Origin of the sequence: Hyphomicrobium sp. (genome assembly GCF_036262015.1) — a bacterium.
In the GTDB taxonomy this organism is placed as follows: Bacteria; Pseudomonadota; Alphaproteobacteria; order Rhizobiales; family Hyphomicrobiaceae; genus Hyphomicrobium_C.
In genome coordinates this window covers 1-54676 of sequence record NZ_DATAJR010000005.1, presented here as the reverse complement: position 1 = coordinate 54676, position 54676 = coordinate 1, and the positions used below count along the sequence as shown (strand labels likewise).

The 54676-nt window shown below is 60.9% G+C and carries 58 protein-coding genes and 2 pseudogenes (1 of these 60 cut by a window edge); 40 read left to right on the top strand and 20 right to left on the bottom strand.

Annotated elements, in window-relative coordinates; all coding sequences use genetic code 11:
- Both VHO05_RS04785 and VHO05_RS04780 read left to right on the top strand, forming a co-directional pair.
- Positions 1-467, top strand: the final stretch of a protein-coding gene (locus tag VHO05_RS04785; RefSeq protein ID WP_329645482.1) for a SulP family inorganic anion transporter. 1750 nt of this gene lie to the left of the window's left edge; 467 of the gene's 2217 nt are visible here — the last part of the coding sequence; the start codon falls outside the window, past its left edge; its stop codon occupies positions 465-467.
- Between the two features lie 227 nt (positions 468-694).
- Positions 695-1045 (top strand): HU family DNA-binding protein, encoded by a 351-nt coding sequence (locus VHO05_RS04780; RefSeq protein WP_329645481.1) that lies wholly within the window; start codon positions 695-697, stop codon positions 1043-1045.
- 121 nt (positions 1046-1166) lie between these two features.
- Here VHO05_RS04780 and fsa read toward each other — a convergent pair whose 3' ends face one another.
- A complete protein-coding gene (gene fsa / locus VHO05_RS04775) occupies positions 1167-1820 on the bottom strand; it encodes a fructose-6-phosphate aldolase (RefSeq protein WP_329645480.1) in 654 nt (217 codons plus the stop codon).
- A gap of 137 nt (positions 1821-1957) precedes the next feature.
- On the opposite strand from fsa, the gene VHO05_RS04770 reads away from it, so the two are divergent.
- A complete protein-coding gene (locus VHO05_RS04770; protein ID WP_329645479.1) occupies positions 1958-4186 on the top strand; it encodes a primosomal protein N' in 2229 nt (742 codons plus the stop codon).
- Between the two features lie 13 nt (positions 4187-4199).
- Here VHO05_RS04770 and VHO05_RS04765 read toward each other — a convergent pair whose 3' ends face one another.
- Positions 4200-4478 (bottom strand): hypothetical protein, encoded by a 279-nt coding sequence (locus VHO05_RS04765; RefSeq protein ID WP_329645478.1) that lies wholly within the window; start codon positions 4476-4478, stop codon positions 4200-4202.
- 200 nt (positions 4479-4678) lie between these two features.
- Positions 4679-5302, bottom strand: coding sequence for a BA14K family protein (locus VHO05_RS04760; protein ID WP_329645477.1), 624 nt, complete (start codon positions 5300-5302; stop codon positions 4679-4681).
- 374 nt (positions 5303-5676) lie between these two features.
- Between VHO05_RS04760 and VHO05_RS04755 the strand changes: the two genes are divergently transcribed.
- From VHO05_RS04755 to VHO05_RS04725, 7 genes are all read left to right on the top strand, one after another.
- Positions 5677-6237, top strand: a complete 561-nt coding sequence (locus VHO05_RS04755) for a F0F1 ATP synthase subunit delta (RefSeq protein ID WP_329645476.1) — start codon at positions 5677-5679, stop codon at positions 6235-6237.
- A gap of 120 nt (positions 6238-6357) precedes the next feature.
- Positions 6358-7887, top strand: a complete 1530-nt coding sequence (gene atpA / locus VHO05_RS04750) for a F0F1 ATP synthase subunit alpha (protein ID WP_329645475.1) — start codon at positions 6358-6360, stop codon at positions 7885-7887.
- A gap of 97 nt (positions 7888-7984) precedes the next feature.
- A complete protein-coding gene (locus VHO05_RS04745) occupies positions 7985-8872 on the top strand; it encodes a F0F1 ATP synthase subunit gamma (protein ID WP_329645474.1) in 888 nt (295 codons plus the stop codon).
- 21 nt (positions 8873-8893) lie between these two features.
- Positions 8894-9295, top strand: coding sequence for an organic hydroperoxide resistance protein (locus VHO05_RS04740; RefSeq protein WP_329645473.1), 402 nt, complete (start codon positions 8894-8896; stop codon positions 9293-9295).
- A gap of 22 nt (positions 9296-9317) precedes the next feature.
- The gene (gene atpD / locus VHO05_RS04735) at positions 9318-10751 is read left to right on the top strand and encodes a F0F1 ATP synthase subunit beta (RefSeq protein ID WP_329645472.1); all 1434 of its coding nucleotides are present in this window, start codon (positions 9318-9320) and stop codon (positions 10749-10751) included.
- A 61-nt stretch (positions 10752-10812) separates the two neighbouring features.
- Positions 10813-11055 (top strand): hypothetical protein, encoded by a 243-nt coding sequence (locus tag VHO05_RS04730; protein ID WP_329645471.1) that lies wholly within the window; start codon positions 10813-10815, stop codon positions 11053-11055.
- A gap of 68 nt (positions 11056-11123) precedes the next feature.
- Entirely contained in the window at positions 11124-11513 is a 390-nt protein-coding gene (locus VHO05_RS04725; protein ID WP_329645470.1) for a F0F1 ATP synthase subunit epsilon, read from the top strand.
- A gap of 73 nt (positions 11514-11586) precedes the next feature.
- Here VHO05_RS04725 and VHO05_RS04720 read toward each other — a convergent pair whose 3' ends face one another.
- The 5 genes from VHO05_RS04720 to VHO05_RS04700 all read right to left on the bottom strand — a co-directional run bounded on the left by VHO05_RS04720 (position 11587) and on the right by VHO05_RS04700 (position 16401).
- Positions 11587-12129: an ester cyclase gene (locus VHO05_RS04720; protein WP_329645469.1), complete on the bottom strand. Its 543-nt coding sequence runs from the start codon at positions 12127-12129 to the stop codon at positions 11587-11589.
- A 65-nt stretch (positions 12130-12194) separates the two neighbouring features.
- A complete protein-coding gene (locus VHO05_RS04715) occupies positions 12195-12716 on the bottom strand; it encodes an RNA pyrophosphohydrolase (protein WP_329645468.1) in 522 nt (173 codons plus the stop codon).
- 133 nt (positions 12717-12849) lie between these two features.
- Positions 12850-13377, bottom strand: coding sequence for an RNA pyrophosphohydrolase (locus tag VHO05_RS04710; protein WP_329645467.1), 528 nt, complete (start codon positions 13375-13377; stop codon positions 12850-12852).
- A gap of 97 nt (positions 13378-13474) precedes the next feature.
- Positions 13475-14929 carry a S41 family peptidase gene (locus VHO05_RS04705; protein ID WP_329645466.1) on the bottom strand — a complete coding sequence of 485 codons (1455 nt, stop codon included), beginning with the start codon at positions 14927-14929 and terminating at the stop codon, positions 13475-13477.
- Positions 14929-16401: a murein hydrolase activator EnvC family protein gene (locus tag VHO05_RS04700; RefSeq protein ID WP_329645465.1), complete on the bottom strand. Its 1473-nt coding sequence runs from the start codon at positions 16399-16401 to the stop codon at positions 14929-14931. The genes VHO05_RS04705 and VHO05_RS04700 overlap by 1 nt, the downstream gene beginning before the upstream one ends.
- A gap of 510 nt (positions 16402-16911) precedes the next feature.
- On the opposite strand from VHO05_RS04700, the gene VHO05_RS04695 reads away from it, so the two are divergent.
- The 8 genes from VHO05_RS04695 to VHO05_RS04660 all read left to right on the top strand — a co-directional run bounded on the left by VHO05_RS04695 (position 16912) and on the right by VHO05_RS04660 (position 22676).
- Complete coding sequence (locus VHO05_RS04695; protein WP_329645464.1) at positions 16912-17103, top strand: twin transmembrane helix small protein; 192 nt, start codon at positions 16912-16914, stop codon at positions 17101-17103.
- A 70-nt stretch (positions 17104-17173) separates the two neighbouring features.
- Complete coding sequence (locus VHO05_RS04690) at positions 17174-17752, top strand: cob(I)yrinic acid a,c-diamide adenosyltransferase (RefSeq protein WP_329645463.1); 579 nt, start codon at positions 17174-17176, stop codon at positions 17750-17752.
- Positions 17753-17784: 32 nt separating this feature from the next.
- Positions 17785-18486 (top strand): rhomboid family intramembrane serine protease, encoded by a 702-nt coding sequence (locus VHO05_RS04685; protein ID WP_329645462.1) that lies wholly within the window; start codon positions 17785-17787, stop codon positions 18484-18486.
- A 265-nt stretch (positions 18487-18751) separates the two neighbouring features.
- Complete coding sequence (locus tag VHO05_RS04680; RefSeq protein ID WP_329645461.1) at positions 18752-19501, top strand: electron transfer flavoprotein subunit beta/FixA family protein; 750 nt, start codon at positions 18752-18754, stop codon at positions 19499-19501.
- The gene (locus VHO05_RS04675) at positions 19501-20445 is read left to right on the top strand and encodes an electron transfer flavoprotein subunit alpha/FixB family protein (protein WP_329645460.1); all 945 of its coding nucleotides are present in this window, start codon (positions 19501-19503) and stop codon (positions 20443-20445) included. Before VHO05_RS04680 ends, VHO05_RS04675 begins: the two co-directional genes overlap by 1 nt.
- Before the next feature lie 35 nt (positions 20446-20480).
- Complete coding sequence (locus tag VHO05_RS04670) at positions 20481-21410, top strand: 3-hydroxybutyryl-CoA dehydrogenase (RefSeq protein WP_329645459.1); 930 nt, start codon at positions 20481-20483, stop codon at positions 21408-21410.
- Positions 21411-21417: 7 nt separating this feature from the next.
- Positions 21418-22176: an SDR family oxidoreductase gene (locus VHO05_RS04665; protein WP_329645458.1), complete on the top strand. Its 759-nt coding sequence runs from the start codon at positions 21418-21420 to the stop codon at positions 22174-22176.
- Positions 22177-22289: 113 nt separating this feature from the next.
- A complete protein-coding gene (locus tag VHO05_RS04660) occupies positions 22290-22676 on the top strand; it encodes a hypothetical protein (RefSeq protein WP_329645457.1) in 387 nt (128 codons plus the stop codon).
- Between the two features lie 76 nt (positions 22677-22752).
- On the opposite strand, the gene VHO05_RS04655 is transcribed toward VHO05_RS04660, so the two are convergent.
- From VHO05_RS04655 to VHO05_RS04640, 4 genes are all read right to left on the bottom strand, one after another.
- On the bottom strand, positions 22753-23022 hold the full coding sequence (locus VHO05_RS04655) for a PepSY domain-containing protein (protein WP_329645456.1): 270 nt from the start codon (positions 23020-23022) through the stop codon (positions 22753-22755).
- A 63-nt stretch (positions 23023-23085) separates the two neighbouring features.
- Positions 23086-24456, bottom strand: a complete 1371-nt coding sequence (locus tag VHO05_RS04650; RefSeq protein ID WP_329645455.1) for a HAMP domain-containing sensor histidine kinase — start codon at positions 24454-24456, stop codon at positions 23086-23088.
- The gene (locus VHO05_RS04645; RefSeq protein ID WP_329645454.1) at positions 24453-25118 is read right to left on the bottom strand and encodes a response regulator transcription factor; all 666 of its coding nucleotides are present in this window, start codon (positions 25116-25118) and stop codon (positions 24453-24455) included. Before VHO05_RS04645 ends, VHO05_RS04650 begins: the two co-directional genes overlap by 4 nt.
- Positions 25118-25447: a PepSY domain-containing protein gene (locus VHO05_RS04640; protein WP_329645453.1), complete on the bottom strand. Its 330-nt coding sequence runs from the start codon at positions 25445-25447 to the stop codon at positions 25118-25120. Before VHO05_RS04640 ends, VHO05_RS04645 begins: the two co-directional genes overlap by 1 nt.
- Positions 25448-25585: 138 nt before the next feature.
- Between VHO05_RS04640 and VHO05_RS04635 the strand changes: the two genes are divergently transcribed.
- Positions 25586-25870, top strand: coding sequence for a PepSY domain-containing protein (locus tag VHO05_RS04635; RefSeq protein WP_329645452.1), 285 nt, complete (start codon positions 25586-25588; stop codon positions 25868-25870).
- A 98-nt stretch (positions 25871-25968) separates the two neighbouring features.
- On the opposite strand, the gene VHO05_RS04630 is transcribed toward VHO05_RS04635, so the two are convergent.
- Positions 25969-26274 (bottom strand): plasmid stabilization protein, encoded by a 306-nt coding sequence (locus tag VHO05_RS04630; protein WP_329645451.1) that lies wholly within the window; start codon positions 26272-26274, stop codon positions 25969-25971.
- Positions 26275-26474: 200 nt separating this feature from the next.
- Between VHO05_RS04630 and serA the strand changes: the two genes are divergently transcribed.
- Positions 26475-28076, top strand: coding sequence for a phosphoglycerate dehydrogenase (gene serA / locus VHO05_RS04625; protein ID WP_329645450.1), 1602 nt, complete (start codon positions 26475-26477; stop codon positions 28074-28076).
- A 51-nt stretch (positions 28077-28127) separates the two neighbouring features.
- The gene (locus VHO05_RS04620) at positions 28128-29291 is read left to right on the top strand and encodes a phosphoserine transaminase (protein ID WP_329645449.1); all 1164 of its coding nucleotides are present in this window, start codon (positions 28128-28130) and stop codon (positions 29289-29291) included.
- A 15-nt stretch (positions 29292-29306) separates the two neighbouring features.
- Here VHO05_RS04620 and VHO05_RS04615 read toward each other — a convergent pair whose 3' ends face one another.
- Entirely contained in the window at positions 29307-29786 is a 480-nt protein-coding gene (locus tag VHO05_RS04615; RefSeq protein ID WP_329645448.1) for a DUF1772 domain-containing protein, read from the bottom strand.
- A gap of 525 nt (positions 29787-30311) precedes the next feature.
- Between VHO05_RS04615 and VHO05_RS04610 the strand changes: the two genes are divergently transcribed.
- The 9 genes from VHO05_RS04610 to VHO05_RS04570 all read left to right on the top strand — a co-directional run bounded on the left by VHO05_RS04610 (position 30312) and on the right by VHO05_RS04570 (position 38106).
- On the top strand, positions 30312-32717 hold the full coding sequence (locus VHO05_RS04610; RefSeq protein ID WP_329645447.1) for a TonB-dependent receptor: 2406 nt from the start codon (positions 30312-30314) through the stop codon (positions 32715-32717).
- Positions 32718-32829: 112 nt separating this feature from the next.
- Positions 32830-33510, top strand: coding sequence for a Fe2+-dependent dioxygenase (locus tag VHO05_RS04605; protein WP_329645446.1), 681 nt, complete (start codon positions 32830-32832; stop codon positions 33508-33510).
- A 4-nt stretch (positions 33511-33514) separates the two neighbouring features.
- Complete coding sequence (locus tag VHO05_RS04600; RefSeq protein ID WP_329645445.1) at positions 33515-34618, top strand: alpha-hydroxy acid oxidase; 1104 nt, start codon at positions 33515-33517, stop codon at positions 34616-34618.
- A gap of 91 nt (positions 34619-34709) precedes the next feature.
- Positions 34710-35057 (top strand): metalloregulator ArsR/SmtB family transcription factor, encoded by a 348-nt coding sequence (locus VHO05_RS04595; protein WP_329645444.1) that lies wholly within the window; start codon positions 34710-34712, stop codon positions 35055-35057.
- 2 nt (positions 35058-35059) lie between these two features.
- Positions 35060-35584, top strand: coding sequence for an arsenate reductase ArsC (locus VHO05_RS04590; protein ID WP_329645443.1), 525 nt, complete (start codon positions 35060-35062; stop codon positions 35582-35584).
- A complete protein-coding gene (locus tag VHO05_RS04585) occupies positions 35584-36294 on the top strand; it encodes an aquaporin (protein WP_414653688.1) in 711 nt (236 codons plus the stop codon). The genes VHO05_RS04590 and VHO05_RS04585 overlap by 1 nt, the downstream gene beginning before the upstream one ends.
- Positions 36291-36719: an arsenate reductase (glutaredoxin) gene (gene arsC, locus VHO05_RS04580; RefSeq protein WP_329645442.1), complete on the top strand. Its 429-nt coding sequence runs from the start codon at positions 36291-36293 to the stop codon at positions 36717-36719. Before VHO05_RS04585 ends, arsC begins: the two co-directional genes overlap by 4 nt.
- Complete coding sequence (gene arsH, locus VHO05_RS04575) at positions 36716-37462, top strand: arsenical resistance protein ArsH (protein ID WP_329645441.1); 747 nt, start codon at positions 36716-36718, stop codon at positions 37460-37462. Before arsC ends, arsH begins: the two co-directional genes overlap by 4 nt.
- Before the next feature lie 119 nt (positions 37463-37581).
- On the top strand, positions 37582-38106 hold the full coding sequence (locus tag VHO05_RS04570; RefSeq protein ID WP_329645440.1) for a hypothetical protein: 525 nt from the start codon (positions 37582-37584) through the stop codon (positions 38104-38106).
- 121 nt (positions 38107-38227) lie between these two features.
- Here VHO05_RS04570 and VHO05_RS04565 read toward each other — a convergent pair whose 3' ends face one another.
- Complete coding sequence (locus VHO05_RS04565) at positions 38228-38686, bottom strand: MEKHLA domain-containing protein (RefSeq protein ID WP_329645439.1); 459 nt, start codon at positions 38684-38686, stop codon at positions 38228-38230.
- Positions 38687-38881: 195 nt separating this feature from the next.
- Between VHO05_RS04565 and VHO05_RS04560 the strand changes: the two genes are divergently transcribed.
- Positions 38882-39436, top strand: coding sequence for a DUF4142 domain-containing protein (locus tag VHO05_RS04560; RefSeq protein ID WP_329645438.1), 555 nt, complete (start codon positions 38882-38884; stop codon positions 39434-39436).
- A 493-nt stretch (positions 39437-39929) separates the two neighbouring features.
- On the opposite strand, the gene VHO05_RS04555 is transcribed toward VHO05_RS04560, so the two are convergent.
- The gene (locus VHO05_RS04555; protein ID WP_329645437.1) at positions 39930-40541 is read right to left on the bottom strand and encodes a DUF938 domain-containing protein; all 612 of its coding nucleotides are present in this window, start codon (positions 40539-40541) and stop codon (positions 39930-39932) included.
- Between the two features lie 166 nt (positions 40542-40707).
- Here VHO05_RS04555 and VHO05_RS04550 point away from each other — a divergent pair, with 166 nt between their 5' ends.
- The 5 genes and pseudogenes from VHO05_RS04550 to VHO05_RS04530 all read left to right on the top strand — a co-directional run bounded on the left by VHO05_RS04550 (position 40708) and on the right by VHO05_RS04530 (position 45440).
- Positions 40708-40983, top strand: a complete 276-nt coding sequence (locus VHO05_RS04550) for a hypothetical protein (protein WP_329645436.1) — start codon at positions 40708-40710, stop codon at positions 40981-40983.
- A pseudogene (locus tag VHO05_RS04545) lies at positions 40899-41159 on the top strand (DUF3363 domain-containing protein); the annotation flags it as partial. The gene VHO05_RS04550 and the pseudogene VHO05_RS04545, both read left to right, overlap by 85 nt.
- A gap of 636 nt (positions 41160-41795) precedes the next feature.
- Positions 41796-42212: a universal stress protein gene (locus tag VHO05_RS04540; protein WP_329645435.1), complete on the top strand. Its 417-nt coding sequence runs from the start codon at positions 41796-41798 to the stop codon at positions 42210-42212.
- Between the two features lie 54 nt (positions 42213-42266).
- The gene (locus VHO05_RS04535) at positions 42267-42767 is read left to right on the top strand and encodes a c-type cytochrome (RefSeq protein WP_329645434.1); all 501 of its coding nucleotides are present in this window, start codon (positions 42267-42269) and stop codon (positions 42765-42767) included.
- 69 nt (positions 42768-42836) lie between these two features.
- Positions 42837-45440, top strand: a complete 2604-nt coding sequence (locus VHO05_RS04530; protein ID WP_329645433.1) for a cation-transporting P-type ATPase — start codon at positions 42837-42839, stop codon at positions 45438-45440.
- Positions 45441-46021: 581 nt separating this feature from the next.
- Here the strand turns inward: VHO05_RS04530 and VHO05_RS04525 are convergent.
- From VHO05_RS04525 to VHO05_RS04515, 3 genes are all read right to left on the bottom strand, one after another.
- Positions 46022-46819 (bottom strand): hypothetical protein, encoded by a 798-nt coding sequence (locus VHO05_RS04525; protein WP_329645432.1) that lies wholly within the window; start codon positions 46817-46819, stop codon positions 46022-46024.
- Between the two features lie 133 nt (positions 46820-46952).
- Complete coding sequence (locus VHO05_RS04520) at positions 46953-47765, bottom strand: transporter (protein ID WP_414653685.1); 813 nt, start codon at positions 47763-47765, stop codon at positions 46953-46955.
- Positions 47766-47825: 60 nt separating this feature from the next.
- Positions 47826-48776, bottom strand: coding sequence for a SphA family protein (locus tag VHO05_RS04515; protein ID WP_329645431.1), 951 nt, complete (start codon positions 48774-48776; stop codon positions 47826-47828).
- Positions 48777-49562: 786 nt separating this feature from the next.
- Between VHO05_RS04515 and VHO05_RS04510 the strand changes: the two genes are divergently transcribed.
- The 4 genes from VHO05_RS04510 (at position 49563) to VHO05_RS04495 (ending at position 54403) form a co-directional block, all read left to right on the top strand.
- Positions 49563-49835, top strand: coding sequence for a hypothetical protein (locus VHO05_RS04510; RefSeq protein ID WP_329645430.1), 273 nt, complete (start codon positions 49563-49565; stop codon positions 49833-49835).
- A 159-nt stretch (positions 49836-49994) separates the two neighbouring features.
- Complete coding sequence (locus VHO05_RS04505; RefSeq protein WP_329645429.1) at positions 49995-51620, top strand: arylsulfatase; 1626 nt, start codon at positions 49995-49997, stop codon at positions 51618-51620.
- Positions 51621-51700: 80 nt separating this feature from the next.
- Positions 51701-51952, top strand: coding sequence for a hypothetical protein (locus VHO05_RS04500; protein WP_329645428.1), 252 nt, complete (start codon positions 51701-51703; stop codon positions 51950-51952).
- 21 nt (positions 51953-51973) lie between these two features.
- Entirely contained in the window at positions 51974-54403 is a 2430-nt protein-coding gene (locus tag VHO05_RS04495; RefSeq protein ID WP_329645427.1) for an arylsulfatase, read from the top strand.
- A 139-nt stretch (positions 54404-54542) separates the two neighbouring features.
- On the opposite strand, the pseudogene VHO05_RS04490 reads toward VHO05_RS04495, so the two are convergent.
- A pseudogene (locus tag VHO05_RS04490) lies at positions 54543-54676 on the bottom strand (type I methionyl aminopeptidase); the annotation flags it as partial.

Here is a 54676-nt window from a genome sequence, read left to right as displayed (position 1 = left end):
AGCGAAAAGATGCCGGTTTTGTTGGCCCGGAGGCGGATTTCGAACATTGGCTTGCAGCGGAAGTTGGCGGGTTGACGGCGGCGCGGCGGCTCGCGCCTTACTTCGAGCGGCGCGATATCGAGCCCGGCACGGTGATCTATGTGGAGGGATCGCCATCGCAGTCGATCGATCTCATCGTGTCGGGCACCGTCTCGGTGACGGTGCGTCGCGGCGCAGCGGACACCCATCTTTTGCGGAGGATGTCACGGCGCACGGTTGTTGGAGAAATGGGCTTTTTCAGAGTTCTGCCGCGCGGCGCCACGATTTCGGCCGTTGACGCTGCGACACTTTATGCGCTTTCGGCCGACAGCTTTCTGCGGCTCAAAAGCGACGATCCTGACATCGCTGCGGCGTTTCTCGAATTCATTGTGCGGGCGCTGTCGGATCGATTGGATTTCGCGAATCAGGGACTCGCAGCGTTGAGTTGATTGCGCCAGAAAGCGCGCTGGTGCTATGCAACTTGATGGTCGCCCCTGGCGTCTTCGCTTCTCAAGAGCGAGGCGCGCGCGGAAATAACTGCACCGTTGCGCTTGCAAGCGTGACCTAAACTCCAATCCAGGGCAAAAAAGCGCAGTCTTTCTAAATCCATAGCCGCGGGAATTCATTCTTATTGTATGTTTTCGCGGTCATTGATTCTTTTTTTGGGGAAACACTCATGGCTAAAACCGTCACCAAGGCTGCCCCTAAGGCGGCAGCCAAATCCGCATCCAAGGGCGCTGCCAAGGCCCAGAACACCGTCACGCTCCGTCACCTCGGCACCGCCCTCTCCGAGGCTCACGACCTTCCGAAGAAGCAGGCCAACGCCGTGCTCGAGGACATGGTCGCGATGATCGCGAAGCACCTCAAGAAGGGCGACCGCATCCGCATCGGCGGCCTCGGCATCCTTCAGGTTCGCAAGCGTCCGGCTCGCATGGGCCGCAACCCGGCAACGGGCGAAGCCATCAAGATCAAGGCCAGCAAGAAGGTTGCCTTCCGTGCGGCCAAGGATCTGAAAGAGCAGATCTAAGACTTTTACGCGAGCGAGAAGGACGGCGGGCCGGATGTACGGCCGCCTTCCTTACGCTTCGCGAATGTTTCCGGTGCGAACGGCAAACGGCGGCTGAGACATCAGCCGCTTTTTTGTTGGCTTAAATGGTTTGGCCAGTCTTCTTCCAGTCGGCCACGAACTGCGCAAGGCCCGCGTCCGTCAGCGGATGCTTCACGAGGGCCTTGAGAATTGCGGGCGGAACGGTCGCGACGTCAGCGCCGATGAGGGCCGCTTCCTTGACGTGATTCACAGTGCGGATCGATGCCGCGAGGATGTCCGTCTCGAGATCCTGGTAGTTGTCGTAGATGGCGCGGATCTCGCGAATGAGGTCCATGCCGTTCAGGCCGATATCGTCGAGACGGCCGATGAATGGCGAGACGAACGTGGCGCCGGCTTTCGCCGCGAGAAGGGCCTGATTGGCGGAGAAGCAGAGCGTCACGTTGACCATCGTGCCATCAGACGTCAGTGCTTTGCAGGCCTTGAGACCGTCGAGCGTCAGCGGCACTTTGATGGTGACGTTCTTGGCGATCTTCCGAAGCACATGTGCTTCTTTCATCATTCCGTCATATTCAGTTGACGCGACTTCGGCCGAAACGGGGCCTTGAACGATGTCGCAGATCTCCGCGATCGTCTGCTTGAAGTCGCGGCCAGATTTTGCAATCAGCGACGGGTTGGTGGTCACGCCATCGAGCAAACCGGTCGCGGCCAGCTCCTTGATTTCGTTCACGTCGGCAGTGTCGACAAAAAACTTCATTCCTGGTCCTTTGTGCTCCCCGGCGCGGGGCAATCTCGACAGTAGGATGGGACGCGGCGGCCGTCAGCTCGCCATGTCCTTCCGCCTGAGCTATCGCTGAAGTTCGATTGGTAGCTTCTAATCCGGTATCGGCCCACTTGGATAGCCTTCTTGGCCTTAATGAAAATGGTGAAAGCGCGGCGCGAGCTCTCGCGCCGGTGCTGATGCCTGGTGCGCCGCTCAACCAGACGTATGATTACCTCGTGCCTCCGGGGCTCGAGGTCGAGCCCGGGGCCTTCGTCCTGGTGCCGTTCGGTGCGCAAACCCGCATCGGTATCGTGTGGGATGCGCCGCTCGGCGGCTCCGACAAGCCTATAGATCCCAAGAAAATAAAGGCTCTGACGGAGCGGCTCGATGTTCCGTCCCTTCCGGCGGCGTCCCTCCGGTTCGCGGAGTGGATCGCGGGCTACACGCTGGCGCCACTCGGCATGGTCGCGCGCATGATGATGAGCGCGCAAGCTGCGTTTGAACCGGTGAAACCTCGGTTCGGCGTGCGGATCGTGCCCGACGCGATCGATCCGCCGCGCATGACGCCCGCGCGCAAACGCGCTCTCGATCTTGCTCGCGACGGGCTGATCCGCGCGAAATCGGCCCTCGCCGCGGAATCCCAATGCAGCACCGGAGTCGTCGATGGGCTCGTGGCTTCAGGCAATCTGGTTGAGGTCGTCATCCCGGAGCGCCGGTTTCCCGAACCCGATCCGGACCATCGCGTCACCGATTTCACGCCTGAGCAGGCGCGGGCGGTGCATGGGCTCGTCTCGGCTGTGGACGGGCGGAATTTCTCTGTCTCGCTGCTCGACGGTGTCACGGGTTCGGGCAAGACGGAAGTCTATTACGAAGCGGTTGCGCAAACGCTGCGGCAGGGCAAGCAGGCGCTGATCATGCTGCCGGAGATCGCGCTCACCGGACAGTTCATGAGCCGCTTCGTCGCGCGTTTCGGCTGTCAGCCGGCCGAGTGGCATTCGGCACTCTCAGGCGCGGAACGCGGGCGTGTGTGGCGGGCGACGGCAACCGGCGAGGCGCGGGTTGTCGTGGGAGCACGTTCGGGCCTCTTCCTGCCGTATCGCGATCTCGGTCTCGTTGTGGTCGATGAAGAGCACGACGCAGGTTTCAAGCAGGACGATCGCGTGCATTACCAGGCGCGCGACATGAGCGTCGTGCGCGGCAGCCTGGGCAAGTTTCCCGTCATTCTCGCGTCTGCGACGCCGTCGATCGAAAGTCATGTCAATGCGCGGACGGGCCGCTATCGGCACATCATCCTGCCGGGCCGTTTCACAGGCGCCGAGCTGCCCGAAGTCAAGCCGATCGACTTGCGCGCGCATCCGCCTGAGAAAGGGCAGTGGCTCTCGCCGGTGCTCGTCGATTCCGTGGCGGCTACGCTCGGAGAACACCAGCAATCGCTGCTCTTTCTCAACCGGCGCGGCTATGCGCCGTTGACGCTCTGCCGGAGCTGCGGTCATCGCTTCGAATGTCCGCAGTGTACGGCGTGGCTTGTCGAGCATCGATTCCGGCGGCGTCTCAATTGTCATCACTGCGGGTTTTCACTGCCGATGCCCGAGACCTGCCCGAAGTGCGGGGAGCAAGGCTCTCTCGTGGCGTGCGGCCCGGGTGTCGAGCGCGTTGCGGAAGAAGTGAAGGAGCGCTTTCCAGAAGCGCGCGTGGCGCTGCTGTCGTCCGATCTCATCCCCGGGCTCGAAGAGATGCGCAGCATTATCGGGTCGATCGAGAGCGGCGAGGTCGACATCATCATCGGCACGCAGATCGTGGCCAAGGGGCACAACTTTCCGCTGCTGGCGACCGTCGGCATCGTCGATGGCGATCTCGGGCTTTCGATGGGGGCCGATCCGCGCGCGGGCGAGCGGACGTTCCAACTTCTGCATCAGGTGACGGGACGTGCCGGGCGCGCGCTGACCAAAGGGCGCGGCTTCATTCAGACGCACATGCCCGAACATCCGGTGATGGAAGCGATCATCTCAGGTGACCGGGAGGCGTTCCTCGACCGGGAGATCGACATGCGCCGGCGGGGTCTGCTGCCGCCGTTCGGGCGTCTCGCCGCGATTGTCATTTCCGCACGAGACAAGGATTTGGCGGAAACGTTTGCGCGCGAGGTGGCCAAGCGTGCGCCGCGTGTGGATCAGATCGAAGTGCTGGGTCCGGCGGAAGCGCCGATCTCAATCGTGCGCGGGCGCCATCGCTGGCGGCTGCTGGTCAAGGCGCCGCGGGACAAGAACATCCAGGGCTATCTCAGGATGTGGGGTGAGGCGCTGCCCAAGATTGGGGGTGATTTGCGCCTCACCGTCGATATCGATCCCTACAACTTTCTCTAGGCTTCAGTCAGGTCTAGCGATGGGCAGAGGAGAGGATCGTTCCCACTGCGAGGATGCCGAGGCCGATGGCAACGCCCTTTGCGATGTCTTTCCCGTGGCGGTCGCGCTTGTAGCCGTAGCGATGGCGCGGGCCATGGTAATGGCGTGGGCCGTCGTAGTGGCGGTCGTAGCCACGGTCATAGTCCCTGCGCCAGCCATCGCGCGCGTTGGCTGCTGTCGTGAGCGGGCCAAGGTTTGCAGCGAGCAGGCCGGCAATTACCGCAGCCGAGGTGGTGAATTTCTTGAGCGTCATGTCAGGCTCCCCTTCGTCTGATCCGAGCGCCGGAACTGTCCCGGCACGTTGGGGACATTGGTAGTGGGGACCGGCTGAACTCACCTTGAACAAGGCTTGCAGCTGCCGTTCATGTTTGTTTGGAAAGGATAAGCGTCGCGCCGGACAGCCTTTTTGGGCTGCCGGCGCGGTTGCATCGTGCGGTTGGTCTGACGGTTGCGCTATCTCAGATACGGGCAGAGTTTGCGTTTGCCGTCGTTGCTCAGGAACGTTCCCGACGCGCGGTCAAACGACCGATAGCGGGCTGCGCAGCGTGCCACGGCGTCGCCACTGTCCGCATAGACAGCGGCATCGTCATCATAGTCGTCGTAATAGTAGGCGTCCGGATAGTAACCACCGTAGTAGTACGGCGCCCCGTACCAGCGCGGATAGTAGTGGTGGTGATGACCGTGGTGATGGTGACCGCCACCGGGTTTCCAGCCGCCTCCACCGCCGCCGGGCTTCCAGGGACCTGGGCGACCCGGGACATAGTTGACGCCGCCTCTCGGGCCTCCACGGAAGCCCGCTACGCGCGGACCGCCGCCTCCGCCCACAACGCGCGGACCTCCCCCACCTCCTGCGGCAAAGCGTGGTCCGCCGCCCCCGCCGCGCATACCGGCAGATCCCATGCGAAACGAACCGCCGCTAACGCCCCCACCGCCCTTTCTGACATCGATGATCATCGACGGGGCTTCGGTTTTCGACATGGCTCCCGCAGCCTGCATCGCCGCTGGGGCAGCCAAGGCTGCACCTCCCAACGGCAAGCTCACGATGGCAGCAAGAGCCAACAAATGCGTGCTCCTCATTTGTTGTGCTCCGATTTTTGGTATTGATTCTAAATACTGTTCTGCGTGATCCACCACACTTGTGTGTGCGGAAAGATGTGGGGTCTCCTCGGTAGGATTCCTACCGGTTCGGAGTCAGGTTTTGGTTCTCTGAAACCAGCATTGGTGCCAGGTCTGGTGTGGAGTGATGAAAAGCCGCGGAATATGGGCGCTGCTGTCTCGTAAGGCAGGTTGATGCGTCGTGACGCACATGATACAGAACCGCGGGTTTTCAGTCGGGGGACAGCGCTTTAGGCGGTGCGGTCCCATTCGCCTGCACGACCTCTCTTCATGAATGGGCTGTGGCTTCGGCCGCGGGGCTCTTCCAACCCCTTGAGCACGCGAGATTTCTTGACGTGGCGACAGAAGAACCAATCGTAGCCGGTGTGGCTGGCCGATATGCGACGGCCTTGTTCGATCTTGCTGTCGAGCAGAACAAGGTTTCCGAGGTCGAGCAGGATCTCGTCAAATTCCAGCAACTTTACGACATGAGCCCGGATCTTCAGCGGCTCGTCAAAAGCCCTGTGATCGCAGCGGAGGATCAGGTCCGCGCGCTCGGCAGTGTGCTGAGCAAGGCTGCTGTGAGCGACCTCACGAAGAATTTTTTCAATGTCGTCTCGCGCAATCGCCGCCTGTTCTCGGCTCCTGAGATGGCTCGCGCATTCCAGGCGCTGGCCGCCAAATCACGCGGTGAGGTGACGGCTCAGGTTTCGAGCGCACACCCGCTGACGGATGCGCAGGCCGAGGAACTCAAGGCGGTGCTCAAAGCGACCGTCGGCAAGGATGTGAAGCTGGCGACGAAGGTCGATTCGGCCTTGATTGGCGGTTTGATCGTCAAGCTCGGTAGCCGCATGGTCGATTCGTCGATCAAGACGAAGCTTTCGAACCTCAGCCTTTCGCTCAAGGGAGGCAACTGACGCCGGGCCCTTTAGCCCGGCGCTGCGCTTCCTGCCTTCGAATAACGTGAGCGAGCCTGCTGGCTCGTTCGCAACGTCAGAAATACATAGAGAAAACGCCCCAAGAGACGAGGTCAAGTGATGGACATCCGGGCTGCAGAGATCACCTCGATCCTGAAAGATCAGATCAAGAATTTCGGCAAGGAAGCCGAGGTTTCCGAAATTGGCCAGGTGCTGTCGGTCGGCGACGGCATTGCGCGCGTCTACGGCCTCGACAACGTTCAGGCCGGTGAGATGGTCGAGTTCCCCGGCGGCATCCGTGGCATGGCTCTGAACCTTGAAGCCGACAACGTCGGCGTCGTCGTATTCGGTGACGACCGCACCATCAAGGAAGGCGACACCGTCAAGCGGACCGGCGCCATCGTGGAAGTTCCGGTCGGCAAGGGTCTTCTCGGCCGCGTTGTCGACGGTCTCGGCAATCCGATCGACGGCAAGGGCCCGATCAAGTCCGACAAGAAGATGCGTGTCGACGTCAAGGCGCCCGGCATTCTGCCCCGCAAGTCGGTGCACGAGCCGATGGCAACCGGCCTGAAGGCCGTCGACGCCCTGATCCCGATTGGCCGCGGTCAGCGCGAGCTCATCATCGGTGACCGCCAGACCGGCAAGACCGCCATCATTCTCGACACGTTCCTCAACCAGAAGCCGATCAACGCCGGCAACGACGAAGGCGCCAAGCTCTACTGCGTGTACGTCGCCGTTGGCCAGAAGCGCTCGACTGTCGCCCAGTTCGTGAAGGTTCTCGAAGAGCGTGGTGCACTCGAATACTCGATCGTCGTCGCCGCGACCGCTTCCGACCCGGCTCCGATGCAGTACCTCGCCCCGTTCACGGGCTGCACCATGGGCGAGTACTTCCGCGACAACGGCATGCACGCTGTTATCGCCTATGACGACCTCTCGAAGCAGGCCGTCGCCTACCGTCAGATGTCGCTCCTGCTCCGCCGCCCGCCGGGCCGCGAAGCCTACCCGGGCGACGTTTTCTATCTCCACTCTCGTCTTCTCGAGCGCGCTGCAAAGCTCGGCGACGCTGCCGGCAAGGGCTCGCTCACGGCGCTTCCGGTCATCGAGACGCAGGCCAACGACGTGTCGGCCTACATTCCGACGAACGTGATTTCGATCACCGACGGCCAGATCTTCCTCGAGACGGACCTCTTCTACCAGGGCATCCGTCCGGCCGTGAACGTCGGCCTCTCGGTGTCGCGCGTCGGCTCGTCGGCGCAGACGAAGGCGATGAAGCAGGTCGCCGGCAAGATCAAGGGCGAGCTCGCGCAGTACCGCGAAATGGCTGCGTTCGCTCAGTTCGGCTCGGACCTCGACGCAGCGACGCAGAAGCTGCTCGCACGCGGCGCACGTCTCACGGAGCTTCTGAAGCAGCCGCAGTTCTCGCCGCTCAAGATGGAAGAGCAGGTCGCTGTGATCTTCGCGGGTACCCGCGGCTATCTCGATCCGCTGCCGGTCTCGGCCGTCGGCAAGTTCGAGGCTGGCCTTCTCACGGCGCTCCGCGACGAGAAGTCTATTCTCAGTGCCATCGCGGCAGACAAGGCCATGTCGGATGATACCGAGAAGAAGCTCGTCGGCTTCCTCGACACGTTCGCCAAGAACTTCGTCGCCTAAGTCCACTCATTGCTGCTCCGGATCCCGGCGTGTAGCGCTCGAGCGCTTCGGCCGGGATGCGGAGGGAAGCCAGATCTAGCAAGGAAGCTAAGGCGCCATGCCGAGCTTAAAAGATCTCAGGAACCGCATCTCGTCCGTCAAGGCGACGCGGAAAATTACCAAGGCCATGCAGATGGTCGCCGCCGCTAAGCTGCGCCGCGCTCAGGAAGCTGCGCATGCCGCGCGTCCCTACGCTGAGCGTATGGACGCCGTGCTTGCCGCGCTGAACCAGCGTGCGAGCCGCGAAGGTGCTTCGCCGCTGCTGGTCGGAACGGGCCGGGACCAGACGCATCTCCTGATCGTGATGACGGCCGAGCGCGGCCTTTGCGGCGGCTTCAACTCGAACATCTCGAAGCTCGCTCGCGCCGATGCGAACAAGCTTCTCGCTGCCGGCAAAACGGTGAAGATCCTGACAGTGGGCCGCAAGGGCGCGGACAACCTGCGTCGCGATCTCGGCCGTAACATCGTCGAGCGGATCGAGCTCAAGGGCATTCGTCAGCTGGGGTTCACTAACGCCGAGGACGTTGCGAACAAGGTGCTCGCGATGTTCGATGCGGGCGAGTTCGACGTCGCGACGCTCTACTTCTCGGAGTTCAAGAGCGTGATCGCGCAGAAGCCGACCGCGCTGCAGCTCATCCCCGCGAAGCTTCCCGAGACCGGCGCCGCGGCCACACAGGCCAACGACGCTCAGTCGGTCGTCGAGTATGAGCCCGACGAGGACGCGATCCTCGGCTACCTGCTCGGCCGCAATATCGCGACGCAGATCTTCCGCGGCCTGCTTGAGAACGCAGCGTCCGAGCAGGGCGCGCGCATGAGCGCCATGGACAGCGCGACACGCAACGCCGGCGAGATGATCAACAAGCTGACGGTGAAGTACAACCGCCAGCGTCAGGCAAACATCACGAAGGAACTCATCGAAATCATCTCGGGCGCGGAAGCGCTCTAGTTCAGAGTCGAGGAGTAGACGATGGCCTACAAGACGACAGCAACGACGAAAGGTGGCCGCGACGGCCGCTCGATCCTCGAAGGCGGCAAGCTTGCGCTCGCAATGGCGCTGCCGAAGGATCTCGGCGGCTCGGGCGAGGGACACAATCCGGAGCAGCTTTTCGCACTCGGTTATTCGTCGTGCTTCGGCCAGGCCATCCTCGTGCTCGCCAAGAAGCATGGCCTTGACGGCCAGGCTGCCAAGGTGACGTGCGATGTGACGCTCAACACGACCGACGGCTTCTCGCTCGCCGTCGATCTCAAGGTTTCGCTTCCCGGCGCAGATCCGGCCGCACTCAAGGCCCTCGTCGACGAAGCGCACACGATCTGTCCGTATTCGAAGGCGACGCGCGGCAACATCCCCGTGACGCTGACTGTCGCCTAGGCAAATTTGACTGGAGAGGAAAATGGCAAGCAAGGTTGGTAAGGTTCGCCAGGTTATGGGCGCAGTCGTCGACGTGCAGTTCGACGATCATCTGCCTGAGATTTTGAACTCGCTCGAGACCAAGAACCACGGCAACCGCCTCGTTCTCGAGGTCGCGCAGCACCTCGGCGAGAACACGGTTCGCACCATCGCCATGGACTCCACCGAAGGCCTCGTTCGCGGCCAGGAAGTTTCCGATACGGGCGCGCCGATCTCGGTGCCGGTCGGCGAGGAGACGCTGGGCCGCATCATCAACGTCATCGGCGAGCCGGTGGACGAAGCCGGCCCCGTAAACACCAACGCGGTTCGCGCCATTCACCAGCCCGCGCCGACCTTCGCCGATCAGGCGACAGAAGCGCAGATCCTCGTGACGGGCATCAAGGTCGTCGACCTCTTGGCTCCCTATGCCAAGGGCGGCAAGATCGGCCTGTTCGGCGGCGCCGGCGTCGGCAAGACCGTTCTCATCATGGAGCTCATCAACAACATCGCGAAGGCACACGGCGGCTACTCCGTGTTCGCGGGCGTCGGCGAGCGTACGCGTGAGGGCAACGACCTTTATCACGAGATGATCGAGTCTAAGGTCAACATCGACCCGAAGAAGAACAACGGTTCGACGAAGGGCTCCAAGTGCGCCCTCGTGTACGGCCAGATGAACGAGCCGCCGGGTGCTCGTATGCGCGTCGCGCTCTCGGGCCTCACCGTCGCCGAGGACTTCCGCGACAAGGGCCAGGACGTTCTCTTCTTCGTCGACAACATTTTCCGCTTCACGCAGGCAGGCTCGGAAGTGTCGGCACTGCTCGGCCGTATTCCTTCGGCGGTCGGTTATCAGCCGACGCTTGCGACCGACATGGGTGCTCTCCAGGAGCGCATCACCACGACCCAGAAGGGCTCGATCACCTCGGTTCAGGCCATTTACGTTCCGGCCGACGACTTGACCGACCCGGCGCCTGCAGCGTCGTTCGCGCATCTCGACGCGACCACGGTGTTGTCGCGCGCGATTGCCGAAAAGGGCATCTACCCGGCCGTCGACCCGCTCGACTCCACGTCGCGTATGCTCGATCCGCGCATCGTCGGCGAGGAGCACTATCAGGTCGCACGCCGCGTGCAGTCGATCCTTCAGCGCTACAAGGCGCTCCAGGACATCATCGCCATTCTCGGCATGGACGAGCTCTCGGAAGAGGACAAGCTCACGGTTGCTCGCGCCCGCAAGATCGAGCGCTTCATGTCGCAGCCGTTCACGGTCGCAGAAGTGTTCACGGGCTCGCCTGGCAAGCTCGTGTCGCTCGCCGACACGATCAAGGGCTTCAAGGGTCTTTGCGACGGCGACTACGATCATCTGCCGGAACCGGCATTCTACATGGTGGGTTCGATGGACGAAGCCATCGCCAAGGCCGAGAAGCTGGCCGAGGCTGCCTAAAAAACGAGAGACTAGAAACCGTTTGTGAGGCCCCCCGAGCGGTGGCGGGCCGGGAGATCAAATGGCTGATAAATTCGGCTCATGCTGTGACGAGCTAAAGGACGCAATGAGTGGCGAGGAGTTCGAGCCGCTTATCACAGTCGGCGACGATGGCGTTCTCTACATGTCTGTCGGGCTCGTCGAGCTTGAGGACGAAGAACCCGGCATGGTCGACCACCCGGTCTTCTTCTGCCCGTTCTGCGGCAAGGGCCTGCAGACCCCGGATGAGGTCAAGGCCAAGACCGGCGACGAAGACGACGCGTGATGCGCACCGCAGGCCAACCGGCGATCTCGCCGGCATTGGTCAGGTGAGGAATTGAGGACAGGAAGTCGATGGCTCAGACGTTCACTTTCGAGCTGGTCAGCCCGGAAAAGGTTCTTCTCGCTGGAGAAGCCGAGCAGGTGCTTTTGCCGGGCGCCGAGGGCGACATGACCATTCTTCCTGGTCATTCGCCGCTGATCTCGACATTGCGCCCGGGTGTAATCGACGTTGTGCTCAACGGTGCGAAGTCGCGCATCTATGTGCGCCAGGCTTTCGCGCAGGTTGAGCCGGACCGGCTGACGGTGCTCGCTGAGAAGGCGGTCGACGTTGCGGAGTTGAGCAGCGCAGCGATCGCTGTCGAGCTTTCGACTGCAGAGACGGAACTGGCTCAAGCCAAGACCGACGAGCAACGTCTTACCGCCAATCAGGCGATCGCGACGCTGTCGGCCCTCAAGGGCTAAGCGGCGGTCCATCGAGAGAAACAAAAAAGCGCCCGTTTCGCGGGCGCTTTTTTATTGGATGGATGGCAAGGGCTTACTTCTGCTCGGCCATGTCGAGCTTGCGGCCCATGCGACGCAGAAGCTGGCCGACGTTGGCGAGCAGGTTGTGCTCGATTGCAAAGTAAATGCGCTCGCCCTTGAACTTCTTCTTCACCGGGTCCCAGGGGAACAGCAACACGACGTCGAACTCGATCGGCTGTCCGGTCGAGGGCAGACCCATCAGGTCGCCATGATGGACGCCGTTGAAGTGGGCTTCCTCGACGACGCCCTGGGGGCCCACGAAGACGTTGACCACCGAGAAGCAGTTCTCCGGGAACGCTTTGAGAAATCCGTCGTAGAATTTGGCCGCGCCTTCGTGGCCGTGCCAGATCTTGCCGTTGTTCAGGATCGTGTAGACGCAATCCTCGGTCAGGGTGGCGAGAAGCCCGGGGATATCGCCACGGTGTTCCGCTGCGATGTGGTCCAGCCAAAGTTCCTTAATGCGATTGTACTCTTCCGCATCAAACGCCTGTCCAGACTGGTAGTCGGCGCCATCATTGAAGGGCGGCAGCGTTCTCGTCAAAGTGCGTGTCGACATAGAAAGGACTCTGCTACTGGCGGGGAGGCGCCGCAAGAAAGGGTGGCGGGCGGAGTGCTTTCATTTCAGTTTTGCGCGAGATAAGCAAATCTCTCGACGATGGTTTGGTAAACGTGCCGCTTGAAAGGCACGATGAGCTCGGGAAGCTCTGCCATGTCGCGCCAGCTCCACCGGTCGAATTCGGCTTTGCCGCTGCGGGGGCGGATATCGATTTCGCTGTCATCTCCCCAGAACCGCATTGCAAACCATTTTTGGCGCTGGCCGCGGTACTTGCCCTTGAGGGCGACACCCAGCAAGGGCTCGGGTAGGTCATAGCTCAGCCATTCGGGAATCTCGGCGACGATGTCGGCGCTCGTGATGCCCGTTTCCTCCCTCAGCTCCCGGTAGGCTGCTTCGACCGGGTCTTCGCCCTTGAGCAGGCCGCCTTGCGGCATCTGCCAGATGTATGCGGATTTATCGCCGGTCCACTTGGGCAGGCGGCGGCCGGTCCAGACGCGGCCATCCTTGTTCAGGAGCATAATGCCGACGCACTGCCGGTAGGGCAGATCGAGGGGCGTGGCACCGGATGTCAAAGTTGCGTGGTTCATGAGGCGACCGATCAGGTACGTGGCCGAGACGCGATCCTCGCGCAGAAGCGGACCGAATCAAATCAATATCTTACGCCTGAAAATAACGGCTTTTTGACGCCTCGTCTGTCCCGCGAGGAATATCGTTGGATGCCTAGGGACGCGTGCTTTTGTTTGCCAAAAGCGGCTGGAAGATCCGCAAGACCTCGACGTACACATCCCGCTTGAAGGGGACGATAGCCGCCGCGAGATCTTCCGGCTGGCACCAGCGCCAGGCGATGAACTCCGCGTTCGGGGTTCCCGGGACGCCCAGATCAATCTCCGAATCTTCGCCGAGGAACCGCACGGCGAACCATTTTTGGCGCTGTCCGCGATAGCGGCCGCCCCAGGCCTTGCCGATCAGATGAGGCGGCAGGTCGTAGTACAGCCAGTCAGGCGTTTCGCTAATTATTTCAACGGACCTAATCGCGGTTTCCTCGCGCAGCTCGCGGAGGGCCGCCTTGCTCGGGTCTTCGTTCTCGTCGATGCCGCCTTGCGGCATCTGCCACCAGGTCCCACGACCTTCGGCATCACCCGGGGTGTCGGCGCGCTGACCGACCCAGATCCGTCCCACCTGGTTCAGGACCATGATCCCGACGCAGGGGCGGTAGCCTAGTGTGGCAGGGTCGACAGAATGGCTCATGGGACGGGCTTCTCGGTTTGCAGGCTGTTCACAAAAAGTGATGGGCGCCTGTTCAGCGCCCATCGCAACGATCAGGTCAAAGGTCCTGGTCCGGTCCTCAGTTCGGGACGGGGTTCTTTTCCGCCGTGGTCGAATTGGACGGCGGTTGGACCGCTGGCTTGGCGATGTTCTCGCCGGTCGCCGTGCCGCGGAGGAAGCTCAGCGCATACTGGAGCTGAGTGTCCTTCTCCGGCTCCTTCGGCACGTAGGCCGACGAGCCAGACTCTTCCTTTGGTTCTTCCTTCGGCTCTTCCTTGTTGGCGTCTGCCGGCTGTTCGCCCTCTTTGGCCGGTTCGGCAGCTTTGCTGGTGTCGCCGGCGGCCTTCTCGTTCTCACCCCTCAAGTGGCCACGCAGACTGGCCTCGCCGCGGGGCTTCTCAGGCGACTTGCTCTTCAGCTCATCGGGCAGCTCCTGCTCGATGACGATATCCGGATCGATGCCCTTGGCCTGGATCGAGCGGTTGGACGGCGTGTAGTAACGGGCCGTGGTCAACCGGATCGCGCCGTTTGCGCCGAGCGGGATGATGGTCTGCACCGAGCCCTTGCCGAACGAGCGCGTGCCGATGATGGTCGCGCGCTTGTGGTCCTTGAGGGCACCGGCGACGATTTCCGAGGCCGAGGCCGAGCCGCCGTTGATCAGGATCACGATCGGTTTGCCGTCAGCAGTGTCGCCCGGGCGAGCCTGAGCGCGTTGTGTTTCCTCGTTGTTGCGCCCCTTGGTCAGAACGATGGCGCCCTTGTCGAGGAAGTCGTCGGAGACGGCGATGGCCTGATCGAGCAGACCGCCGGGGTTGTTGCGCAGGTCGATGATGATGCCTTTGAGCTTGGGCCCGATCTCCTTCTTCATGCTATCCATCGCCTTCACCAGGTTGGCGTGGGTCTGCTCGTTGAAGGTCGTCACTTTGACGTAGGCGATGTCGTCTTCGACGCGTGCCTTCACCGCGTTGATGCGGATGAAATCGCGGACGATCTTGACGTCGAAGGCCTCGTCCTTGCCCTTGCGGACGACGGTCAGTGTGATCGGAGTATTTACCGGGCCGCGCATCTTCTCGACGGCCTGCTCGAGGGTCAGGCCCGAGATCTGCTCGTTGTCCAGATGCGTGATGAGGTCGTTGGCCTGGATACCAGCTTTCGAGGCCGGCGTATCGTCGATGGGCGAAACCACCTTGACGACGCCGTTCTCCATCGTGACCTCGATGCCGAGACCGCCGAACTCGCCGCGGGTCTGCACCTGCATGTCGCGGTAGTTCTTCGGGCTCATATAGGACGAGTGGGGATCGAGAGCCGCCAGCATGCCGTTGATCGCGGACTCGATCAGCATGGTGTCGTCGGGCTTCTCGACGTAATCGGAGCGAACCCGTTCGAACACGTCGCCGAACAGATCAAGCTGCCGGTAGAGCTCCGAATTGGGCGAATTCGCCGAATAGGTCTGCGTCACGTTCAGCACGGTCGTGGCGCCAGCGAGCCCCGTCATCGTCAGAAATGTCCAGAACACGAAGTCGGTCTTGCGCATTATTCCTGTACCTTCTCATGAGAAGCGACCCACCACGGATCGGAGTTTATGGGTTGCCCGTCCTTACGGAATTCAATGTAGAGAACTGGCGCGCCAGATGGTGGCGACTGGCCAGTCCCCGCCCTATCGGATGCCAATTGTGCTGTTCGCGGCGCGCCACTCATTGTTCCGATCGGTTCGGCAGCCAGGACGAACTGGCCCGGTCCCACGTCCATCTGCGACAGTCCGGCAATAAGAACATGATATCCGCCGCCGGCGTTGATGATCAAGAGTTGCCCGTAGCTGCGGAATTCTCCAGCGTAGACAACCCACCCGTCACACGGCGACGTCACCCGTGCTCCGTAGCGGGTTTCGAGCACGAGACCCTTTGACGTGCCACCATATTGTGTTTTTTCGCCGAAACCCAAGGCCCGGCGGCCGCGCGCCGGCATCAGGAGTTTTCCTTTTGCAAGCTGAAACGGCACGGCTGGCGCAATTCTATCCGGTTTTCCAGAGCCTAGGGCCGTGGTGGCGGGCGCAAGCTCGACGATGGAGGGTGGAGTTTCCCGAGGCGTGGCGGAGGGCGTCAGCATGGCCACTTCCTCCGTCCGTTGCGGGGTGACGGCGACCGGAGAGGCTTTGACGGCAACCGGCTCGGCGCCCGCAATCGGTGCGGCCGTCGCGGCCGGCGGAAGGACCGCTACGACCTCCTCCTTGGGTTGCTCGACCGGTGCTGCCGCAGGCGTGGTGTTCACCTGTTGACTCAGCTTGGCGATGAGCTCGCTCAAATCCGTTACGTTTTTCGAGATCTCCGCGGTGGCATCGCGAACCTGCTTCAGCTCCACCTGGCGGTCGGCGAGCGATTGCTTCTTGGTTTCGAGCAGGCTCGCAAGTCGCGTCTGGGTGGTGTTCAGCCGCTCGCGCTCGGCCCGGAGGTTGTCTCCTTCGCGGCGGATGCTGGTCATGATGCCAACCAGCTCGGTGAGTTTGCCGGAGAGTTCCTGCGCCTCCTTCCTCAGGCCGGGAAAGGCAACTCCGAGCAACATGGCGCTGCGCACCATCTGAAGGGCGTCTTCGCGGCGCGTAATGATGACCGGGGGCGGGTTGCGGCCCATGCGTTGAAGGGCGGCCAGAATTCCCGAGATTTTTGCGTGCTCTTTCGCGAGGGATCCGCGGAGATCCCGTTCCTGCTTATCAAGACCAGCGAGCCGCGTTTCGATCGCGGTCATCTGTTCTTCGCTCTTTTGCACGAGCGCAGCAGTCTCGACGAGGCGCGCATTGATCTCGCGGCGCTCGTCGGCGATGCTGGCCATATCCTTTTGCAGCTCTTGGCTGCGTGTTTCTTTAGCGGCGAGTGCGTCCCGCTCTTGCTGCAGCTTGTTGGCTGCTTCATCGGCTGATTGCGGAGTATTCGCGCGGGCCTGCTGGGCCAGCGCAGGGGGGCCACCGGACGAAGTCGATGCCGCAGCCGCAATCACGAGCGCCGCCGCCAAGAGGCGCGCCCGTCTGCGATCATTAGCATTGGATGTTGTGGTTCGACTCACACCCTCGCCCATCTGGCCCGACTGCCACGTCTTACGCCGGACACCGCACCCCCGACCCGCTTCGTCATTCTCTCAATCACTCCAGGATCTTGATGGACGCAGACTTGCGGTCCATCCTCCCTCGTTTGCCGTTCGCTCCCGGCGCTGGACGTTCAGCGTTCCGTCCCCGCGGCGCGCATTGCAACCTGGAGTCCCTTATGCCACGTCCGCGGCGGAACCCAAGGATCCGGCGCCGGCTCTCCACATTCGTCCACGGCTGGCGTTGCGGCGCGAGCGGCGCTCCGTACGTACCACGCCTCGATAAGTGGTTAGAATTAGGGCACGAAGGTTACGAAACGCGTAGGACCTCACACTCTGTCGCGGGAGCTATGGTCGCCGGGACAGCTGCGTCGTGGTATTCCACCCCGTAGATCCTATATTTTCAAAGACTCAGCTCTTCAAACTCAAGGCCGAATGCCAATGGAAACTTCGTTGCACTACCTGTCGACCGGGACGATGCTCGCCGTCGTTTTGGTGCTCCTCGCCGGCCTGTGGGTCATGATGCGTGGCCAGAGCCCGAACCTCAGCCAGAAGCTGATGCGTTGGCGCGTTGGACTGCAGGCTCTCGCCATCGTGTTGCTTGTGGCTTACGCCTACGTTCAGCATATGTGACCCGACCGTGCCGGCGGGGCTCGCGTCTCGTTCCAACCGGCTCTAGGGTGCGTGCTGACGCGGGGGTGAGATGGTCAAACTCAACAAGATCTATACCAAGACGGGCGACGCCGGGACGACAGGGCTCGGCACGGGCGAGCGCGTGAGGAAAGATGCGCTCCGAATTACGGCGTACGGGACGGTCGATGAGACCAACGCGGCCATCGGCATGGCACGGATCCACCTGGGCGGACACTCGGGCGTCGATGCCAAGCTGGCGCGGATTCAGAATGACCTCTTCGATCTCGGGGCGGATCTGTGCGTGCCGGATCGTGGAAAGAAACCGGAGTTCGAGCCGCTGCGGGTCTCAGACGATCAGGTGGCGCGGCTCGAGACAGAAATCGACGAAATGAACTCCGAGCTGAAGCCGCTCAAGTCTTTCGTTCTTCCGGGCGGGTCCCCGGCATCGGCAGCGCTTCACGTGGCGCGTACGGTGTGCCGCCGCGCCGAGCGCGACATGGTGGCCCTTGCAGCCCAGGACAACGAGCCGGTGAGTGCAGCTGCGCTCAAGTATATCAATCGTTTGTCGGATTTCCTTTTTGTTGCCGGACGCTACGTCAATGATCGTGGCAAGAGCGATGTCCTGTGGGTTCCAGGGCAGAACCGCTGATATGGGGGAAGATCGAACCTGGGGGGAATGGCATGTTCGTGCCGCTGCATGACGAAAATACGCTGAAATCAATCCGGTTTCAGTGGATTACCCTGGCGTTGATCGTGGTCAATATCGTTGTCTACTTCTTCGAGACGGTGCGTCTCGACGAGGTCGCTATTGCCAGCTTTGCGATCATCCCCAAAGAGTTGTTCGACACCAGCCTGCTGCCAATTCCGGTCGATGCAACCGGTCCCGCCTATCCCGAGCAGCTGACACTCCTCACCTACATGTTCTTCCACGGCGATATCTTGCATCTCGCGGGCAACATGCTCTTCCTCTGGGTGTTCGGCGACAATGTCGAAGATGCGATGGGGCACTTCCGGTTCTTGATCTTTTATCTCGCGTGCGGGGTGTTTGCCGGTCTCGTCCATGCCTGGATCGATCCGTCATCAGATGTTCCGCTCATCGGGGCCAGCGGCGCGGTGGCCGGCGTGATCGCGGCCTATCTCATGCTGCATCCCCGCGTCCGGGTGTGGGTGCTGGCCCTCAAGGCCATCCCGCTCCGGATTTCGGCCGCCTTTGCGCTGGGCGTCTGGATTCTCATCCAGGTCGTCATGGTCTTTCTGCCCCAGATGGGGCCGGTGGCTTGGTGGGCGCACATCGGGGGGCTGATCGCAGGCGCCGTTCTGGTCCTGTTCCTGCGTCGACCAGGTGTGCCCCTCTTCGATCGGGGGCTGGGGTACGGGAGTTGAATTCCGCGTGGGTCGGCCTGCTCCAAACGGGGGGAGGGTGCGGTTGCCCGCATTGACTTGCACTCGGACGGCTCGTAATTTCGGCTCTCGCACTTGCGAAGGGCTCGAGTGTCACGTGCCATGCAGTTGGCTCAGATGACATGGAAGGGAGACGGGCGGCGCATTCGGGGCGCGACTTTGGTCTCCTGCGGGCAAATTTCGGGACGTCACAAACCAGGACAACAATGAACATAACAAGGCAGTGCACCGGGGAGCGCCGCGCATCATGAAGATACTCGTCGCGGTGAAGCGCGTCGTTGACTATGCGGTCAAGATCCGCGTCAAGGCGGATGGTTCGGGGATCGAGCTGGCCAACGTCAAAATGAGCATGAACCCCTTCGACGAAATTGCTGTCGAGGAGGCCGTCCGTCTCAAGGAAAAAGATCCGGCTACCGAAGTTGTTGCCGTATCGATCGGCACCACAAAGTCTCAAGAGACGCTGCGTACGGCCCTCGCGATCGGCGCAGACCGTGCGCTCCTCATCGAGACGGCAGACGAAGTCGAGCCTCTTGCTGTTGCCAAGCTTCTCAAAGCGGTCGTGGAACAGGAGAAACCTGATCTCGTCGTGCTCGGCAAGCAGGCTATCGATGACGATTGCAACCAGACGGGCCAGATGCTCGCAGCGTTGCTCGGCTGGCCACAAGGGACGTTCGCGTCCAAGGTCGCTCCTGAGGGCGCCGCCGTGCAGGTCACGCGCGAAGTCGACGGCGGTCTCGAGACGGTGAAGCTCAATCTGCCGGCCGTGGTCACCACGGACCTGCGTCTCAACGAGCCGCGCTATCCGTCGCTGCCCAACATCATGAAGGCGAAGAAGAAGCCCCTCGACGTTAAGAAGCCTACGGACTTCGGAGTCGATGTCAGTCCGCGTCTCAAAGTGGTCAAGACGGCAGAACCGCCGGTGCGCAAGGGCGGCGTTAAAGTAGCCGATGTGGCGGAGCTCGTGCGCCGTCTCAAGACCGAGGCGGGGGTGATCTGATGGCCATTCTTCTTATTGCTGAGCACAACAACTCGACGCTCAACGTTGCAACCGCAAAGGCGCTGACGGCCGCAAAGGAAATCGGCGGCGATGTGCACGTGCTCGTCGCTGGCCAGTCATGCGGTCCGGCTGCAGATGCCGCGAGCAAGCTGTCCGGCGTTGCGAAGGTTCTGGTCGCAGACGCTCCGCAACTTGCCAATGGGCTCGCCGAGGAAGTCGCCGCGACCGTTGTCTCGCTCGCCGGCAACTACGATACGATCATTGCGCCTGCGACAGCAGCCGGAAAGAACACCCTGCCGCGTGTCGCTGCATTGCTCGACGTGATGCAGATCTCGGACATCATCAAGGTTGTCTCGCCCGATACGTTTGAGCGTCCCATCTATGCGGGCAATGCCATTCAGACCGTGCAGTCGCCCGAGGCAAAGAAGGTGATCACCGTCCGCACGGCGGCCTTCGCTGCGCAGCCGGACGGCGGCTCAGCGCCGATCGAGAGCGTTTCAGCAGCTCAGGCTGTCGGCATCTCTTCGTTTGTCGGCGCAGAGCTCACCAAGTCCGACCGGCCCGAACTGACCGCAGCGAAGATTGTCATCTCGGGCGGCCGCGGCATGGGCAATGGCGAGAACTTCAAGACGTACATCGAGCCCGTGGCGGAGCGCCTCGGTGCGGCGATGGGCGCTTCGCGTGCCGCTGTCGATGCCGGGTTCGTGCCCAACGATCTGCAGGTCGGTCAGACGGGCAAGGTGGTTGCGCCCGACCTCTATGTGGCGGTCGGTATCTCGGGAGCCATTCAGCACCTCGCGGGCATGAAGGACTCGAAGGTTATCGTTGCCATCAACAAAGATGCGGAAGCGCCGATTTTCCAGGTCGCCGATTATGGTCTCGTGGCCGATCTCTTCCAAGCTTTGCCGGAACTTGACGCTGAACTTGGCAAAGCCGGACTTTAATAAATGGCCGGGCCGGGACAAGAAGGACATTCACCATGGATGTTGCAGTGAAATCCGAAGCCAAGGCTAAATCCGCCAATCGTCCGGCCCCGGAGATCAAGCAGGTCGGCATCATCGGTGCCGGCCAGATGGGCAGCGGCATCGCCCATGTGATCGCGCTCGGAAAGTACGATGTGCTTTTGAACGACGTCCGTAAGGAGGCCGTCGATCACGCGCTGGCGACCATCGAGAAGAACATGGGACGCCAAGTCGCCAAGGGCGTCGTCAACGAAGCCGACATGAAGTCGGCTCTTTCGCGCATCAAGGTCGCGCCCAACCTCGACGCCTTTGCAATGTGCGACATGGTTATCGAGGCGGCGACAGAGGACGAAGCGACCAAGCGGCGCATTTTCCAGGAGCTGTGTCCGAAGTTGAAACCTTCGGCGTTGCTGGCCACCAACACGTCATCGCTGTCGATCACGCGACTTGCGTCGACGACCGACCGGCCCGAGCACTTCATCGGCATGCACTTCATGAATCCGGTGCCGTTGATGGAGCTCGTCGAACTGATCCGCGGCATCGCGACCGATGATCAAGTGTTCGGCGTGGCGCGGGCCTTCGTCGAAAGCCTTGGCAAGACGACGGCTGTTTCCGAAGACTTCCCGGCCTTCATCGTCAATCGCATCCTGCTGCCGATGATCAATGAAGCTGTCTACACGCTCTACGAGGGTGTCGGTACGGTCGAGGGGATCGACAAAGCGATGCGGCTCGGTGCTCATCATCCGATGGGACCGCTCGAACTCGCGGATTTCATCGGCCTCGATACCTGTCTTGCGGTCATGCAGGTTCTCTACGAAGGCCTTTCGGACTCCAAGTATCGGCCGTGTCCGCTGCTCGTGAAGTATGTCGAGGCTGGCTGGCTCGGCCGCAAGACGAACCGCGGCTTCTATGACTATCGCGGCGAGAAGCCTGTTCCGACGCGCTAGTCGCAGTATGTCCTCTCAAAGCAGGGTTGCCGTTGTGACGGGTGCCGGAAGCGGCATCGGCCGCGCGGTGTCCATTGCGTTGTTCGATGCCGGCTTCGATCTCGTGCTCGCGGGGCGTCGCCAAGGGCCGCTCGACGAGACGGCCGCAGCCTGCTCATCGCGAAGCGGGCGCGCGATTGCGATCGCGACCGATGTCGCAGATCAGGTTTCTGTGGCGCGCTTGTTCGAGGCGACGCAAGGCCAGTTCGGCCGCATCGACGTTCTGTTCAATAACGCCGGGCTCGCCGCGCCTGCTGTCACAATCGACGAGCTTCCGGTCGAGACCTGGAAGGCGGTCGTTGATGTCAATCTCACGGGTGCGTTTCTCTGCGCTCAGGGTGCATTCCGTATAATGCGATCGCAGCGCCCGATGGGCGGGCGGATCATCAACAATGGTTCGATCTCGGCTGCCGTGCCTCGGCCGTTCTCGGCGCCCTATACGGCGACCAAGCACGCGATTTCCGGGCTCACCAAGGCTCTCTCGCTCGACGGGCGGGCGTTCGACATCGCCTGTTCACAGATAGACATCGGGAATGCCGCAACGGACATGACGGAGCCAATGGCACGTGGTGTCTATCAGGCCGATGGCAGCAAGAAGCCTGAGCCGCGTATGGATGTCGCTCACGTCGCAGAGGCTGTTGTTTACATGGCGACTTTGCCACTCTGTGCAAATGTTCAGTTCATGACGCTTATGGCCACGAAGATGCCTTTTATCGGAAGAGGATAGGACTGTGGCCGTCACGCCGTTGCGCGAGTGTGACGCTTCACTTACTTTCTGAATTGTTTTTTTGAGAGACTACGTGATCGGTTGGTCGATTTCGAGGCGCGGGCGGGGCCGTAATGCTCTCGGGTGTTAGCAAGATTTTCTTGGGTGGGTTTGTGGTGCCTGCACTGGTCGCGCTCGGCGGTTGCGCGACCATGCAGGATATGGCCGGCATTCCGCGCTCCGGCTACCAAGCCAACGGGACGTACGTTGTGGGTGAAAACGACGAGAAGATGGCGTGCCGGCAGATCAAGGACCGGCTCGATATTCTCAGTCGCGAAATCAAACTTGCTCCCCAAAAGGCTGCCTTCGAGCAAGCCAATAGGCCGTCGACGCTCGGTTCTGCGCTGGGGCGTGCGTTCGGTCAGCCCGGCGATGGGCTGCAATCCACCAAGGATTTCCAGCGGGCCACAGCGGAAAGCGACGCGCTCAACGCGCTGATGATCAAGAAGCAGTGCGTTTGAGCCAGGCCAATGTTCGGAGGGGTGGAGCTGTTTCCGCCCGTCCCCTGTATGTCGGCTGTTCTAAGGCTGGATGAGGTCATTCGGGTTTGCGTTTGACGATCCGATCGCCGCGGATATCGAGAGTTTCCACGCGACCGCTCACGTGACGGGCTGCGTACGCCTCGAACTTGTGATCCCGCATATTGAACTCGATTTTCTTCCAGGACGTATAGCCGTTGGCTCTCAGCAGGTTTGCGATCTGCGCGCGCTCAGCTGTCGTGGCGGGACGTCCGTCTGCGAATGCCGTGGTGGCAAGGATGATCGCCGCGAGAGCGGATGCGCTGAAAGTCAGCATGATCTTGTTCATTTACGGCCCTTTCAGTTGATGCCCAAAATGGATTGCCGACGACGGTAACCGCATTGAGGGCCGCTAGTGCGTGTTGTGATCAGCGGCAGGGAGCGGCAAGCGCAGCGTGGCGATGAGACCGGTCTCGCCATTGCCGAGCGTCAATGAACCACCCCAGGATTCGACGATATCCGTGACAATCGCGAGGCCGAGTCCCGCCCCGGATCCGCGTTCGTCGAGGCGGCCGCCACGGCGAAGCGCCTCCGCTAGCAGATCTGTTGGGATGCCTGGGCCATCGTCACACACCTCCAGTATGGCCCACGTTCCGTTCTTGCGGCCCGTGATCGTAACCGTGTGGCGTGCGTGGCGCGCTGCATTCTCGATCAGGTTTCCGACGGCCTCAGAGAGGTCGTCCCGGTCTATCGGTGCGATGAGATCCGCCGGAACGTCGACGATCCAGTCGAGGCGCTCTCCGTCTGGCGTCTTCTGGATGACGCGGATTATCTTATCGATCGCAGTAGCGACGTTCGCCCGGGATTCGGGATGGGGAGATGCGAGGCGCACGCGGGCCAGTTCGCGCTCGACGGTGCGCTGCATCGTACGGGTGACGGTCGACAGGCTGAGCGCCACATCTGCATGGCCCTGCTGTGCGAGGGATTCGATTTCGGACTGGAGTACCTGCAGCGGCGTGCGAAGTCCATGCGCGAGGTCGCCGGCGCGGGCTTTAGCCCGCTGCAACTCGGCGTCACGTGCATCGATCAGCCCGTCGATCTCTTGCACCAGAGGGCGGATCTCGTCGGGGAAGTCCGAGCCGAGGCGGCTGATCTTGCCGGAGCGGATTGCCGCGAGCTTGGTTCGTACCTCTTTGAGAGGCCTCAAGCCAATGGTGACTTGAATCCACGCCGCCGCAAGAAGCAACGCGCCTATCACGGCAAGGAGCGGCGTCAGGTCGATTGCGAACTCACGTACCGCATTGGCAATCTCCGCCGTGTCGCAGGCGACGGCGATGCGGGCGGTTCCGCCGCCCATTCTGGCGGGCAACTCTATCCGGCGCTGTAGGAGATAGAGCTCAGTGTTTCCGGGGCCGCGCACACGATGATGATGGATCGTATCGTCGACAGCGGGCTCATGCGGCAGCTCGATCTCGGAATCCCACAGGGACCGGGACCTCAATACGGTGCCTTTCTGCTCGTCTACGATTTGCCAGTAGAGACCGGACAGAGGCACGCCGAAGCGCGGATCGGCGGGCTGATTGGCGAGCGTGAGCTGTCCGGATGCCGAGGGCTCCAAGTGCGCCGTGATCTGGTTCAGATAGATACTGAGCTCGGCGTCGAGGCGGCGTTCCACGTGGCGCTCGAACAACAGCGCCAATCCGTAGGCGGCGAGGGCGAGGGCGGCGACGGTTGAGGCGACGCCGGCAAGCAAAAGTCTCAGACGCAGGGAATTGCGCGTCATTCGAGTTTGTCCGCGACGAGGTAACCGAAGCCACGACGGGTTTGGATGACGTCAGCTCCGAGTTTTTTGCGCAGCCGCGTGACAACAGCTTCAAGTGCGTTGGCGTCGCGGGCATCGTCGTCGCCGTAGAGATGCTCGATCAGCTCGCCCGGTGGGACAACGCGGTTCTTGTGATGGAGCAGATAGGCGACGAGACGGTACTCAAGCGGAGAAACCGCTACATTGGCCTTGTCGATCATGACGCGCATCTGGCGCGTGTCGATCGAAATCGGCCCCGCTTCGATAACGGGCGAGCCGTGCCCTGCGGAACGTCGGATCAATGCGCGTATGCGCGCGATCAGTTCTTCGATTTGAAACGGCTTCGCGAGGTAATCGTCGGCGCCTGCGTCGATGCCTTCGACACGCTCGGGCCATGCGCCGCGAGCGGTCAGGATGAGAACGGGCATTTGTCGGCCTGCGGTGCGCCAGCGTTTGAGGACACTGAGGCCGTCCATCTTCGGCAGTCCGAGGTCGAGAACGACGAGGTCGAAATCCTCGGTGTCGCCGAGGAACCACGCCTTCTCTCCGTCTGTCGCGAGGCGCGTCTGATAGCCCGATGCGGCAAGGGCGGTGGAAATGCCGGAGGATATGACCGGCTCGTCTTCAACGATAAGAATGCGCATCAGTCGTCATCCTCGATGCTGACGATTTCCGCTGTGGCTGCATCGACCTCCACTTCCATCAGTTTGCCAGACGGATCAACGACCTTGAACTCGTAGACGATACGTCCGTAGTCTTCGACTTCGAGTTCGACGGCGAGGATCGTTCCCGGCAGCTTCGTTTTTACCTGCTCCGTGATGTCTGACAGTGCGCGGATGCGGCCTTCTTGCAGGGCCTTGCGCGCGAGGGCCTGATCCGCATCGTCATTGCCGCTGTGGACGGCCGTGGCCATCATCAGTGCAGCGCCGGTCAAAGCGAGGAAGCGCATCGATGTCAGGGAGCGTTTTGTCATTCTGGAGTGGTGCACTTTCGGACCTGACAAACCGCTGACGCCCCTCATCAGCGAACGATCAGGGTGGGTCAGCAAATATGCGGACATCCGAGCGTCGTCCTGGCTCGGCCGCATTAACACTATACGGAGATGACCTTCATGAAAAAGCTTTTGGCTGCAACGCTTTTGTCGGTTGGCTTGGCTGCGCCTGCTTTCGCCGGAAATGATGACTATGTGGGCATTCTCAACGTGCCACGGGATCAGTGGCTGTCGACGTCTGAGATCCTGCAGAAGATCGAAAGCAAGGGCTATAAGGTCCACGAAATCGAAGTGGACGATGGAGCCTACGAGTTCGAGGCCACCAACTCGGCCGGGGCCCGCGTCGAAGGGCATGCTCATCCGGCTACGGGTGAGATCCTGAGCACGCGTCCTGACAACGACTAGAGCCCGCGAAGGCTACAAGGGGGGCGCGGTTCGACCGCAATCGCGCCTCCGCCACCAATCTTGATACCAAGTCTCTTGATACTAAGGGCGTCTATTGCTCATGACGCGCGGTGCTTGCGCGTTGCGGCGGCCTTCTCCGCGGACGCCGATCGGGCGGCTGCGGAACGCGAGGCCGAAGCGCGACCGCCGAGCTTGCCGCCTTTGTGGGCCGCAGGCCGGCCCGTGCGTTTCCCGCGTCCAGATCCGCCAGGGTTCTTGCCCCCGCCGTCGTCCTTGTTGACCGTTGCCCAAGCCCGGCGCTCGGCCTCTTTGCTGCCTACGCCACGCTTCTCGTAGCCTTCCGCAATGTGGTCAGCTTTGCGGTCCTGCTTGGCGGTGTACTTGCTCTTGTCGCCTCGTGGCATGTTGTCCTCCATCGCGATGAGCCTATTCAACAACGGCTGTTGCAGCGGGTTCCTTCAGGCTGCGTATTCGTAAGGCACGCCTGCATCATTCTGCTTTGGTCGATGTGGCGAATTTGACCTTGCTCTCTCCGCCTTCGGTGGCGAAGCTAGTGCTGGCGCGCCGGGACGAGGGCGTCGGGAACCGGGCACGAGGCGGCCGCATGACCGAAACCTTTCGCATCCTTATTGCGGATCCAATCCACGAAGACGGGCGCAAATTGCTCGAAGGAAACGGGGCGTTCGCCGTCGATGTGGCGACCGGTCTGGACGAAGCGGGATTGATTAAGCGCATTTCGGGCTACGATGCCTTGATCGTGCGTTCCAAGACGCGCGTGACGGCGCCCGTCATTGCCGCGGGCGTTTCACTGAAGGCCATCGGTCGCGCGGGGATCGGCGTCGACAATATCGACGTTCCGGCGGCGACCGAACGGGGCATCGTCGTTTTCAATACGCCCGACGCCAATGCGACAACGACCGCCGAGCTCACGATCGCACACTTGCTCTCTCTTAGCCGTCACCTGCCGCAAGCGGACCGCTCTGTGCGCAGCGGAGATTGGAAGCCAGCTCAGTTCGTCGGCTCCGAGTTGGCCGGGAAGACGATTGGCATTATCGGGTTCGGCACCATCGGGCGTCTCGTGGCCGTGCGCTGTGCCGGGCTTAGAATGCGTGTGCTCGCGTTTGATCCTTTCGTTACGCCCGAGATCATGGCGCAATCGGCGGCCGAGCCGCAGGATCTCGATTCCCTTCTCGAGGTGGCTGACTATGTGACGATGCATTGCCCATTAATTGACAAGACGCGCAATCTGATCGATGCGGCGCGGATCGCAAAGATGAAGCCAGGCGCGCGTCTCATCAACTGCGCACGCGGCGGCTTGGTCGACGAAGCCGCATTGCTCGCAGCGCTGAAGAGCGGTCACCTTGCCGGGGCTGCACTCGACGTGTTCGCGCAGGAGCCTCCCAAGGGCTCGCCGCTTCTCGATCAGGACAATATCGTGCTGACGCCACATCTCGGCGCGTCCACCGAGGAAGCGCAGCAAGCGGTGAGTGTGAAGATCGCGGAGGACATCGCGCTATTTCTGACTACCGGTGCAGCGGAATCCGCCGTCAATCTTCCGCGCATTTCCAGCGAGCAACTGAGCCGTACGCGGCCCTATCAGGAGCTTGCGCGCGCGCTCGGCCGACTGGTCGATTCCTTGAGCGGCGGGCCGATCCGCGAACTCGTCGTCCGCCTTTTCGGCGGCGTTGCCGGGCTCGATGCGCGGCCCATCACGGCGGAGGCGCTCGTCGGTCTGCTCGACAAGCGCCTTGCCGAGCGCGTTAACCGGGTCAATGCCGCGCATCTCGCACGGGCGCAGGGTATCGAGGTGCGCGAGTCACGCTCCGAGCATGCACGGGATTACATTTCTCTGATCGAGATCAGCGCCGTGACGGAGCGAACAACGACGACGGTAGCCGGGACATTGCTCGGCGGACGTCTGCCGCGCTTGGTGCGGATCGACGCCTATGAGGTGGAAGCCGTGCCGAAGGGGCATTTCCTGTTCACGAGCCACGCGGATCAGCCGGGCGTGGTGGGGGCGCTGGGCGGGCTCCTGGCCCGGGAGGCGATCAACATCTCCCGCATGCAAGTCGCTATCGACGGCAACAACGGCGGTAGCGGGAAGGCCATTGCGCTGATCAGCATTTCCGACGCGTTGCCGGAGCGCTCTCTGGCGGAAATTCAGAACATGCCTGCTGTAGAGCGAGCGGTCACGTTCGAGCTCTGACGCCGGTTTCCACACCGACATTCCCCTCCGATTGGCCAGATTGTTCTTTCCATGACATCCAAACCGACACGACTTCCCTCCAATCCGCGCTTTTCATCCGGCCCGTGTGCCAAGCGTCCAGGGTGGACTCCGGACGCGCTCGGGAGCGCGTTTCTCGGACGTTCGCACCGGTCCAAGGAAGGGAAAGCGCGGCTCAAACTGGCGATCACGAAGACGCGCGAGCTCTTGGGCCTGCCGGAGGGATTTCACGTGGGTATCGTCCCAGGCTCGGATACGGGGGCCTTCGAGGGCGCCATGTGGTCGCTTCTCGGGGCACGCGGTGTCGATGTTCTGGCCTGGGAAAGCTTCGGCAAGGGCTGGGTGACGGACATCGTCAAGCATCTCAAGATCGCCGATGCTCGGATTCACGAAGCGGACTACGGCGCTCTGCCGGATCTCAAGTTCGTCGATTTTACGCGTGACGTGGTGTTCACCTGGAACGGCACGACCTCCGGCGTGAAGGTTCCGAATTCCGAGTGGATTCCCGGCGATCGGGAAGGGCTAACCTTCATCGATGCGACCAGCGCGATCTTTGCGCAGCCGATCGATTGGTCAAAGGCGGATGTGGTGACCTACTCCTGGCAGAAGGTGCTGGGCGGGGAGGGCGCGCACGGGATGTTGATCCTCAGCCCCCGCGCGGTCGCTCGTCTCGAGACCTATACCCCGCCGTGGCCGCTGCCGAAGCTGTTTCGCTTGGCTAAAAAGGGCCAGCTCGATGCGGCGATTTTCGAGGGCGAGACCATCAACACGCCGTCGATGCTGTGTGTGGAGGACTATCTCGATGCGCTTTCTTGGGCGGAGCGTTCCGGTGGCCTGAAGGGGTTGATGGCGCGGGCCGATGCGAATGCGCGCGTGCTGTTCGATTGGATTGACCGGACAGACTGGATTGCGAATCTCGCGCTCGATCCGGCGACGCGATCGAATACGTCGGTCTGTCTCAAGATTGTCGATCCCGATATTCTCGCTTTGTCGGCGGCCGAACAGGCTGCCTTCGTCAAGACGCTGGTCGCCCGCCTCGAGGCGGAAGGTGCTGCGTACGACATTGGATCGTACCGGGACGCGCCCGCTGGACTCAGGATCTGGACGGGAGCGACGGTTGAGGCGAGCGATCTCGACGCTCTGACGACGTGGCTTGATTGGGCTTTCCGTGAAGGCAAGGCGAGCTTGCGGACGTAGGACCGCCTGCCGGCTCTAGGTCAGCGCAACGATGAAAGCTGCGGTCGCACCAAGCGAGGCAACGGTTCGCACGGAGTTCCACCACGTCCACTCGGAGAGATATTGCGCCCAGACGCTACCACCTTGGGAACTCGAGGGGTCAACGTCCGCAAGCGAGTTGTTGAGCGGTACGTTGCAAACGAGGGTCAGCGCGAAGGTCCCCAGGACGTACAAAAGAGCTCCCGCCAGCCAGAAGAGTGCGCGGGTGTCTTGCAAGCTCGCGAGTGCGATCAATGCCAAGACGCTTGATGTGACGGCTGTCGCGAGGAAGACGACGATAAATCCGGATCTCACGACCACGATGTTGATGGCCTGCATGGCGGAGATGCCTTCGGCGGCCGGTCGTTTTGCAAGTGCCCGCATGACGAACGTCGAAAACGCGAAGAAAACGCCGGCAATGAGCGCAGCGCCCAGGGCCGAGATCCAAGTCAGAGTGGTCAGCACGCTTTCCGGCATCCGCATCTCCGCGCGTGGCGTGGGTTCACCGTCTGAACGGGCGTCTCTCGTCATCATTTCTAGCGTTTATTTTTCGTGAAATCCCCTCCGTAACTCTACGGAAGCGGCATTTGCAAAAAGTATTTTACGCGCCGGTTTGGTGCGCCGGATGTCGCGTAATAATTTTGTATTTTGCACTTTACAGGCAGAGAGTATTGTGGATTCCGTTCGTCATGAAATCAAAGTAGACCCATAAATTTGGCGCGATTTCAATGCATTATGCGACCAGATCTTCAGTTGGTTTGTGGCGTCGCTGTGGTTGGCCGGTTTCCTTAGGGGAGCAGGCAGCTACGTGCGTGCGTTCGATTTGTTGACGTCGAGAGTTGAGTATTGCTTTTCTCAAAAGCAGCGCTGTTTCGCGGGGAAGCTTTTGGGGGAAGTCTTATGAGTGACAATCGGACGTTTGTTTATTTGCCAAATTCCGAAAATTCTGCCGCGTCTTTTTCTGACGGAAGTGAGCGCAAAGACCCCACCGCGACGCGACTATTGTCCGCCTTCTGTGTTCTCGCGGCCGCGCCGGTGACCGCTGCCAATGCGCAGCAGGCTGCCGAACCCGCCGATCAGCTGCCGCCGCTTGTTGTCGAAACGACGAGCAAGAAAAAGAAGTCCGCGCCTGTCAAGAAGGCGGCTGCACCCTCGTCGCCGGTCCCTCAGGCCCCCTCGCCTCAACCTGCTGCCCAGGAACCTACAAGCCCGCCGCTGCCGGGCGAGGCCGGTCCGGTTGCCGCGGGCGAGTACAAGGCCGATTACGTCACTTCGAACAAGATCACAGGGCCATTGCTCGACACTCCGCAGACGGTGACTGTCGTTCCGGGTACTGTCATTCAGGAGCGCGGAGCGACGAACTTGACCCAGGTTCTGCGCAACACGCCCGGCATCACGTTCGATGCCGGCGAGAACGGCTTCGCGACTTCGATCAACAACTTCAAGCTGCGTGGGTTCGACACGAGCGGCAGCATCTTTACGGACGGCGTGCGCAGCTCCGGCAGCTTTGCGCGCGATATGTTCAACGTCGCGCAAGTGGAAGTCGTAAAGGGCGCTGCCGCCGACAACGGGCGCGGAGGTGCCGCCGGTTATGTGAACATCGTCACCAAGACGCCGACGACCGAGAACTTCGTGCGCGGCGAATCCAGCTTGGCTTTTGACGACTACGGAACCGATCCGCTCTTCCGTTCGACGCTCGACGTCAACCAGCGAATTGGCACCGTCGCGGTCCGTATGAACGGCATGTACGAGACCGGCGGTGTGATGGGCCGCGATGTTGCAGAGGCGGATGCTTACGGCCTCGCTCCCTCGATCGCGTTCGGTCTCGGCACGGAGACGCGGGCCATCTTCTCCTATGAGCGCCTCAAGCGCGATGATCTGCCGGATTGGGGCGTGCCCGGTGCAATGGTGAAAGGGACGTTCAACTACGATCCGGCTGCCGGACGGGCATCGCGCGACAATTTTTATGGGCTGAGATCAGACTACGACGAGGTGCAGGGCGATCGCGTGCTGGCTCGCTTCGAGCACGATTTGTCCAGCAACTTCACATTGTCCAATCAGACCGTGTGGGAACGTGCAGAGCGCGACGCTCGCTACACCCTTCCGACAGGCTACAATGCGGGACCGCAAACGGTGACGGGTCAGCGGCAGTACTATGACCGAGTCAACGAAACGTGGAGCAATCAAACTAATCTTGCCGGCACGTTCGTCGCGGGCGGCTTTAAGCAGACGATCTCGACAGGGGTCGAGTATACAAACGAAAGATCCGACGCAAATCAGTTCGGAACCCAGAATCCCGGCAACACGAACGTGTTCGATCCGGACCCCGATCGATATAATGCTGCACCGCTTGCCCCGAATGGGCGCAACGGCGTCGAGATCGAGACGGTTGCGGCTTACTTCTACGATACCATTCAACTTACACGACAGCTCGATCTGGTCGGCGGCTTGCGCGTGGAGCACTACGACTACGAAATCGCGAGCAAGGCACTCCCGAGCGGAGTGCCAGGTACTTTCGACGGCGTGGAAGGCAGTGAGACGACGCTGGGTGGCAAGATCGGTCTTGTTTATAAGCCGGTGCAAAACGGGTCGCTCTATGCCGCGTATGGGTTCTCATCGTTGCCGCCAGGTTCCTATCTCTCCAACTCGGACATTTCGCGAGCAGGTGACGATGCTCTCCCGGGGTTCGCTCCGGAGGCCGATCCCGTCGAAATGCGCAACTATGAGGTCGGCGTGAAGTGGGACTGGCTGGGAGGCAAGCTCTCGACCACTGCTGCGTTGTTCCGCACCGAGAAGCACGGTGTGCCTCACAAGGTGAGGCCCAACGTTTCGACCGATGTGTTCTACGAAGAGCAAGTGGTGCAGGGCCTCGAGCTTGGCATCGCCGGCAACGTGACCGAGAGATGGAAGGTTTTCGGCGGCCTGTTGTTGCTCGACAGCGAGCGCAACAATAGTGAAGCTTTCAACAGAGCGGCCTGCCAAGACAGGCCGGGTGACTACGGCCTTCCAAACGCTGCGGCCTGCGTCGATGGCAACAACAAGCTCGTAAGAACAACGGACGGCGACGAGCTGGCGTTCACGCCGAATTTCTCGGCCACCCTATGGATGACCTATGATGTAACCGACAAGTTCACCTTTGGTGGTGGCGTTCAGTATGTCGGCGACTCGTGGCTTGGCCGTCCCGATGATGCATTCCGTGTCATCAAGAATGGGACTTATGACAAGTTGCCGAGCTATTTCCTGGTCAACCTGATGGCCTCCTACGAGCTGACGGACAACGTTGATCTGCAGCTCAACGTCGACAACGTGTTCGACGAGGATTACGCGGTGTCGACAAATTGGAGCGGGACGCGTGCCACGCTTGGAGCGCCCCGGACCTATCGTATCGGCACGACATTTGATTTTTGACAAAAAAAATAAAGAATATTTGACCGGGCGCATTCCGTCCGCCTAGCTAATACCCTAAAAGGCTGGATTGCCGGGGAGGTTCCCCGGCAATCTTGCGTTTGAGGAGACGTATATGCTCGTAACCATTCCTGACCTGCTCAAGCCCGAGGAAGTGGCCCACATCCGCGGCGTGCTCGACGCCACGCAGTGGGTGGACGGACGGACCACGGCGGGCGATCAGGCGGGGAAGGTGAAGAACAATCTGCAAGTGCCGATCGATTCCCCGGCGGCGCAGGAGCTCGGACAGATTGTCCTGCGGGCGCTGGCAGCGAGCCCGGCATTTACGACCGCCGCGCTGCCGCTGCGCGTGCTGCCGCCGATGTTCAATCGCTATGACGTCGGCATGACCTTCGGCGCGCATGTGGATGGCTCGATCCGCGCGCTGCCTGGCGGGCAACGCATGCGCACGGATGTGTCGTCGACGCTTTTCCTCACGCCGCCCGAAGATTATGACGGTGGTGAGCTCGTCGTTCACGACACGTACGGCACGCATACGGTCAAGCTGCCGGCGGGCCACCTCGTCGTCTATCCTGCGACGAGCATGCACAGCGTCACACCGGTCACGCGCGGCAGCCGCTGGGCGTCGTTCTTCTGGACCCAGTCTTTGGTCAAGGATGACTGGCAGCGCCACATGCTCTACGATCTCGACATGTCGATCATGAGCATCAGGTCGCGACTGCCGGACGACGATCCCGCCGTGGTGGGATTGGCGGCGCACTATCACAACCTGATCCGGCACTGGTCGGAGACGTGAATCTGTGGAGGCGCGCGTCACAGGTCCCGCTCCGGTTTGCCTCGCCGACTACGAGCGCCTTGCCGAGCAACGTCTGAGCGCGAACGCGTGGGCCTATTTTTCCGGCGGCGCGGCGGACGAGATCACGCTGCGCTGGAACCGCCAAGGGTTCGACAAGCTCGCGCTTCTGCCGCGCGTTTTGGCGGGTGGTGGGGGCGGTAACACGCGGCTGACGCTGTTCGGGCGCAACTACGCTCATCCGATCTTCGTCGCACCGATCGCTTATCAGAAGCTTGCCGACGATGACGGGGAGAAGGCCACGGCGGCTGCAGCGGCGGCGCAAGAGGCGTGCATGGTGCTGAGCACGCAGGCGAGCGTTGCGCTTGAAGAGGCTGCGCTCTCCGGTGCGACGTGCCGCTGGTTTCAGCTCTACATGCAGCCCGTGCGCGACGCGACGTTGAAACTCGTGCGCCGCGCGGAGACGGCTGGCTACGAGGTCCTCGTCGTCACGGTGGATGCGCCGATCAACGGTGTGCGCAACCGCGAGCACCGTGTCGGATTTCATCTTCCGCCCGGGGTCACGGCGGTCAACCTCCGCGATCTTCCTGCGCTGGCCGCAAAGCCGCTGGGTAAGGGCGCAAGCATCATTTTCGACCGGTTTGTCGCGGCGGCTCCGACGTGGGACGATCTCATCTGGCTGCAGGGGCAGACGACACTTCCTATCGTCGTCAAAGGTATTCTCACTGCAGCCGATGGGCGGCGCGCTGTTGAGGCAGGAGCTGCAGGAATTATTGTCTCAAATCACGGTGGCCGGACATTGGATACACTGCCGGCCACCATCGACGTTCTGCCAGCCGTCGCCGAGGCCGTATCGGGCCGCGTGCCGCTGCTGCTCGATGGCGGCATTCGGCGCGGAACCGATGTGCTGAAGGCCTTAGCGCTCGGCGCTTCGGCAGTTCTCATTGGACGACCGGTCATCTATGGGCTTGCGGTTTCCGGGGCCTATGGCGTCGCACATGTCCTGCGACTGCTGCGCGACGAATTCGAATGCGCGATGGCGCTCAGCGGCTGCCGCACATTGCAAGACATCGGCCCGGACCTCGTCCCGCTCCGCCGTTCTTCCACTTAAGATCTATCCGTCAATACTCCGGAGTTCGAGCGTGTGTGTGTGCTGTGCGATTTTTAGTTTAATAGTTCAAATATTATTGTAATATTGAATCATGGAAATCAAATCGGCTGCGTTGGCCTTGGCCGCGCTCGGCAACGAACAACGTCTCAGGATCTTCAGGCTTCTCGTCGTGCAGGGACCGAGCGGGCTGGCGGCAGGAGAGATTGCTGACGCTGTGGACGCAGGTCCGACGGCTGCGTCCTTCCATCTGAAAGAGTTGGAAAGGGCGGGGCTCATCCGGTCGACGCGCGACGGACGATACATCCGCTATGCGGTTCATGTTGAAGGGATGCGCCGGCTGCTCGGCTACCTGACAGAGGATTGCTGTAAGGGCCACCCGGAGCTGTGCGGGGGAACAATCAAGCGAACAAAGGTCACATGTGTTGGTAAGGGAGGATAACAATGACTGCCGCGCAGCCGCTCAACGTCCTGTTTCTCTGTACGCACAATTCGGCGCGCTCCATCATCGCGGAGGCGGTTTTGGCTCGGCTCGGAATGGGCAAGTTCAAAGCCTTTAGTGCCGGTAGCCAGCCGAGCGGCAAAGTGCACCCCTACGCGCTCGATCTCCTTCAACACCTCAACTACGATACGAGCAGGCTGCGCTCGAAATCTTGGGAAGAATTTTCCGAGCCGGGCGCGCCGGAGCTCGATTTCGTCTTTACCGTTTGCGACAACGCTGCGAACGAAGCCTGTCCTTACTGGCCCGGTCAGCCGATCAGCGCACATTGGGGGTTGCCGGACCCCTCGGCCGCGCAAGGGAGTGAAGCGGAGCGGCGTTTCGCCTTTGCGGATACCCACCGCATGCTCTACCAGCGCATCAGCATCTTCACGAGCCTGCCACTTGCCTCGTTGGACAAGGTCGCGCTGAAGCGACATCTCGACGATATCGGCCGGACCACCGTTCGCGACATTGCGGAAAAAGCCTGATGGTGGGATCGAAACTCGCCCAAGCTTTGAGCGCGGAGGCGCTCGGCACCGGCTTTCTGTTGGCTGCTGTCGTCGGTTCCGGTGTGATGGCTGGGCGTCTGAGCGGGGGCAATGAAGCGCTTGCCTTGCTCGGCAACACATTGCCGACGGGCGCCATCCTGATCGTTTTGATCACGATGTTGGCGCCGTTCTCAGGCGCGCACTTCAATCCGGCCGTGACGCTTGTGTTTGCGCTCAAGCGGGACTTGGCTCCGGGTGTCGCAGCTGGATATGTGCTCGCGCAGATCGCGGGTGCTTTTGTCGGCGTGCTTGCGGCGCATGCGATGTTCGATCTGCCGTTGCTTCAGATGTCTGCGAAGGTTCGTGCGGGCTCGGCGTTCGCGTTTTCGGAATGGGTCGCGGCGTTCGGCCTGATGCTGACCATCTTGCTAACGCTGCGCGCCAGACCGGAGGCTGTTGCTACGTCTGTGGGGCTCTATATCGTGGCGGCTTACTGGTTTACGGCGTCGACGTCGTTCGCCAATCCGGCGGTGACACTCGCGCGGGCTTTTTCCGACACCTTTGCGGGCATTCGCCTCGTGGATGTGCCGCTTTTTGTCTTCGCGCAATGTGCGGGTGTGATCTGCGCGCTGGCGGTCGCCGTTTTTTTGAGTCAGAGCGAGCCGCAACCTGCGGAGCAACCTCTGCAATCGTCCGAGAGTAGGCCATGACCATCACGATCTATCACAATCCGGCATGCGGGACGTCGCGCAATACCCTCGCGATGATCCGGCAATCGGGCGAGGAGCCGGAGATCATCAAATACCTCGAGATGCCGCCGACGCGGGAGCGGATCGTCGAGCTGATCGCTGCGATGGGGTTGACGCCCCGCGATCTTTTGCGGCGTAAGGGGACGCCGTATGACGCGCTCGGGCTGGATGATCCCAAATGGAGCGACGATGCGTTGATCGATCTGATGATCGCGCAGCCGATCCTGATCGAACGTCCGATCGTGGTGACGCCGCACGGTGTGCGGCTATGCCGGCCTTCCGAAGTTGTGCTCGAAATTCTACCCAACCCCGAAATCGGGTCGTTCACGAAGGAAGATGGAGAGGTCGTGACTTTCAAGGGAAGGCCAAGTGGGGCTGGAGCATGAGGGAAGTGGATGTGAAGCGTCTTTCCGATCTGCCCAATGTGGTATCTGATGTCTTCCGCTTGCCCGCCAATCGCGACTTCGACGGAGCAGCGCAATCGACGCACAAGCCGCGGATCCTGCTTCTCTACGGCTCGTTGCGTGCGCGGTCGTACAGCCGCTTCTTAAGCTTCGAGGCGCAGCGCTTGCTTGAGGCTTTTGGGGCCGAGACGCGTATCTTCGATCCGTCCGGGTTGCCGCTGCCGGACGATGCGCCGGAGTCGCACGCTAAGGTTCAGGAGCTGCGCTCTCTCGCGGCTTGGTCGGAGGGCCAAGTCTGGTGCTCGCCCGAACGCCACGGCGCCATGACCGGCATCATGAAGGCGCAGATCGATTGGATTCCCTTGTCGGTCGGCGCCGTTCGACCCACTCAAGGCAAGACCTTGGCCTTGATGCAGGTCAGCGGTGGGTCGCAGTCGTTCAACGCGGTTAATCAGATGCGCATTCTGGGACGCTGGATGCGGATGCTGACGATCCCCAATCAGTCGTCTGTGGCCAAGGCGTTTCAAGAATTCGATGAGGACGGCCGCATGAAGCCATCGCCGTTTTACGAACGTGTGGTTGATGTGATGGAAGAACTCGTGAAGTTCACGCTGCTCACACGCGATGTCGCGCCGTATTTGACCGATCGATACAGCGAACGCGTGGAGAAGAAAGCGGAGCTTGAAAAGCGTGTATCGCTGGAAAGGGCGGTCGGTCCCCGCTAGGCAGGCGGGCCGTCGAACGGGTGCGTGCAGCTTCCTCTGGATCACGAGGCGCAGGCCTGTTTAAGATGGCCCGTGGGGGAGAGGCCGAAATGGGGGGTGACAACCGATGGAGTGTCCCCTTGTCGATACCGAGCAAAGCGGAACGTGCCCTTCTCAGTCATGACGAGCTCAAGGCCGTCGCGGCGACCCACCATCCCGCCATCTACGATTTGGACAGGTCCGAGTTGCGCGATTTGCAAAAGCAGTTGCGCAGCGAGCGCGGCAAGGCGCGGACGCTGGCGAGGCAAAAGCGTCGAGAAGTCCGTGGGAAATCCGACGCGAGAGGCAAGAGTTTTCCGGGGACCGCCGAACAGCCGCTCAAACGCAAGCAGGTCTTCGCCAATGCGCTCAAGCGGGTGAACCGTGAGATTGAGCGGCTTGAAACCGTGGAAGCGAGGACGGCACACGTGGAGGCCGCGCATCGTGCGCTGGCCAAGCTTCGCGCGGCAAAGTTTGCGAGCCCGCCGTCGGACAAGACGGCCAGTCAAGGCATGCAACTCCGCGAGAGCACAAAGCGGCGGCAGACGCTGCCACGAAGCAAAGTGGGAAGCGTGCTCAAGGCCAACAACGTCGCCCAAGCAATCCGTGACGCCCGGCCGAATTGAGGCTGGCGATCGGCGTGAGTCAGCGAGGCTCGTTAGGCTTGCGGGAGGGATGGGCCCGTTTCGGGTCGGTGCGCGCCTTGCAGCCTCGCAGTTCGCGACCCGCATGTTGCCGCGGTTTGGACTAGAGAGCGTCGGTCCATTCGGCGAACGCGGCGGCTTGACCGACAGCTTCGCCAATGGCGTTCGTGAGGGTCCACACACACGCGTTCGAGATGTGGAATCGTCTCCCGGTCGCCGATATGCGGACGCCGGCGTAGTCCTCGATGATGCCGTCGCGCGCCACGCGGGCGAGGAGGCGTGCGCGCTCCTCGCGCCGCAGCGGTTCGGCAGAAAAGCGCGAAGGCAGCTGCGTGAAGGCGGCGAAGTCCATTTCAAAAAGTGTCAAAGCAGTCCGGTTGCCGAAATAGAAGATCGGATCAGACTCCGTTCCGTGGGCTACGATCGCGAGCGGCGCGTGCCATAGCGCTTCCACCAGGTTTCCTTCGGGCGCAACGAGCGGCCGGCCTGCAAGGCGCTCAAAGCTCTCGGCGATACACGCGATACGACCGCGTTGTTCCTTGGTCAGCTCCGGGATGTCCATTGTGCCGCCTATCGATTGGGCAAACTTGAAAGAGCCTGCACGAGTCGGCTGTCACGCGTCAGCAGCGACGTCGTGGTCCTCTCGACAGGAGAGCAGAATTCCGAGGCGTGGGCGGGCCGAGCCGGAACGTCCAACCCCTCGATGGCGTTCTGTTTGGTGCTCTCAGGGTCCCGAAACGGTGTTGAGGAGACTCCCATGAAACTCATGTTGGCCGTTCTAGCGGCTTTCGCGGTTCTGGTTACAGGAGCGTCAGCCGTCGACATTCCCAAAAAGACCCGAGATTTCATCGACAAGGCCACGGTGGCGAACAAGTTCGAAATCGACACGAGCAAGCTCGCACAGAAATTCGGCCAGAACGCTGAGGTCAAGACGTTCGCTGATCAGATGATCGCTGATCATACGAAGGCCGGGCAAGACTTCCACGCTGCGCTGAAGGAAGCCTCGATCGAGCCACCCAGCGAGATGCTGGATGCTGCGCATATGGCAAAGTACGTAAAGCTTCGGGTCTTCACAACCGAGCGTGGGTTCGATTCAGCGTACGTCGACGAGCAACTCGGTGCCCATGAGCAAGCCATAGATCTTTTCAAGGACTATGCTGCGACTGGACCCACGCCGGCGTTGAAGGACTTCGCATCCAAGACGCTTCCAACACTCGAACATCATCTGGCGATGATCAAGGACATCGATAAAAACCTGCGCCAGGAGAGCGCCGCGACGGGTGCTTCCACGGGAAACGCGGGACGCCAATAGCCGAGTTGGCAGACCTACGGGACCCCACTGTTGCCGATCTCGACGTGATGCCGGCCGCGCGAAAGCGCAGACCTGCGACGTGGCAGACGCTATTGGCATCTCCCGTCAGCATTGACCGGACAAAACGAGGCTGTTCCCCACGGAGGAGTGTCGGCTCTGCCTTCACTGGGCAGACCACTAGGTCCCTGCTGAGTTTCGAGAATTTTGGCGCGCCCGAAAGGACGACGATGGCAATATCGAATCAGATAGTTGGCGCGCCAAATTCTACTTTCTTAGTAGCTATGTTTTTTTATAGCTTTCTGTGGCGGATTCCCAAACTCAGTTGCGGCCCAATCTAGCTTGGTCGATGTCGGAGAAGCCGAGCGTGCGGACATTACTGGACCTGAGGTTCTAGTCCGGCACGTGCGGCGAGCAATGACGGCAATACCTCAGGCGGCGGACGTGGGTGCTGGACCAAGAGCGTTCGCCAGCCGACGCGACATTGACATTTGCATCACTCTGTCCGGCGGAAGAGAATCGAAAGGTTGTTGGCCGGCATCTGTGCGATAGCGGGCGGACCAAAGCCTGCTTGGCCAGCGAGATCGGCAACGCCTTCGAGATTGCGCACGCCCCACTCAGGGTTGCGCCGACGCAAATCCTGATCGAACGCCTCGTTGCTCGGGGTCATGTGCCGCCCCTCGCGCCGGTAAGGACCATAAAGAAAAAGCAGGCCGCCCGCTGGCAGCACGCGCCCCGCGCCGCGCATCAGCCCCACAGCGGACGACCACGGCGATATGTGGATCATATTGATGCAGACCACGACATCGACGCACTCGATCGGCCAGACGTCAGCGGCAGCATCGAGCGCAATGGACGGCCGGATATTCGCCAGCCCTGAGGCCGCTGCCCAAGCATCAATGCTGGCGCGCGCCAGGGGATCGGGGTCACTCGGCTGGTAGACGAGTTCGGAGTCGCTTGCCCGCGCGAAATGCACCGTGTGCTCGCCCGAGCCGCTCGCCACCTCCAGCACGAGCCCGCGCGCTGGCAGATGAGGTCGCAGGACCTCCCATATCGGATCGCGATTACGTGCCGCCGATGGCGCGTATTGGCGTGCATCATTGCCCATCTGCTAACACCTCCGCGCGATAGAGTTCACTATATACTTGAGGGTGAGCGCGGCGACGATCAGAATCAGATGGAAGGTTGACCTCTGACGGCAGCATTGCACCTATCAGCGGACCTAGTCGGCGAGCGCACGGGGGCGCCGACCACGGCGGGGCGGAAGTCGGCTTTTGGGACGAACCTGCCATCACGTTTCACCGGAATGTCCCAACAACGGGGCAAGCGAGCTGACCACGCTAGAGCTTGGTCCCGTCATCGAGATCGAGCAGAGCCGCAAGCTCTCGGCCGAAATCGATCAGGACCGTTTAACCCACATCGGCCGCGCCATAGCCGAGGAAGCCGATGAACGATTCCTCGACCTGCCCGTGTCGGCGGCGAGTTGGCCGCGAGCAAGGGGCTGCCGTTCCGAGCTGCCGCTGATGGCGAGACAGTCGCCGGAAGGTTAACCGGGACCGTCCAGCTATCGAGTGGCAAATTCGCCCTGGTCGAGCAGAGCCACGAATTCACGATGGTCCCGTGGCGCCCTGTTATCGACCGTCAGCTCGGGCGAGCGGTCAGCGGCGTCATTCATGGCGGATCGATGTCGTGGCAGTTGGCGCGGCAAAGAGTACTTGGGGTGTAACCCATACCTATCGCGCGTGCCGTAGCCCCCCGAAACGCGAAGGTTTCAACTGCGACATAGAGGGGAAGTAGAGAGCAGCGCTCTCTTCCACTATTTGCGTGTATCGCCAAGGGGGACTTGCGGCAAGCCCACCCTCCCAGCGTATGAGCGCTGCCCTAAACCTGAACCATAGGAATAGGGAAATCGCAAATGCGTATATTGTTAGCGACTTACGGCTCGCGGGGAGACGTCGAACGTCTCCTGAGTACTTCATGAAACAGTCTCTCGACGGCTCCCAGGCATCCGGCAACGTCGCCTTCCATCACGGATTCTCCGCGTCCTGAAAGCGGGGCAGACACGAGATGCGTAAAGAGCTGCCGGATGCTCTTCGTTCTGAAGGCATCCGAGACAAAGGGATTAAATCAGTTGAGTGAGACCGATCTTGAAGTAGGCCTTGCGTCTTGCCTGGAGCACATGTCTCCCAGTGTGACGTTGCATTTCATCCCTTAGGCAAAACTGCTGAAGTGCTGACAGTAGAAATGTGGGGCGCCCCGATGGGCAACCTTTGACTTGGCTCAACTGCACTCCATGGCATCATCCTAATATTGTTTCTGGAAGCTAGAGGCGAGCTGCGAGAGCCACGGAGACTGAGCCACGATGAAGAAGATCCTTTGTGCCGTTGACGATAGCGAACACAGTAAGAAGGCCGCTCACATAGCTGGGGCCTTTGCCAGCGCGATGAGCGCGAGCCTTACGTTGCTCGCCGTGAACGAGCGTATCGGCGGTTATACCCGCAAAGACGCCGCCGCGATGCTCTGGACCCCTGCCGCACTGGAACGGCTCCTCGCCGATGCGGAGCAGGAAGCTAGATCCGCAGGTGCCAAAGAGGTCGCGACCATTGTGACCGAAAGCTACGACGTGGCGCGTACCATCTCTCATACGGCCGAAGCGCAGGGGTTTGACCATATCGTCATCGGCTCGGGCGGCAAGGGCGCTGTAATGCGCCTCGTGCTCGGGTCGGTTTCCGGCGACGTCGCAAACCGCGCGCCGTGTTCGGTGACCATCGCGCGCTAAACCGCACTCATGGCATTCAGTCCGCTCAAAAACCGAGTTGAAAGGAGGAAGGCGATGCCGATCCGCAAACCCCAATCCGCCGTTATCGTTCGGGGCGGCGTCCATCGCGGCATGCAATCCTCGCACTGGATACTGAAAATAGCGGCTATTCTCTTGGTCGCGCTAGCACTCCTCGCAAGCCTTAACCGCATCGCGGCTGCAGGCTCCACCACATGGACCAAGGTCGTCGAGGAAGGTGCCGAGGACTTCAAGGAGAGTTGCGCAGCTTGTCATGGCGCGGACGCAAGAGGTGGGGGCGATCTCGGCGGAAAGCTATTCAAGAAGCCTGCTGACCTCACGACAATGTCCGAGCGGAATGGCGGCGTGTTTCCGTTCCGGCGCACTTTCGACATTATTGCTGGCGACGTTCCCGTCGAGGGCCACGACACCATGCATATGCCGAAGTACGCGGAGCGGATGAGGCGCGAGGATTTCGAGCCCGGCTACCACCGCGCCCACCTGCGCATCCTTGAGCTTACCCACTATCTCGATAGCATTCAGGGCAAGTCGGAATGAGCCTTTCATTCGCTGACTGCAACCTAATCTCTGACCATCGTGCCGAGTAGCTAAAAAATACCGTTACGGATGCAATTAGCCGAAGCCCATGCTCTGCCCGTCGAAGCGTGTTTCCTGGCTCTCGACGCTCGATCCGAAGGCCTGACGGCCACAGAGGCTGCTCGACGCCTTGAGGCACACGGGCGAAATGAGTTGGCGCAGTATCGGGCGCGTCGCCCACTGCTGCGGTTTCTCGCGCAGTTTCACAACGTCCTCATCTACGTGCTTTTGGGAGCTGCCACGGTGACGGCGGCCCTTCAGCACTGGGTTGATACCGGTGTGATCCTGGCCGTGGTCCTGGCTAACGCGATGATCGGCTTTCTGCAGGAAGGCAAAGCCGAAGCGGCGATGGCCGCGATCCGCCGCATGCTTGCCCCTCGCGCCGCCGTGTTGCGCGATGGCAGGCGTGTGACCGCTGACGGTGCCGATCTTGTGCCTGGAGACATCGTGCTTCTGGAAGCGGGCGACAAGGTGCCTGCGGATCTGAGGGTCTTCGAGGCGAGGGGGCTGGCCGCGCAAGAGGCGATCCTGACCGGGGAGTCGGTTCCGGTGGAAAAGGCCGTGGATTCAGTTGCAGCCGATGCTGCCCTGGCGGACCGGCGGTCGATGCTGTGGTCGGGTACACTCGTCACGCAAGGGACCGCGCGCGGGTTGGTCGTGGCGACCGGCCATGCCACCGAGATCGGACGGATCGGCGGTCTACTGGCCGGAGTGGAGCAACTCACCACGCCGCTGGTCGCGCAGATGGATCATTTCGCGCGTTGGCTTTCGTTCTTCATACTGCTCGTGGCGGCCCTGCTGCTCGTTTACGGCTACTTCGTCGGGCATCACGATTTCTCGGTTCTGTTCATGGTCGTTGTCGGGGTCACCGTGGCGGCGATTCCGGAAGGTCTCCCAGCGGTGATGACGATCACATTGGCAATCGGCGTGCAGGCGATGGCCCGGCGCAACGCCATCGTCCGCCGCCTGCCTGCGATCGAGGCGATCGGCTCGGTCTCGGTGATCTGCACCGACAAAACCGGAACTCTGACTCGAAACGAAATGCTCGTCGCCGCCGCCGAGACGCCGGATGGAGCGTTCGAGATCGCAGGCGGAGGCTATGCCCCCGAAGGAACGATCACGCCCGCAGGCGACCTGTCGCGCCTCGCCCGTGCCGCAGCCCTGTGCAACGACGCTGCTCTTCATTGCCGCGATAGACAGTGGACGGTTGAGGGCGACCCGATGGAGGGAGCGCTTCTGGCCTTTGCGCGCAAGGTGGGTGGCGATCATCAGGCGCGGCGGCTTGACTCCATTCCTTTTGACAGTCGCCACCGCTTCATGGCCGTGCTGACCCAGGGGCCAATGGGCCGCGCTACCTATGTGAAAGGCGCACCAGAGCGCGTGCTAAAGATGTGCGGTGGCATCGATCCGGACCACTGGCACGACCGAGCTGAGGCGTTGGCGCGGCGGGGCCTTCGGGTGCTGGCGCTGGCCGAACGGATCGAGGATGGCGACCGCATTGTCGAACACGCACTGACAGAGGGGATGACCTTCCTCGGTCTTGTCGGTCTGATCGACCCGCCTCGGCCCGAGGCCGTCGCGGCGGTGGCCGAGTGCCGCGCGGCGGGCATAAGAGTGAAGATGATCACCGGTGACCATGCGGGCACGGCGGTCGCCATCGCCGAACAGATCGGGTTTGCGACACCCGTTCGGGTGCTGACCGGCGCCGATCTCGACAAGCTCGACGACGCGCAGCTTGCACTCGAAGTCGCGTCGGTCGACGTCTTCGCTCGCACCAGCCCCGAACACAAGCTGCGCCTTGTAACGGCCCTGCAGGCGGAGGGCTTAGCGGTGGCGATGACCGGCGATGGCGTGAACGATGCCCCTGCGCTTAAACGCGCAGATGCAGGTATCGCCATGGGGCTGAGAGGGTCAGAGGCCGCCAAGGAGGCCGCCGATCTCGTGCTTGCCGATGATAACTTCGCCTCAATCGCGGCCGCCGTGCGCGAGGGACGCACGGTCTATGACAACCTCAAGAAGGTGATTAGCTGGACGCTGCCGACCAGCGCAGGCGAGTCGATGGTGGTGGTGCTGGCGCTGCTGGCGGGCTTGTCCTTGCCGGTAACAGCGGTGCAGATCCTCTGGGTCAATCTCATTACCGCGATCACATTGGGCATGGCGCTCGCCTTCGAGCCGACCGAGGCGGGCACCATGGCCCGCCCACCTCGCCGCCGCAACGCACCAATCCTGTCGGGGGAACTGGTCTGGCACGTCGTGATGGTGGCGCTGCTGTTCCTAGCGGCAGTCTTCTCCATCTTCAATTATGCGATTGATAAAGGTCATTCGCTAGCGCTCGCGCAGACCATGGCAATGAACACGCTTGTGGTCCTGGAAATCTTCCACCTCTTCTTCATCCGGAACATCCATGGCACATCTCTAACCTGGGGTGGGGTTCGCGGGACAAAGGTGGTCTGGACCGTGGTCCTCGTCATCACCGCCGCGCAAATTGCGGTCACGTATCTTACGCCGCTGCAGAGCATGCTTGGAACACAACCCATACCACTTGCTGATGGCGTCCTCATCGTCGCCGTCGGTGCCGCGTTCTTTGCACTGATAGAGATCGAGAAGCAGATAAGGGTCGGACTCAGCCGATAGAAATTCGGACACCGTTTCAGGTGGCGGATCCCGAAGTGGCGATCGCGCATTCGGCCTGTCGGAAGTCCCGAGTGCGACATCTGCCCGATCATCGCATGCGCATTCTGCTCTGTCTCTCAAGCAAAGGAGTCAGACCGTGGAAGACCATCCTACCACTACCGCATCGACTGTTGCTGATCCGGCGCTGAACAGAAGCGGCTGGCACGGGCGGCGATTGATCGCCTCACCGGTGCGCCACGCACGATCAAAGTCCCAAACCGGTTTGGCGGTTTGGGAAAAACTGGAATAGTTCCCAATCGATTCAATGCTGAAAATGAAGAATGGCGCGCCGGGGAGGATGAAGATGAGAACTTCAGTTTCGCTGTACCGTTAGCGTAGCCTGCTAGCTCAGTCGTCTGCTTTGCCGAGAAAGCAGACCAGAGCCTTGCAGGTCAGTGAGCCACAATTGGCCCCCGATTGGCGTCCGCTTCGATTTCGGTAGCGGACGTCTGACCACCGTCTGCCCAGGGCCAAAAGCCGACGCGCGCGTGGCCTCCGCGAAGACATACGATGCCCGTGCTGCGCAGATTGCATGCGCGCAATCAGGGAATTCGCGGGCCGCCCTTGAAGTTTTCGAGTGTCCAATCATAGACAGCGGCGCCGGTTCGAATTGAGCCAACTCTCGGAGCGCTAATGTCAAGGATGACGACGATGACGGCGGTCCAAACGGCGATCAAGGTGCCAACAAGAACATAGGTCTTCTGACCCTTCAGACCGAATTGATAGCCGAGCGCCGAAATTGAGATCAGGGCCAGTCCGATCAGGAGCCAGAACATTTGTGGTGGGTACCTGGCTTCAAACGCAAATCGTTGTGCCGTGCTCATATCGAAGGTTTCATTGAGTGCTTGCATCAGTGCCACAACGACTGGATCAGTGCGTTCGTGTGAGATAGCGGCCATCCGTGTCCAAATCTCAGTCTGAAGACGTGACGTGCTGTTGTTGATTTCTTCAAGATCGGTGGATCGCCGGTGCCCCTGGACAAAGAGCTGGCGCTGTCGCGTGTAATCTTCAAGCAGTTTGGCGATCTCTCGCGAACGCACATCATCGAGGGCATGCGCTCGGAGCCATGCTGTTCCTATGGCGTTTGCCTCCTCCAGGGCGGCGTGGCGCCGTTCCATGAAACGGGCATTTGAATAAGACAGCGTGAGGGCCAGGACGAAAGTGAGGAGGCCCAGAATGCCGCTGGCCATCAGGCCGATACTCTCGACCTCCGTGCCGCGCTTTATCCGCCAACGCTGGCCAAGCCAGTAGCCAGCCGCGTAGCCGGCGACTTCGACCACGAATAGGACCAGAGCGAAAGTGAGCAAGCTCCAATCGGCGATCTCAGCGAAGAATTCCATGTGTGCCACCGGTGACTAGCGGACCTGCCTGTTCAGCCGCCAGAAGCATATACTGCGTGACAAGGCTTCCGCCCGAGATCGCGTCGGCATGGAAAACAACAGGACGACGGATACCAAGGTCGCGTCTGCGACTTCATCCGCCAGTCGGAAAAAGGAAGGTTAGAATGGCGCGAGCACCCCAGCCTTCGGGGCCGCTATCTGGAGTTTCGGCCCAATATCGAACGCCGCCGCCGAGGCTGACAGGCTGATCCCCAATCTTGATGAGCTTCGTTGCCGTGAAGTTGATGGGTACCGACCACGCTTCAGCTGTCCAGTCGTAAGTCGACTCTGTGTTGAGCGTTATGGTCCATGCATCCTTCGTGGTGTAGGCAACGAAGGGCTGAAGGAACGTCGAATTGACATCAACGCGATCGTCAGCTCCGGCAAATGACCACAAGTGATTTGAAAGGAAGCCGACCGTCCACGAGCCTGTTTGCTGGAGCACAACGATCGTTGGTCCGGCCGCCCACTTTTCGGTGCTCAAGAGCTCATCCGTCCCCGCGGGGTAAAGCAACGCGGGTCCCAAGCCCCATACGAAGCCACCCGGCGCGCTCCGCGGCGTGAAGAAGAAGCTCTGCGTGATGTCGCTCAGTCCAAACTGATCACCGGACCCGGGAAAAATCTCGTCTTGCGCAACGACCGGCATGATGGTGCGTACGACCACGTTCCAGTCCGCGTTGAGCTTCACGGGCACGACGGGTTGAATGTTGACGTAATGCTTATGGCCGCCGTTTACCGGCCCGATGTTGTCGTCAAAATTGTACTGGAAGGGCACGCTGATCAGCGACGAGACAGGGTTTGAGAGTTCCTTGGACAAGTTTTGAGCATCATCGCCGCGCGCGGTCGGCGCGCCGAGCAACAAGGCACCCGACATCACCATCCCTGCAATGCCAAAGGCGTTCTTCATCGTAGAATTCCCCCCAAATAACGGTCGAATCCTAGTCGCCGAGCGGCACCGGCATCGAAGCTAGTGCCCAGGCATCGAGAGGGGCATGGTCAGCGTAAAAAATCCGCTGTCCCCCTCGAGGCGGTTCTTGACGTCGAATTCGTGGAAGTATCGCAGCGTCGTGCTGACGGGAATTTTGCCGATCTCGAAATTCCAGTTGAGGACCGGGCCAAGCGCGGCCGTCCGCCCTTTGAACGGCCCTAACCGCGCGCCATCTCCGCTGTCGCCGCTGACTTGGTCGTAGAAATAGCCATTGACGCCAATGGCAACTTTCTTAGTGACGCTTTGGACAATCGCGCCCTCTAGGTGAAATTCCGTCCCCGTTTTGTAGTTCGTATCGGGGTTCTCACCGTTGAACGTGAAGCCCGCGGCAGCGGAGACTTCAAGCCCTGTGGATGTGTCGAGGTAGGTCACGGCACCGCTGATATCGAAGCCCCAGCGATTGAAACCGATGTTCGCCAAATTACCCTTTTCCCAGAATCCGATCGGCACGTTGAGCAATGTCGCAACATTGTAGTGCCACTTTCCCTCGTGCCATCCGAGGGCCGCTCCAAGAACCGGATCGCCAAAGGCGGCATTCTCGTCGGCGAGATTGACAGATACTGCGCCATTCGCTGCTACGCCGGCTTCCACGTCCTTCCAGCCGATGGGAGCCATCGCGCTCAAGGCAATATTTCCGCCCAATACCTTCCCAGGCGCTACCCACGTGACGGTCGGAATATTGTAATACACGTCCGCGTCGACGCCGCCGGAGATTGTCAATCCCGCGAACTGCAGCTGCACATCCGTGCTGCCGGAATAGTAAAAGTTGACGTCCGAGAGGTAGGTGCCTGGCGGCGGAATGACCCCTGCCATGCTTGTCTTCGAGCCAAGCAGATAGAACCCAGCCGCACCTTCTGCTGCATTCGCCGTGATTGGCACCGCACAATGGGCGATGAGTCCAGCACCCAAAATGGCGAGCGATTTTCGCATCGCATATGCCCCCCGAAATGAGTCCGGCCAGAACGGCCAATTGCTCAAGAGCAGCACAAGAAATATCAATGAGTTCAAAACTAGAAGTTACTCACGCTGACAATTTCTATACGTCTAAATCCTCGTATATTCGTAGATATCGATATTTCCATCGTCCCGATTCGCCATGCAAGCGCAAGGCCGCTGAGTGCGAGCGGCAGATTGCGCAACATCGCAATGCTTCACTTTTCCCCTTGATCCAATACGTAGGAATAATGCCGTAGGGCGCTCTTGTGCATGGGAATTTCGTCTAGCAAGAAATCCGAGAGTGAGCTAATCGTTGCTCGGGGGGCTCTTACGGAGAGCCCGCATGCGAGAAGCAGCCGTCTTTGAAATCGGCCTCGGTGCCGCAGTGCGCAGCTACTATGCCGTACGCGATCGGCCGCATTTCTCCTTCTCGCTCATACCAGCAGCTTCCCCAAAAGAGCGCGAAGCTCTAAGCGGCGCCGCCTCTCATTATGGCTCTACCGATCGATTTCTGCCTTCCAGCCCAGTACGCGCAGCCAGTCCGCAGCCCGACATGCGGCGCAAGCGTCCGCAGCGATTAATGCTGCCGACAGTCAACGGCAGTCTTCCGAATAAGTCGAATTGCGAATGCGCCCGTGCAGATAGAAACGCGCGATCGGCAAGTTGGGGGAATAGCAAACCCTGCGCTGCCGATCGAAGGTCCAACAAAGACCCTTTGCTTCGTAGCATCGAGCAAACAAGCCGTTCGGGGAGACCATGCAGACCGAAGGAGTAGACGCCATGAAGATCAGCAAAACTGCTTGCGTTCTGACCCTCAGTGTCATCCTGCCATTCAGTTCGCCTGTGACAACGTCGGCGCGTGCTGATGACAATGAAAAAGAGCATGGCCTGGTGAAGGGCGCTGCCACTGGCGCCGCGGTCGGCACCATATTGCCCGGCGTGAGCGCAAAAACGGGAGCCGCCGTAGTCGCAGTGACGGGCGGCATCAAAGCGAACAACGACAAGAAAGACGAAGCTAAGGAAGAGAAGAATTCAGATCAAAAAGACAAATAACACTTCACAGGCCTTGCTGAGTTGTCTTGCGGGCCTCGGCAAGGTCGTGCGGATCAGAGCAGCAGCCGGGCGTAGGGGGTACGCCGTTTGGTGCTGCGAATTGGGAGCTGGCCACGAGTACAAAACGTGACGGGAGAATTTGAGAAAGAGGATTATCCAATGCTTCATTCAGTCGATGCGAGAGAAATTCCCTCAGCTGCATTTGATCTTGATCGTAGAAGCATTCTCCTGAGTGGCAGCTCGTTATTTGCGCTCGCCGCGATTGGATCGAGCCCGGCTTCCGCGCAGGAGCCAAAGCCGGCAGGGAAGTCCGCCGGTGGCGATAGACCGAACATCCTCATTATCTGGGGTGACGATGTCGGCATGTGGAACATCAGCGCCTACCACCGCGGTATGATGGGCGGCGCTACACCCAACATCGACCGCATTGCCAAAGAAGGCATGTTGTTCATGGATCACTACGCCCAGGCGTCCTGCACCGCCGGGCGCGCTGCATTCATCACTGGGCAGTATCCCATCCGTGTCGGGCTTGCGACAGTCGGCCTGCCGGGCGCCGAGCAGGGCCTGAGCGCCAAGGATCCGACGATCGCCACACTGCTCAAGCCCTTGGGCTACGCCACGGGACAGTTCGGCAAGAACCATCTCGGCGACAGGGATGAGCACCTCCCCACAGCGCACGGCTTCGACGAGTTCTTCGGCATCCTCTACCACCTCAACGCCGGCCAATATGTCGAGCTCTACGACTACCCGAAAGATCCTGCGATGCAGGAGAAACTCGGGCTCAAGCAGCGCGGCGTCATCCACTCCTGGGCACAGCCGAACGGTACCCAGAAGATCGAGGACACCGGGCCGTTCGGCAAGGAACGCCAGCGTAACCTCGAAGGGGAAATCCTGAAAGAATCGAAGCGGTTCATCACCGATGCCGTGAATAACAAGAAGCCCTTCTTCGTGTGGCACAACACGACACGGACGCACTTGCACACGAACCTTTCGGAGAAATACGACGGCAAGACCGGCTACGGTCTCTACGCGGATGCCATGGCCGAGATGGACGATGTCGTCGGTGAACTGCTGAAGCTGGTCGACGATCTCGGCGTGGCCGACAACACGATGATCATGTTCGCGACCGACAATGGCGCCTATGTCCACACCTGGCCCGATGGCGGCAACACTCCGTTCCACGGCGAAAAGGGCGTGGGCGGCTGGGAGGGCGGCTTCCGCATACCAGCGATGGTCAAGTGGCCCGGCGTCATAGCTCCCGGGACGACCTCGGGTGAAATGATAAGCATGGAAGACTGGCTGCCGACGATCATGGCCCAGTTGGGACAGCCTGACGTCAAGGAGAAGCTGCTCGATAGCTACAAGGCTGGCGACATCACCTACGAGAAAATCCATCTGGACGGCTATGACCAGACTCCGTTGATTACCGGCAAGGGTCCGAGCAGCCGACCTGAGTTTTTCTTCTTCACCGAAACGACGCTGCACGGCGTTCGCCTGGGGGACTGGAAGTTCCTCTTCAAGAAGCAGGACAAGTGGTTCAACGGCGTTCAGGAGAACATGGTGATCCCGTACGTCATCAATCTGAAGCTAGATCCATTCGAGCGTTTCATCGATTCCCGTGGCTATAACGAGTGGCTTGAGGATCGAGCCTTTATCTTTCCCCTAGCGGCGGGCAGCATCACCGGATTTGTGAAAACACTGCAGGACTACCCGCCCCGCATGACGAGCTTCGACCTCAATATCGACGAGATGATGCGGGCGCTCACCCCGGCCGGAGGAAAATGATGGCGAAGTGTTTGCGATGAGAACGAGTTCGCCGCAGCGAGGAACGCTCGGCTCCTCAAAGCTCTAGGGAGAAAACGATCATGCAAAGGTATCTCTATGTATTGATGGCCTTGTCGCTTCTCGCTTTGATTGGCGAGCCTGTTCGCGCGGCAGACACCGAACCCGCGCCCCGCCGTTGGTTGGATACAAAAAACTATCTGCCGGGACCGAGAGTCTACGGGTGGAGCTATCAGCCTGACAAGAACGTCTACGCTACGCGCAGCTGCGGCATGTACCGCTACTGGGACGGCAAGCAGTGCGTTGATGCGCGCGATGTTCCGCCTCCGATGTAGTTCCTTTTGAAGGAGCGTGTGATGGGTGGAAGAGCCAACTTCGCAGCCGCGCTAGCGGCAGGTCTGGCGGTTTCGAGCTTTCAGGTCGCAATCGCGCAAACTTCAAACACATCCAATCTGCCAGTTCCGGACCCCGCCTTCAAAGGCACGATTGGCAAGAGCTTCGAGGACTCGCGGCCGGACTTTCCCCAGCCTATCCATCCTCCAAAGGGTGCTCCAAACATCGTCGTTGTCCTGCTCGACGATCTTGGTTTTGGCCAACCGGGTACCTTCGGCGGCCCGGTTCCGACTCCCGCTCTCGACAAGCTAGCTGCCCAGGGGTTGCGCTATAACCGGTTTCACACCACCGCGATCTGCTCTCCGACGCGGGCCGCATTGCTGACTGGCCGCAACCATCATCAGGTCGCGTTCGGGACGATCACCGAGCTCGCCACCGGCTATCCCGGATACAACACGGTTTGGCCGCGCAGCACCGCCAGCGTTGCTCGCGTGCTGACCGAGAATGGTTACAGCACCGCCGCGTTTGGCAAGTGGCACAACACGCCGGACTGGGAGACTTCTCCCATCGGGCCATTCAACCATTGGCCGACGGGACTGGGTTTCCAATACTGGTATGGCTTCCAGGGCGGCGAGACCAGCCAATGGGAACCGCAGCTATTTCGGAATACCACCGCCGTTGAGCCTTCCAGGCGCCCGGAAGAAGGATACCATCTCACCGAAGACCTCGTGGACGATGCAATAACGTGGGTCAATCGGCAGCAATCGCTAGCGCCGGACAGGCCCTACTTCGTCTACTTCGCTCCCGGCGCGGTACATGCACCGCTGCATGCTCCCAAGGAATGGATCGACAAGTTCAAAGGCAAGTTCGATCAAGGCTGGGACGCGGTGCGGCAAGAAACGTTCGAGCGCCAGAAGAAGCTCGGCGTCGTGCCAGCCGATGCGCAGCTCACGTCACGCCCCAAGGAGATCGAGGCTTGGAACTCCCTTTCTCCAGACGCAAAAAAGCTTTATGCGCGCCATCAAGAAGCATTCGCTGGCTTCTTGGCGCACACCGACTATCATGTCGGACGCTTGCTTGAAGCGATTGCAAAACTACCGAACGCCGACAACACGCTGATCTTTTATATTGCCGGCGACAACGGTCCGAGCGCAGAAGGCAGCGTCACCGGCACACTTAACAACGTTATGACGCAGAACGGAATACCGGACAGCGTTGAGGCACAGCTGCCAAAACGGGATGAGATCGGCGGGCCTCTGCACGAGAACCACTATCCGGTCGGCTGGGCCTGGGCGGGCTCATCTCCCTTCCAATGGATGAAGCGCGTCCCGTCTCATTTTGGCGGCACGCGCAATGGCATGGTTGTTTCGTGGCCATCGCACATCAAGGCCCATGGCGAGGTGCGGAGCCAGTTTCATCATGTCGTCGACATCGTGCCGACGATTTACCAGGCGGTCGGTATCAAGGCCCCTGACCGTGTCGACGGCATCGAACAGATGACCATCGCGGGTGTCGACATGTCGTACAGCTTCGACAATGCCGGCGCCACCGGTATGCGGACCGCGCAATATTTCGAGACCGGCGGACACCGCGCAATCTATCAAGATGGCTGGGTCGCGGCGTCCTTCCATGGCGTCCCGTGGCAGCTGACCGGCTCAGTCGGCTTCAAGGACAACAAGTGGGAGCTTTATAATATCGACGCGGACTTCGCGGAAGCACACGATCTTGCCGCCGCTCACCCCGACAAGCTAGCGGAGCTTCAGAAACGCTTCGACGAAGAGGCGGCGAAGTTCGAAGTCTTCCCGCTCGATGATCGATTTGCGGAACGTGCCAGCGGCGCGGATCGCCCTTCGTTGACTGTGGGCAAGACCCGCTTCCTCTATTCCGCGGGAGTTACGCGCGTCCCCGAAGGTAGTGCGCCGTCGATCTATCAACGCTCCCACAAGATCATAGCGAAGGTGACGGTTCCTGATAGCGGAGCCGAGGGCGTGATCGTAGCAGAAGGCGGCGGATCGGGGGGCTATGCTCTCTACATGAAGGAGGGACGGCTCCACTACGGCTACAACTTTTTCGGAAAAGAGATCTACGACGTGAGCTCTAGTGAGCCCTTGCCCACCGGAGACGTAGAGATCGAAGTCGACTACCAGCAGCAGCCCTTCAAGCCACTCGTAGAAACGAATGGTGGCGTCGCTGATCTTCGCGTCAACGGCAAGTCAGTAGCAAAGGGCAATATCGACAATGTCGTCGGGGTGCGCTTCTCAGCGACTGAGACGCTAGACATCGGAATGGACCTCGGCGCGCCAGCTGTTCCGACCTACCGCGAGAAGCTTCCGTTTGCGTTCACCGGAGAGATCAATTCCGTAGAGTTTGAGCTGGCGAAGGAGCAGCCCATCTTGAAGGAGAACGGCGCAACTGTGGGTCCCGGCTCCGGCGAGGGTGGCTTCGAACGGTAGTCCAGAATGGCAGGTAGCTGCAGTTCAGCTCGTTACATCAGGACCAACGATCTGGGATGAGCGGACAAACAGCGTAGTGCTCCCTACTCGCGGAGAAGGTTACGTTCGCTGTGGGCCAGAAGCGGCCGTGATGCGAGAGCTACCCGGGTAAGGTCACGACGAGAGGTCCTTTACGCGTCGCGACGACGGTGTGCTCGTATTGCACGGTCGGCGCTCTGGGGCTACTGAAGAGCGTCCACGAATCTCCACTTTCGCCCCCATCTTCCGCCCACT

Excerpts from the sequence above, each read along its gene's own strand:
- VHO05_RS04780 (WP_329645481.1), top strand. The coding sequence starts at position 695 with ATGGCTAAAACCGTCACCAAGGCTGCCCCTAAGGCGGCAGCCAAATCC.
- fsa (WP_329645480.1), bottom strand. The coding sequence starts at position 1,820 with ATGAAGTTTTTTGTCGACACTGCCGACGTGAACGAAATCAAGGAGCTG.
- VHO05_RS04765 (WP_329645478.1), bottom strand. The coding sequence starts at position 4,478 with ATGACGCTCAAGAAATTCACCACCTCGGCTGCGGTAATTGCCGGCCTG.
- VHO05_RS04760 (WP_329645477.1), bottom strand. The coding sequence starts at position 5,302 with ATGAGGAGCACGCATTTGTTGGCTCTTGCTGCCATCGTGAGCTTGCCG.
- atpA (WP_329645475.1), top strand. The coding sequence starts at position 6,358 with ATGGACATCCGGGCTGCAGAGATCACCTCGATCCTGAAAGATCAGATC.
- VHO05_RS04745 (WP_329645474.1), top strand. The coding sequence starts at position 7,985 with ATGCCGAGCTTAAAAGATCTCAGGAACCGCATCTCGTCCGTCAAGGCG.
- VHO05_RS04740 (WP_329645473.1), top strand. The coding sequence starts at position 8,894 with ATGGCCTACAAGACGACAGCAACGACGAAAGGTGGCCGCGACGGCCGC.
- atpD (WP_329645472.1), top strand. The coding sequence starts at position 9,318 with ATGGCAAGCAAGGTTGGTAAGGTTCGCCAGGTTATGGGCGCAGTCGTC.
- VHO05_RS04730 (WP_329645471.1), top strand. The coding sequence starts at position 10,813 with ATGGCTGATAAATTCGGCTCATGCTGTGACGAGCTAAAGGACGCAATG.
- VHO05_RS04725 (WP_329645470.1), top strand. The coding sequence starts at position 11,124 with ATGGCTCAGACGTTCACTTTCGAGCTGGTCAGCCCGGAAAAGGTTCTT.
- VHO05_RS04720 (WP_329645469.1), bottom strand. The coding sequence starts at position 12,129 with ATGTCGACACGCACTTTGACGAGAACGCTGCCGCCCTTCAATGATGGC.
- VHO05_RS04715 (WP_329645468.1), bottom strand. The coding sequence starts at position 12,716 with ATGAACCACGCAACTTTGACATCCGGTGCCACGCCCCTCGATCTGCCC.
- VHO05_RS04710 (WP_329645467.1), bottom strand. The coding sequence starts at position 13,377 with ATGAGCCATTCTGTCGACCCTGCCACACTAGGCTACCGCCCCTGCGTC.
- VHO05_RS04705 (WP_329645466.1), bottom strand. The coding sequence starts at position 14,929 with ATGCGCAAGACCGACTTCGTGTTCTGGACATTTCTGACGATGACGGGG.
- VHO05_RS04695 (WP_329645464.1), top strand. The coding sequence starts at position 16,912 with ATGGAAACTTCGTTGCACTACCTGTCGACCGGGACGATGCTCGCCGTC.
- VHO05_RS04690 (WP_329645463.1), top strand. The coding sequence starts at position 17,174 with ATGGTCAAACTCAACAAGATCTATACCAAGACGGGCGACGCCGGGACG.
- VHO05_RS04685 (WP_329645462.1), top strand. The coding sequence starts at position 17,785 with ATGTTCGTGCCGCTGCATGACGAAAATACGCTGAAATCAATCCGGTTT.
- VHO05_RS04680 (WP_329645461.1), top strand. The coding sequence starts at position 18,752 with ATGAAGATACTCGTCGCGGTGAAGCGCGTCGTTGACTATGCGGTCAAG.
- VHO05_RS04675 (WP_329645460.1), top strand. The coding sequence starts at position 19,501 with ATGGCCATTCTTCTTATTGCTGAGCACAACAACTCGACGCTCAACGTT.
- VHO05_RS04670 (WP_329645459.1), top strand. The coding sequence starts at position 20,481 with ATGGATGTTGCAGTGAAATCCGAAGCCAAGGCTAAATCCGCCAATCGT.
- VHO05_RS04665 (WP_329645458.1), top strand. The coding sequence starts at position 21,418 with ATGTCCTCTCAAAGCAGGGTTGCCGTTGTGACGGGTGCCGGAAGCGGC.
- VHO05_RS04660 (WP_329645457.1), top strand. The coding sequence starts at position 22,290 with ATGCTCTCGGGTGTTAGCAAGATTTTCTTGGGTGGGTTTGTGGTGCCT.
- VHO05_RS04655 (WP_329645456.1), bottom strand. The coding sequence starts at position 23,022 with ATGAACAAGATCATGCTGACTTTCAGCGCATCCGCTCTCGCGGCGATC.
- VHO05_RS04650 (WP_329645455.1), bottom strand. The coding sequence starts at position 24,456 with ATGACGCGCAATTCCCTGCGTCTGAGACTTTTGCTTGCCGGCGTCGCC.
- VHO05_RS04645 (WP_329645454.1), bottom strand. The coding sequence starts at position 25,118 with ATGCGCATTCTTATCGTTGAAGACGAGCCGGTCATATCCTCCGGCATT.
- VHO05_RS04640 (WP_329645453.1), bottom strand. The coding sequence starts at position 25,447 with ATGACAAAACGCTCCCTGACATCGATGCGCTTCCTCGCTTTGACCGGC.
- VHO05_RS04635 (WP_329645452.1), top strand. The coding sequence starts at position 25,586 with ATGAAAAAGCTTTTGGCTGCAACGCTTTTGTCGGTTGGCTTGGCTGCG.
- VHO05_RS04630 (WP_329645451.1), bottom strand. The coding sequence starts at position 26,274 with ATGCCACGAGGCGACAAGAGCAAGTACACCGCCAAGCAGGACCGCAAA.
- serA (WP_329645450.1), top strand. The coding sequence starts at position 26,475 with ATGACCGAAACCTTTCGCATCCTTATTGCGGATCCAATCCACGAAGAC.
- VHO05_RS04620 (WP_329645449.1), top strand. The coding sequence starts at position 28,128 with ATGACATCCAAACCGACACGACTTCCCTCCAATCCGCGCTTTTCATCC.
- VHO05_RS04615 (WP_329645448.1), bottom strand. The coding sequence starts at position 29,786 with ATGCCGGAAAGCGTGCTGACCACTCTGACTTGGATCTCGGCCCTGGGC.
- VHO05_RS04605 (WP_329645446.1), top strand. The coding sequence starts at position 32,830 with ATGCTCGTAACCATTCCTGACCTGCTCAAGCCCGAGGAAGTGGCCCAC.
- VHO05_RS04595 (WP_329645444.1), top strand. The coding sequence starts at position 34,710 with ATGGAAATCAAATCGGCTGCGTTGGCCTTGGCCGCGCTCGGCAACGAA.
- VHO05_RS04590 (WP_329645443.1), top strand. The coding sequence starts at position 35,060 with ATGACTGCCGCGCAGCCGCTCAACGTCCTGTTTCTCTGTACGCACAAT.
- VHO05_RS04585 (WP_414653688.1), top strand. The coding sequence starts at position 35,584 with ATGGTGGGATCGAAACTCGCCCAAGCTTTGAGCGCGGAGGCGCTCGGC.
- arsC (WP_329645442.1), top strand. The coding sequence starts at position 36,291 with ATGACCATCACGATCTATCACAATCCGGCATGCGGGACGTCGCGCAAT.
- arsH (WP_329645441.1), top strand. The coding sequence starts at position 36,716 with ATGAGGGAAGTGGATGTGAAGCGTCTTTCCGATCTGCCCAATGTGGTA.
- VHO05_RS04565 (WP_329645439.1), bottom strand. The coding sequence starts at position 38,686 with ATGGACATCCCGGAGCTGACCAAGGAACAACGCGGTCGTATCGCGTGT.
- VHO05_RS04560 (WP_329645438.1), top strand. The coding sequence starts at position 38,882 with ATGAAACTCATGTTGGCCGTTCTAGCGGCTTTCGCGGTTCTGGTTACA.
- VHO05_RS04555 (WP_329645437.1), bottom strand. The coding sequence starts at position 40,541 with ATGGGCAATGATGCACGCCAATACGCGCCATCGGCGGCACGTAATCGC.
- VHO05_RS04540 (WP_329645435.1), top strand. The coding sequence starts at position 41,796 with ATGAAGAAGATCCTTTGTGCCGTTGACGATAGCGAACACAGTAAGAAG.
- VHO05_RS04535 (WP_329645434.1), top strand. The coding sequence starts at position 42,267 with ATGCCGATCCGCAAACCCCAATCCGCCGTTATCGTTCGGGGCGGCGTC.
- VHO05_RS04530 (WP_329645433.1), top strand. The coding sequence starts at position 42,837 with ATGCAATTAGCCGAAGCCCATGCTCTGCCCGTCGAAGCGTGTTTCCTG.
- VHO05_RS04525 (WP_329645432.1), bottom strand. The coding sequence starts at position 46,819 with ATGGAATTCTTCGCTGAGATCGCCGATTGGAGCTTGCTCACTTTCGCT.
- VHO05_RS04520 (WP_414653685.1), bottom strand. The coding sequence starts at position 47,765 with ATGAAGAACGCCTTTGGCATTGCAGGGATGGTGATGTCGGGTGCCTTG.
- VHO05_RS04515 (WP_329645431.1), bottom strand. The coding sequence starts at position 48,776 with ATGCGAAAATCGCTCGCCATTTTGGGTGCTGGACTCATCGCCCATTGT.
- VHO05_RS04510 (WP_329645430.1), top strand. The coding sequence starts at position 49,563 with ATGAAGATCAGCAAAACTGCTTGCGTTCTGACCCTCAGTGTCATCCTG.
- VHO05_RS04505 (WP_329645429.1), top strand. The coding sequence starts at position 49,995 with ATGCTTCATTCAGTCGATGCGAGAGAAATTCCCTCAGCTGCATTTGAT.
- VHO05_RS04500 (WP_329645428.1), top strand. The coding sequence starts at position 51,701 with ATGCAAAGGTATCTCTATGTATTGATGGCCTTGTCGCTTCTCGCTTTG.
- VHO05_RS04495 (WP_329645427.1), top strand. The coding sequence starts at position 51,974 with ATGGGTGGAAGAGCCAACTTCGCAGCCGCGCTAGCGGCAGGTCTGGCG.